Annotated in this window: 40 protein-coding genes and 1 riboswitch (1 of these 41 running past the window's edge); of the genes, 15 read left to right on the top strand and 25 right to left on the bottom strand. The window is 72.9% G+C overall.

The window, feature by feature from the left end; genetic code table 11:
• Nucleotides 1-67, top strand: the 3' portion of a protein-coding gene (locus ACZ5GT_RS21410; protein WP_469027110.1) for an RNA polymerase sigma factor. It extends 1,067 nt beyond the left edge of the window; only the last 67 of its 1,134 coding nucleotides appear in the window; its start codon lies beyond the left edge, outside the window; the stop codon is at nt 65-67.
• Between the two features lie 91 nt (nt 68-158).
• Here ACZ5GT_RS21410 and sucD read toward each other — a convergent pair whose 3' ends face one another.
• From sucD to ACZ5GT_RS21375, 7 genes are all read right to left on the bottom strand, one after another.
• Nucleotides 159-1,043: a succinate--CoA ligase subunit alpha gene (gene sucD, locus ACZ5GT_RS21405; RefSeq protein WP_324789072.1), complete on the bottom strand. Its 885-nt coding sequence runs from the start codon at nt 1,041-1,043 to the stop codon at nt 159-161.
• A gap of 27 nt (nt 1,044-1,070) precedes the next feature.
• Nucleotides 1,071-2,252, bottom strand: coding sequence for an ADP-forming succinate--CoA ligase subunit beta (gene sucC / locus ACZ5GT_RS21400; RefSeq protein WP_469027099.1), 1,182 nt, complete (start codon nt 2,250-2,252; stop codon nt 1,071-1,073).
• 645 nt (nt 2,253-2,897) lie between these two features.
• On the bottom strand, nt 2,898-3,467 hold the full coding sequence (locus ACZ5GT_RS21395; protein WP_469027093.1) for a hypothetical protein: 570 nt from the start codon (nt 3,465-3,467) through the stop codon (nt 2,898-2,900).
• Between the two features lie 273 nt (nt 3,468-3,740).
• Nucleotides 3,741-4,676, bottom strand: coding sequence for a hypothetical protein (locus ACZ5GT_RS21390; protein WP_469027088.1), 936 nt, complete (start codon nt 4,674-4,676; stop codon nt 3,741-3,743).
• 255 nt (nt 4,677-4,931) lie between these two features.
• On the bottom strand, nt 4,932-6,170 hold the full coding sequence (locus ACZ5GT_RS21385; protein ID WP_469027083.1) for a VWA domain-containing protein: 1,239 nt from the start codon (nt 6,168-6,170) through the stop codon (nt 4,932-4,934).
• A gap of 154 nt (nt 6,171-6,324) precedes the next feature.
• The gene (locus tag ACZ5GT_RS21380; protein ID WP_469027076.1) at nt 6,325-8,823 is read right to left on the bottom strand and encodes a DUF5682 family protein; all 2,499 of its coding nucleotides are present in this window, start codon (nt 8,821-8,823) and stop codon (nt 6,325-6,327) included.
• A gap of 129 nt (nt 8,824-8,952) precedes the next feature.
• Nucleotides 8,953-10,146, bottom strand: a complete 1,194-nt coding sequence (locus ACZ5GT_RS21375) for an ATP-binding protein (RefSeq protein ID WP_469027073.1) — start codon at nt 10,144-10,146, stop codon at nt 8,953-8,955.
• A gap of 133 nt (nt 10,147-10,279) precedes the next feature.
• Here ACZ5GT_RS21375 and ACZ5GT_RS21370 point away from each other — a divergent pair, with 133 nt between their 5' ends.
• Together ACZ5GT_RS21370 and ACZ5GT_RS21365 are read left to right on the top strand one after the other, a co-directional pair.
• Complete coding sequence (locus ACZ5GT_RS21370) at nt 10,280-11,635, top strand: SWIM zinc finger family protein (protein ID WP_469027070.1); 1,356 nt, start codon at nt 10,280-10,282, stop codon at nt 11,633-11,635.
• A gap of 217 nt (nt 11,636-11,852) precedes the next feature.
• Nucleotides 11,853-13,484 carry a DUF5691 domain-containing protein gene (locus tag ACZ5GT_RS21365; RefSeq protein ID WP_469027065.1) on the top strand — a complete coding sequence of 544 codons (1,632 nt, stop codon included), beginning with the start codon at nt 11,853-11,855 and terminating at the stop codon, nt 13,482-13,484.
• A gap of 257 nt (nt 13,485-13,741) precedes the next feature.
• Here ACZ5GT_RS21365 and ACZ5GT_RS21360 read toward each other — a convergent pair whose 3' ends face one another.
• Nucleotides 13,742-14,158 carry a cobalamin B12-binding domain-containing protein gene (locus tag ACZ5GT_RS21360; protein WP_133927567.1) on the bottom strand — a complete coding sequence of 139 codons (417 nt, stop codon included), beginning with the start codon at nt 14,156-14,158 and terminating at the stop codon, nt 13,742-13,744.
• A gap of 664 nt (nt 14,159-14,822) precedes the next feature.
• On the opposite strand from ACZ5GT_RS21360, the gene ACZ5GT_RS21355 reads away from it, so the two are divergent.
• Nucleotides 14,823-15,686 (top strand): esterase/lipase family protein, encoded by an 864-nt coding sequence (locus tag ACZ5GT_RS21355; RefSeq protein WP_469027054.1) that lies wholly within the window; start codon nt 14,823-14,825, stop codon nt 15,684-15,686.
• 217 nt (nt 15,687-15,903) lie between these two features.
• Nucleotides 15,904-17,418: a M23 family metallopeptidase gene (locus ACZ5GT_RS21350; RefSeq protein ID WP_469027047.1), complete on the top strand. Its 1,515-nt coding sequence runs from the start codon at nt 15,904-15,906 to the stop codon at nt 17,416-17,418.
• A gap of 116 nt (nt 17,419-17,534) precedes the next feature.
• Here ACZ5GT_RS21350 and pcrA read toward each other — a convergent pair whose 3' ends face one another.
• On the bottom strand, nt 17,535-20,021 hold the full coding sequence (gene pcrA, locus ACZ5GT_RS21345; protein ID WP_469027039.1) for a DNA helicase PcrA: 2,487 nt from the start codon (nt 20,019-20,021) through the stop codon (nt 17,535-17,537).
• Nucleotides 20,022-20,271: 250 nt separating this feature from the next.
• Nucleotides 20,272-20,443, top strand: a riboswitch (cyclic di-AMP (ydaO/yuaA leader).
• 8 nt (nt 20,444-20,451) lie between these two features.
• Here pcrA and ACZ5GT_RS21340 point away from each other — a divergent pair.
• Entirely contained in the window at nt 20,452-21,603 is a 1,152-nt protein-coding gene (locus tag ACZ5GT_RS21340) for a C40 family peptidase (RefSeq protein WP_469027033.1), read from the top strand.
• A 67-nt stretch (nt 21,604-21,670) separates the two neighbouring features.
• On the opposite strand, the gene ACZ5GT_RS21335 is transcribed toward ACZ5GT_RS21340, so the two are convergent.
• A complete protein-coding gene (locus ACZ5GT_RS21335) occupies nt 21,671-22,045 on the bottom strand; it encodes a VOC family protein (protein ID WP_469027026.1) in 375 nt (124 codons plus the stop codon).
• A 195-nt stretch (nt 22,046-22,240) separates the two neighbouring features.
• Nucleotides 22,241-22,594, bottom strand: coding sequence for a hypothetical protein (locus tag ACZ5GT_RS21330; RefSeq protein WP_469027020.1), 354 nt, complete (start codon nt 22,592-22,594; stop codon nt 22,241-22,243).
• Nucleotides 22,595-22,835: 241 nt separating this feature from the next.
• Between ACZ5GT_RS21330 and ACZ5GT_RS21325 the strand changes: the two genes are divergently transcribed.
• A complete protein-coding gene (locus ACZ5GT_RS21325; RefSeq protein WP_469027014.1) occupies nt 22,836-24,380 on the top strand; it encodes a protein kinase domain-containing protein in 1,545 nt (514 codons plus the stop codon).
• 64 nt (nt 24,381-24,444) lie between these two features.
• On the opposite strand, the gene ACZ5GT_RS21320 is transcribed toward ACZ5GT_RS21325, so the two are convergent.
• The gene (locus ACZ5GT_RS21320) at nt 24,445-25,167 is read right to left on the bottom strand and encodes a LuxR C-terminal-related transcriptional regulator (RefSeq protein WP_469027009.1); all 723 of its coding nucleotides are present in this window, start codon (nt 25,165-25,167) and stop codon (nt 24,445-24,447) included.
• Entirely contained in the window at nt 25,164-26,462 is a 1,299-nt protein-coding gene (locus ACZ5GT_RS21315) for a PspC domain-containing protein (RefSeq protein WP_469027006.1), read from the bottom strand. Before ACZ5GT_RS21315 ends, ACZ5GT_RS21320 begins: the two co-directional genes overlap by 4 nt.
• Nucleotides 26,463-26,641: 179 nt before the next feature.
• Here ACZ5GT_RS21315 and ACZ5GT_RS21310 point away from each other — a divergent pair, with 179 nt between their 5' ends.
• Both ACZ5GT_RS21310 and ACZ5GT_RS21305 read left to right on the top strand, forming a co-directional pair.
• The gene (locus tag ACZ5GT_RS21310; RefSeq protein WP_469027000.1) at nt 26,642-28,093 is read left to right on the top strand and encodes a PspC domain-containing protein; all 1,452 of its coding nucleotides are present in this window, start codon (nt 26,642-26,644) and stop codon (nt 28,091-28,093) included.
• The gene (locus ACZ5GT_RS21305) at nt 28,080-28,328 is read left to right on the top strand and encodes a hypothetical protein (RefSeq protein ID WP_469026993.1); all 249 of its coding nucleotides are present in this window, start codon (nt 28,080-28,082) and stop codon (nt 28,326-28,328) included. The genes ACZ5GT_RS21310 and ACZ5GT_RS21305 overlap by 14 nt, the downstream gene beginning before the upstream one ends.
• A gap of 88 nt (nt 28,329-28,416) precedes the next feature.
• Here the strand turns inward: ACZ5GT_RS21305 and ACZ5GT_RS21300 are convergent, their stop codons facing one another.
• Complete coding sequence (locus tag ACZ5GT_RS21300; protein WP_469026986.1) at nt 28,417-29,706, bottom strand: hypothetical protein; 1,290 nt, start codon at nt 29,704-29,706, stop codon at nt 28,417-28,419.
• Between the two features lie 187 nt (nt 29,707-29,893).
• Here ACZ5GT_RS21300 and ACZ5GT_RS21295 point away from each other — a divergent pair, with 187 nt between their 5' ends.
• The gene (locus ACZ5GT_RS21295; RefSeq protein WP_469026977.1) at nt 29,894-30,778 is read left to right on the top strand and encodes a DUF4429 domain-containing protein; all 885 of its coding nucleotides are present in this window, start codon (nt 29,894-29,896) and stop codon (nt 30,776-30,778) included.
• Nucleotides 30,779-30,867: 89 nt separating this feature from the next.
• On the opposite strand, the gene ACZ5GT_RS21290 is transcribed toward ACZ5GT_RS21295, so the two are convergent.
• Nucleotides 30,868-31,671, bottom strand: a complete 804-nt coding sequence (locus ACZ5GT_RS21290) for a class II aldolase/adducin family protein (RefSeq protein WP_469026971.1) — start codon at nt 31,669-31,671, stop codon at nt 30,868-30,870.
• A 185-nt stretch (nt 31,672-31,856) separates the two neighbouring features.
• Here ACZ5GT_RS21290 and ACZ5GT_RS21285 point away from each other — a divergent pair, with 185 nt between their 5' ends.
• The gene (locus ACZ5GT_RS21285) at nt 31,857-32,330 is read left to right on the top strand and encodes a pyridoxamine 5'-phosphate oxidase family protein (RefSeq protein ID WP_469026964.1); all 474 of its coding nucleotides are present in this window, start codon (nt 31,857-31,859) and stop codon (nt 32,328-32,330) included.
• 20 nt (nt 32,331-32,350) lie between these two features.
• Here the strand turns inward: ACZ5GT_RS21285 and guaA are convergent, their stop codons facing one another.
• The gene (gene guaA / locus ACZ5GT_RS21280; RefSeq protein ID WP_469026958.1) at nt 32,351-33,928 is read right to left on the bottom strand and encodes a glutamine-hydrolyzing GMP synthase; all 1,578 of its coding nucleotides are present in this window, start codon (nt 33,926-33,928) and stop codon (nt 32,351-32,353) included.
• 380 nt (nt 33,929-34,308) lie between these two features.
• Between guaA and ACZ5GT_RS21275 the strand changes: the two genes are divergently transcribed.
• Together ACZ5GT_RS21275 and ACZ5GT_RS21270 are read left to right on the top strand one after the other, a co-directional pair.
• A complete protein-coding gene (locus ACZ5GT_RS21275) occupies nt 34,309-34,635 on the top strand; it encodes a chorismate mutase (RefSeq protein ID WP_469027343.1) in 327 nt (108 codons plus the stop codon).
• Nucleotides 34,636-35,375: 740 nt separating this feature from the next.
• Nucleotides 35,376-36,422: an LAETG motif-containing sortase-dependent surface protein gene (locus ACZ5GT_RS21270; RefSeq protein ID WP_469026951.1), complete on the top strand. Its 1,047-nt coding sequence runs from the start codon at nt 35,376-35,378 to the stop codon at nt 36,420-36,422.
• Between the two features lie 118 nt (nt 36,423-36,540).
• On the opposite strand, the gene ACZ5GT_RS21265 is transcribed toward ACZ5GT_RS21270, so the two are convergent.
• From ACZ5GT_RS21265 to ACZ5GT_RS21230, 8 genes are all read right to left on the bottom strand, one after another.
• Nucleotides 36,541-38,349, bottom strand: a complete 1,809-nt coding sequence (locus ACZ5GT_RS21265; RefSeq protein WP_469026945.1) for a GMC family oxidoreductase N-terminal domain-containing protein — start codon at nt 38,347-38,349, stop codon at nt 36,541-36,543.
• 132 nt (nt 38,350-38,481) lie between these two features.
• On the bottom strand, nt 38,482-40,095 hold the full coding sequence (locus ACZ5GT_RS21260; protein WP_469026940.1) for a succinic semialdehyde dehydrogenase: 1,614 nt from the start codon (nt 40,093-40,095) through the stop codon (nt 38,482-38,484).
• Between the two features lie 179 nt (nt 40,096-40,274).
• Complete coding sequence (locus ACZ5GT_RS21255; protein WP_469026937.1) at nt 40,275-41,990, bottom strand: serine/threonine-protein kinase; 1,716 nt, start codon at nt 41,988-41,990, stop codon at nt 40,275-40,277.
• A gap of 155 nt (nt 41,991-42,145) precedes the next feature.
• Nucleotides 42,146-43,867, bottom strand: a complete 1,722-nt coding sequence (locus ACZ5GT_RS21250; RefSeq protein WP_469026930.1) for a serine/threonine-protein kinase — start codon at nt 43,865-43,867, stop codon at nt 42,146-42,148.
• A 121-nt stretch (nt 43,868-43,988) separates the two neighbouring features.
• A complete protein-coding gene (locus ACZ5GT_RS21245) occupies nt 43,989-45,635 on the bottom strand; it encodes a serine/threonine-protein kinase (protein ID WP_469026922.1) in 1,647 nt (548 codons plus the stop codon).
• 151 nt (nt 45,636-45,786) lie between these two features.
• Nucleotides 45,787-47,490 (bottom strand): serine/threonine-protein kinase, encoded by a 1,704-nt coding sequence (locus ACZ5GT_RS21240; protein WP_469027336.1) that lies wholly within the window; start codon nt 47,488-47,490, stop codon nt 45,787-45,789.
• A gap of 162 nt (nt 47,491-47,652) precedes the next feature.
• Nucleotides 47,653-50,247 carry a protein kinase gene (locus ACZ5GT_RS21235; RefSeq protein ID WP_469026919.1) on the bottom strand — a complete coding sequence of 865 codons (2,595 nt, stop codon included), beginning with the start codon at nt 50,245-50,247 and terminating at the stop codon, nt 47,653-47,655.
• Between the two features lie 164 nt (nt 50,248-50,411).
• Complete coding sequence (locus ACZ5GT_RS21230) at nt 50,412-52,421, bottom strand: serine/threonine-protein kinase (RefSeq protein WP_469027329.1); 2,010 nt, start codon at nt 52,419-52,421, stop codon at nt 50,412-50,414.
• A 241-nt stretch (nt 52,422-52,662) separates the two neighbouring features.
• On the opposite strand from ACZ5GT_RS21230, the gene ACZ5GT_RS21225 reads away from it, so the two are divergent.
• Entirely contained in the window at nt 52,663-53,706 is a 1,044-nt protein-coding gene (locus tag ACZ5GT_RS21225; RefSeq protein WP_469026915.1) for a serine hydrolase domain-containing protein, read from the top strand.
• 172 nt (nt 53,707-53,878) lie between these two features.
• Here ACZ5GT_RS21225 and ACZ5GT_RS21220 read toward each other — a convergent pair whose 3' ends face one another.
• Nucleotides 53,879-55,585, bottom strand: a complete 1,707-nt coding sequence (locus ACZ5GT_RS21220; protein WP_469026911.1) for a glycerol-3-phosphate dehydrogenase/oxidase — start codon at nt 55,583-55,585, stop codon at nt 53,879-53,881.
• 302 nt (nt 55,586-55,887) lie between these two features.
• Between ACZ5GT_RS21220 and ACZ5GT_RS21215 the strand changes: the two genes are divergently transcribed.
• A complete protein-coding gene (locus tag ACZ5GT_RS21215) occupies nt 55,888-57,096 on the top strand; it encodes a nucleotide sugar dehydrogenase (protein WP_469026908.1) in 1,209 nt (402 codons plus the stop codon).
• Nucleotides 57,097-57,671 lie beyond the last annotated feature (575 nt).

The raw sequence follows: 57,671 nt of genomic DNA, 5'->3' as shown, positions 1-57,671 counted from the left end.
GCTGCGGGCCAAGCTGCGCTCCCAGGTCGTCCGGGGACCGGAGCGCCTGCTGCCCGTGCCGCGCTGACGCACCCCGACAAGCTCCGGTGACGACGGTGGGCCCGCCCCCTGGAAGGGAGCGGGCCCACGAGCCGTCGCGGACGGCGGGACTACCGGGTTCAGCCGGCCAGGATCTCGCGCGCCAGCTTCGCCGTCTCGGTCGGCGTCTTGCCGACCTTGACGCCGGCGGCCTCGAGGGCCTCCTTCTTCGCCTGCGCGGTGCCGGAGGAACCGGAGACGATGGCGCCGGCGTGGCCCATCGTCTTGCCCTCGGGCGCGGTGAAGCCCGCGACGTAGCCGACGACCGGCTTGGTCACGTTCTCCTTGATGAAGGCCGCGGCCCGCTCCTCGGCGTCGCCGCCGATCTCACCGATCATGACGATCAGGTCGGTGTCGGGGTCGTCCTGGAAGGCGGCCAGGGCGTCGATGTGGGTGGTGCCGATGATCGGGTCACCGCCGATGCCGACGGCCGTGGAGAAGCCGATGTCCCGCAGCTCGTACATCATCTGGTACGTCAGCGTGCCCGACTTCGACACCAGGCCGATGCGGCCCGGCTTGGTGATGTCGCCCGGGATGATGCCGACGTTGGACTGGCCCGGGGTGATGATGCCGGGGCAGTTCGGGCCGATGATGCGGGTCTTGTTGCCCTTCTTGCCGGCGTACGCCCAGAAGGCGGCCGTGTCGTGCACGGCGATGCCCTCGGTGATCACGACGGCCAGCGGGATCTCGGCGTCGATGGCCTCGTCGACCGCGTCCTTGGTGAACTTCTCCGGCACGAAGATGACGGAGACGTTGGCGCCGGTCTTCTCGATGGCCTCCTTGACGGTACCGAACACCGGTACCTCGGTGCCGTCGAAGTCCACGGTCTGACCCGCCTTGCGCGGGTTCACGCCGCCCACGACGTGAGTGCCGTCACCGATCATGAGCTTGGTGTGCTTCATGCCGGTGGCACCGGTCATGCCCTGGACGATGACCTTGCTGTCCTTGTTGAGCCAGATAGCCATGGTGTGTTGTGTCCTCGTCCTGAGTGCTTACTTGGCGGCGTGGGCCAGCTCGGCGGCCTTGTCGGCCGCGCCGTCCATGGTGTCGACGCGCTGGACCAGCGGGTGGTTGGCGTCGGTGAGGATCTGTCGGCCCAGCTCGGCGTTGTTGCCGTCGAGACGGACGACGAGCGGCTTGGTGACCTCCTCGCCGCGGTCCTCCAGGAGCTTCAGCGCCTGGACGATGCCGTTGGCGACCTCGTCACAGGCGGTGATGCCACCGAAGACGTTGACGAACACGGACTTGACGTCCGGGTCGCCGAGGATGATCTCCAGGCCGTTCGCCATGACCTGGGCGGAGGCGCCGCCGCCGATGTCCAGGAAGTTGGCGGGCTTGACGCCGCCGTGGTTCTCACCGGCGTACGCGACGACGTCCAGGGTGCTCATGACGAGACCGGCGCCGTTGCCGATGATGCCGACCTCGCCGTCGAGCTTGACGTAGTTGAGGTTCTTCTCCTTGGCCGCGGCCTCCAGGGGGTTGGCCGCCGCCTTGTCGTGGAGTTCCTCGAAGTCGGGGTGACGGAACTCGGCGTTGTCGTCCAGCGACACCTTGCCGTCGAGGGCGATGACCTCACCGGACGCCACCTTGGCCAGCGGGTTCACCTCGACCAGGAGGGCGTCCTCCTTGATGAAGGTGTCCCACAGCCTGACGAGGACGTTCGCGACCTTGTCCGCGACCTCGGCCGGGAACTTGGCGGCCGCGACGATCTCACGGGCCTTGGCCTCGTCCACACCGTCGATGGCGTCGATCGCGACCTTGGCGACGGCCTCCGGACGGGTGGCCGCCACCTCCTCGATCTCCATGCCGCCCTCGACGGAGGCGATGGAGAGGAAGGTGCGGTTGGCACGGTCGAGGAGGAACGAGACGTAGTACTCCTCGAGGATCTCGGGAGCGGTCTCGGCGATCATCACCTTGTGGACCGTGTGGCCCTTGATGTCCATGCCGAGGATGTCCGTCGCGCGGGCGACGGCCTCGTCCGGGGTGGCGGCGAGCTTCACGCCACCGGCCTTGCCGCGGCCGCCGACCTTCACCTGGGCCTTGACGACGGACTTGCCACCGAGGCGCTCGGTGGCTGCGCGGGCCGCCTCAGGCGTGTCGATGACTTCACCGGCCAGCACCGGTACATCGTGCTTGGCGAAGAGGTCCCTCGCCTGGTACTCGAACAGGTCCACGCGCTTCCGTCCCTATCAGTGATCTCGCGGTTCGTTGGATGCGTGGGCGTGCCGCGAAGGGCAACGTGACGTCCGCCGTCTGTCACAAGGGAGGCGCACACGGTGTCCGAGCGCGCGGCATGTCCGTCTCGCAGGTTATCGCCGCTGGCGGAGGGTCTCTAAATCGCGGGTCACACCTGAGCGGTGATACCTGTCACATGATGCCACGCTCACTGGCACGGCGTGCCGACGGTGAGGAGGGCGGGAGGAGGGCTCGGGGAGACCGGGAGGAGACCGGGGGGGGAACGGGGAAGGGCCTCACCGGGCTGGGGTTGACCCGGTGAGGCCCCTTGAACACCCCGGAGGTGCGCGAAAGCGGCCACCTGCGGGGTTCCGGGCGGACGGTCCCCACCCCAATGGGGAGCGCCCGGCCCGTTCCGCGGAGGTCCGGCCGGACGAATCCGACGGCTTTCGGCCGTCCGGGTCCATCGGCTCCGCGAGTCGAGCGCGCGCCGCGTCACGGCGCGGAGTGCCACGGGGACGCCTTCGCGCCGAGCGCACTCATTGCATGCACCCGGCGGTCGCGGGCGTCCCGGCGGCTGGGCCGGCGTCGGTCGGCGGCTTCGTCGGGCCGTCGTACGACGCCGGGGTCGGGGCGCTGGACGGTCACCTGTGGTGGGTGTCGCTCCGGCGCCCGGTGGGCATCGGGTCGGCGACGCCGTTCAGGTCGGTCCGGGCGGCGGAGAGCGCCTCCTCCACCTCCGGGGCGAAGACGGAGAGCGGGCCGAAGAGGTAGTCGACCTCGCCTTGGGCGGCCTGGGCGGAGCTCACGGCAGGCACGGACACGGGGGCGGAGGCGACCGCACGGACGGCGTCCGCGGGCCGGGCCTGCGCGGAACCGGCGGCCTCTGCGGCGACCACTCCGACAGCGGCTGCGGGCCGGTCCTGGGCGACCCGGGCGGCCCCTGCGGCGACCGCTCCGACAGCGGCCATGGGCCGGGGCTGCGCGACACGGGCAGCCCCGGCAGCACCGGCGGCGGCCGCAGCGCGGGGGAGCACCGCGGCGGCGGACCCCGATGCACGGGCGGACCCTGCGGCGCGGGCGGATCCTGCGGCGCGGGCGGCCCTGGCGGCACGAGCGGCCCTGGCGCCGCGGATGGCCTCGGCGACTTTCCCGCCCTTGGACGTCTTGACGTCGGCGGCTGTGACGAGGGAGTGGCGGATGTTCGTGTTCATGAGCGCGTCAGATCCTTCGGATCTCGGAGCTCCCTGGCACATCGGGACGCCCGGGGTGCACCGGAGTGGTGCACCGGGGTGGGCATGGGCGTCCTGGGCACCCTGGGCCTGGGGAGCTGAGGGACATTTCCGGGGCCGGTTCCGGTCGTGGTCCGGGGAGTCGGGACCAGCGGAGCCGGCGGCTTGCGTCCGGAGACCGATGGGGTCCGGACGGACGGGCAGACCTGTTCCGCCCCCGCGCGGCAGGTCTGTGGCGGGGGAAGGGGCTGCTGCCTAGGCGGGGGAAACCGGAATGTCCCGGTGCCTGTCCCGGGCCTGGTTCGCGGTGGAGCGCGCGGTGGCGCCGGGCACGAGCCGCAGGGGTGCCCGGTCGTTCAGGGCAACGGCGGAGACTTCCCAGTGGCGCGAGGTACCGCTGTCGACGGCGGCACGGTCTCCCAACGCGTCGGCCGGGTCACCGTAGGGCGCCTGACGCACGGGGCCGTACCCGGCGACGGCGCCCCGCTGCTTCCCGCCCCGTGCCACGACACCGGCCGCGTCGGACAGCCGCGGTCCGTATGCCGCGCCGCGCGACACGTTCGTCCGGGCCCACGACTCGGCGGACGGGTCCTCGGCGGACTGCTCCGCCGTGCCCTGCTGCGGTGCCGAGGTGACCGGCACCGGCACCGTCTGCCCCGGAAGCGTGGGCAGTCCGGGCGAGCCGGGGAGACCGGGGACGGACGGCAGACCGGGCTCCGGCGGCAGGCCCGGGATACCGGGCAGGGACGGCGAGTCGGGCGACGGGAGGGAAGGCAGCGACGACAACGGCGGTATCCGCTCCGTCACCTCACCGAGCCCGGCGGTCACGGTTTCCACCACGTCACCGACCGGTCGCACGATCCGCTCGTCCACGGACCGCAGGACCTGGTCGGTCAGTGGCCGCAGGACGTCGTCGGCGGCCGGGGAAGCCGAGGCCTCCCGCGGTGCGGACGCGACGGAGGCACCCGAGTCGGCAGAGTCGGCGACAGTGGCCGACGCAACCGGCCGCAGGGCCTCGGCCACCGGAGCCGCCGCCGAGGGGACACTCTCCGCCGCGTGGGCACGAGTTCCGCACAGGAACCCGAGCGCGAGGAATCCGCCCACCAGGAGCATCACGTGCAGCGCACGCCGTCCGGCCGCCGAGCGCATCACGCGCAGGGCGGCACCGGACAGAGCGGCCGGCGTGGTCAAGGGAACGGTTCCTCCCGTGCGGCGGAACGGATCGAGCGAGTCGGCGAGCGGAGGCAGAGCGAGCCGGCGAACGTCTGCCGGCGAGTCACCAGCCGACGCGGCGCGGTACGAGGCGCGGACCCCGACCCCCCGCTGACGCGGCGTCGGGACCGGGCATCGATCCTCGCACGGCCCTCCCGAGGTTGCGCAAGCCCCCTGTTACCGATGGGTAGTCATGTCCTGTTTTGCTGTTCCACCGAGCTCACGCGCCACCCGTCACACGGTCTCCGGTATCGGAAGCGGCCGCTTCTCGATCGCCGCCGCCATCACCTCCGGGAACAGGTCGGGCGTGCAGGCGAACGCCGGCGCCCCCAGCGCGGCGAGCGCGGCCGCGTGCTCCCTGTCGTAGGCGGGCGCTCCTTCGTCGGACAGCGCGAGCAGCGCCACGAACTGCACCCCCGACGCCTTCATCGCCGCCACCCGCTTGAGCATCTGGTCCCGGATGCCTCCCTCGTAGAGATCGCTGATCAGCACGACCACCGTGTCCGCCGGCCGGGTGATCTGCGACTGGCAGTAGGCCAGCGCGCGGTTGATGTCCGTGCCGCCGCCGAGCTGGGTGCCGAACAACACGTCCACCGGGTCGTCGAGCTGGTCGGTGAGGTCGACGACCGCCGTGTCGAAGACGACGAGCCGGGTGTTGATGGACCGCATGGAGGCGAGCACCGCCCCGAACACGGACGCGTAGACCACCGACGCCGCCATCGACCCCGACTGGTCCATGCACAGCACGACGTCCTTCTTCACGGACTGCGACGCCCGCCCGTATCCGATGAGCCGCTCCGGCACGACCGTCCGGTGTTCCGGCAGGTAGTTCTTGAGGTTGGCGGCGATCGTGCGGTTCCAGTCGATGTCGTGGTGGCGCGGCCGGTTGACGCGGGCGCTGCGGTCGAGGGCGCCGGTGAGGGTGGCCCGGGTGCGGCTGGCAAGCCGCTTCTCCAGGTCCTCCACGACCCGCCGCACGACGGCCCGCGCCGTCTCCTTCGTCGTCTCCGGCATCGCCTTGTTGAGGGAGAGGAGCGTGCCGACGAGGTGCACGTCGGCCTCCACCGCCTCCAGCATCTCCGGTTCCAGCAACAGCGTGGACAGGCCCAGCCGGTCGATGGCGTCGCGCTGCATGACCTGGACGACGGAGGAGGGGAAGTAGGTCCGGATGTCGCCGAGCCACCGCGCCACGGACGGCGCCGACGCCCCAAGCCCCGCCGAACGGTCCCGCCCGGCCCCCGCCTGCCGGTCTCCCTTGCCGTAGAGCGCGGCCAGCGCCGCGTCCATCGCGGCGTCCTGCCCCGACAGGGCGCACCCGGTGCCCTCGGCCGCGTCGCCGCCGAGCACCAGCCGCCAGCGCCTGAGCCGCTCCTGCGCCGGATCCGCCGCCCGGGCCGCCGTCGCCCGAGCCGACGCTGTCTGCGCCGTCGCCTTCGGTGTCGTCGCCGGCTGCGGCGCCGGCTGCGGCGTCATCGGCGTGCCCCCGGGTGAGGCCGCTGCCACAGCGGGATCACCGGGACGGCCGTCCTCGGACCGGCCTGGGCACGGAGCGCACGCGGCGTCCCCCCGTCCGGTCCCGCGCCCGCCGTCTCCGCCCCCGCCCTGGGCCTGCTCGTCGCATCGACGGTCATGCCGTCACCCCCACAAGATCGTTTTCGTCGGCGGCCTCCGCCGCTCCGTCCAGTCCCAGCAACAGCCGCACCACCGGCAGCACCGCGTCGGCCCGCCTCGGGTCGAGTTCGGCCGCGAATCCGGGGATGCCGGGGCCGCCCGCCGCCGCTCCGCCCCGATGTGCGGGTCCGCGCCGGACCAGTTCGCCCAGGGTGCGGCGGACGCCCGGTTCGTACGCGGAGAACGTGCGCCGCAGCAGGGGCAGCACATCCGTGAACGCCTCCGCCGGCACCTCCGTCAGCCAGGCGTCCACCAGGCCGAGCAGCCGCTCGTCGTGCACGAGCAGCATCCCGCCGCCCGAGCCGCCGCCGACGAAGCCCTCGATCCAGGCGGCCGCGTCCCCCGGCGGTGTCCCCGGCGACAGCACGAGCCCCATGAGCCGCGCCGCCTCCTCCTGCGCCAGCTCCCCGTCGTCCAGCAGCAGTCGCACCGCCCGCCCCCGGACGACGCCGGGCACGGTGTCCCGCAGTCCCAGCACCCGCAGCACCGTGTGCCAGCGTCCGCCGAGGTCGGGGTGGCCGGGCACGGAGACGTCGCCCAGCAGCCCCACCGCCCCGTGCACCGCGTCCACATGACCCCGCATCCGCTCCGCCGCCTCCGCGTCCAGGGCGGCGCAGGCGGGCGGCAGGCCGACGAAGACGCGCTCGGCGAGACCCGCGGCGACCTCGGCGAGCGCGCCGGTGTGCGTGCCGCGCACGTCGCCGTACCGCAGCGAACGCACCAGGGCCGGCAGGGCCTGGGCCAGGTGGCCGACGTCCGCGTCGAGCGCCGCCCGGTCGGCGAGCACCCGCATCACCACGGGCAGCGCGTCCGGAAGTCCGGCCAGCAGGCAACGCTCGGCGAGACCGGTGACCTCGGCGAGCGACTGTGCCGCCACGGCGTCGGCCTCCGCCTTGGCGGTCGCGGCGGCGAGCACGGTCGTGCCCCACACGCCCGCCTCGGCCACCCGCACGGACAACTCGGGCTCCCAGCACAGCCGCCACGTCTCCCGGAACGTGCCCGTGCTGCCCCGTGAAGCCCGCGGCTCGCCCCACGCGATGCCCAGCAGCCGCAGCCGGTGCAGCAGCCTGCTGCGCTCCGCGTCGGTCTCCTTGCGCAGGTCCAGCTCCAGCTCCCGTTCGACCGCCTCCGGCTTCAGCCGCAGCCGGCGCTGGATCCGGACGAGGTCCCGCTGCAACGGCACCGCGGGCGCCGCCTGCGGCACCTCCCCCAGCACGTCCCCGACGACCAGCCGGTCGTGCACCAGCGCCAGCGGCACGTCGGAGCCCTCACACATGACCGCCCGCACGGCGTCGGTCATCTCGCCGAGCCCCGGCAGTGGACGGCCCCGCATCGCGGCGAGCGTCTCGGCCAGCCGCACCGCCTCGATGACATGGGCCGAGGAGACGATCCGGTCCTCCTCCCGCAGCAGTCCGGCCACCTTCGTCATCCACCGCTCGACCGGCCGGTCCGGCGCGCCGAACAGGTGCCCGTACCAGCCCGGCGACTCGATGCCCGCGCCGTACCCACTGGCCCGGGACAGCCGCCGGTGGGTCCACGGCACCCACGTCATGTCCGTCTTGACCTTGGGCAGTCCCTTCAGCAGCGCCCGGTCGGCGGAGACCGCCGGTCCGCGGCGCAGGGCGGGCACGTGCCAGGCCCCGCAGACCACGGCCACGCCGTCGCCGAACTCGCGCCGCGCCGCCCGCACCTGGAGCCGCATGTACGCCTCCCGCACCAGGTCCCGGTCATGCCCTCCGGTGCCGTACGCCTCCCGCAGCGCGCCCATGGCCTCCTCCAGCACCGCGAACGGCGCGAAGGCGTCCCCCTCGCCCGCGCCACGGTGCTCGACGACGTCCTCCCACCAGCGCTCGGGGTCGTCGTAACCGGCGGCGTCGGCGAGCACGGCGAGGGGGTCGACCCGGACGTCGACGCCCGGGCCGCCCTCCTCGGCCCGCCCGCCGTCCGGGCCCGCACCGTCCCCCGGCCGACGCTCCTCCGGGTGCCCGCCCGCGAAGCCGTCCCCGCCCGGGGCCGCCGCCTCGCCGACCGCGTCACCGTCGGCCTCGGCCTCGGCCTCGCCCCCGCCGGGGTGCGCGCCCGCCGGTTCCTGACTCCCCCAGGCCAGGGTGTGGGTGGCCGGCAGGTCGATGAAACGGGCCGGCACCTCGTGCTCCAGCGCCCAGCGGATGGCCACCCACTCCGGGGAGAACTCGGCCAGCGGCCAGAACGCCGAGCGGCCCGGTTCGTCCACGGCGTGCGCGAGGAGCGCGACCGGCGGCCGCATGTCCTCGTCGGCGGCGAGCGGGATCAGCGCACTGGCCTCGGGCGGGCCCTCGATGAGCACCGCCTCCGGCCGGGCCGCGTCCAGCGCCGCCCTTACGGCCCGCGCCGAGCCCGGCCCGTGATGCCGGACGCCCAGCAGCCAAGGCCCCGGCCCGGGCGCCGCCGCCCCGCTCTCGTCAACGCCTGTCACAGCCTCCCCCTCGCTCCGCCGTTCCGCCCGGGCCGGCGCCGGACCGGCCGTCCCCGGTGCGGGTGCGACGCCGGGCTCCGGGAACCGTCACCGCGCGGCCTCCTCCGAACCGCTCCCGTCCGGTCCCGTTCACGCGCTGACCTCCCGGCAGGCCCGGTAGAAGTCCGTCCAGCCGTCGCGCTCGCGGACGACCGCCTCCAGGTACTCCTGCCAGACGACCCGGTCGGCCGCCGGGTCACGGACGACGGCGCCGAGGATGCCCGCGGCGACGTCGGCGGCCCGCAGCACGCCGTCGCCGAAGTGCGCGGCCAGGGCGAGGCCGCCCGTGACCACCGAGATCGCCTCCGCCGTGGACAGCGTGCCGCTGGGCGACTTCACCTTTGTGCGCCCGTCGGACGTGATCCCGTCGCGCAGCTCGCGGAAGACGGTGACGACGCGGCGGATCTCGTCGACGCCGTCGGGCACGGCGGGCAGGTCGAGGGAGCGGCCGATCTGGTCGACGCGGCGGGAGACGATGTCGACCTCGGCCTCGACGCTCTCCGGCAGCGGCAGCACCACCGTGTTGAACCGGCGGCGCAGGGCGCTGGAGAGGTCGTTGACGCCGCGGTCGCGGTCGTTGGCCGTGGCGATCAGGTTGAAGCCGCGGACCGCCTGCACCTCCTGCCCCAGCTCCGGTATCGGCAGGGTCTTCTCCGACAGGATCGTGATGAGCGTGTCCTGGACGTCGGCCGGGATGCGGGTCAGCTCCTCGACGCGGGCCGTCATCCCCTCCGCCATGGCCCGCATGACGGGGCTGGGCACGAGCGCGTCCCGGCTCGGGCCGTGCGCGAGCAGTTGCGCGTAGTTCCAGCCGTACCGGATCGCCTCCTCCGGCGTGCCCGCGGTGCCCTGCACCAGCAGCGTCGAGTCGCCGCTGACCGCCGCGGCCAGGTGCTCGGACACCCAGGTCTTCGCGGTGCCGGGCACACCGAGCAGGAGCAGGGCGCGGTCGGTGGCGAGCGTGGTGACCGCGACCTCGACGATGCGGCGCGGACCCACGTACTTCGGCGTGATCACCGTGCCGTCGGGCAGGGTGCCGCCGAGCAGGTAGGTGGCCACCGCCCACGGCGACAGCTTCCAGCGGGCCGGGCGCGGGCGGTCGTCGTGCGCGGCCAGCGCCGCGAGTTCGCCGGCGAAGGCGTCCTCGGCGTGCGGCCGCAGAGCCTCCGCTTCCTGTGCGGGCGGCTGCGTGCCCGCGGCGGTGGGGGCGCCCGTGCCCGGGTTCGCGGGCGCGGACCCGTCCCCGCTCGGTACTGCGGACATCGGTTCTGCGGACACAGTCATGGCTGAGGCCCCCTCCAGCTCGGCCGGTTCGGATCTGCCACCAACCGTGCACCATGCCACTGACAATGCGATCTGACCTGCGGAAACGTGTTCGCGAGGCCGATTGTCAGTGGTGGGTTCTACCTTCGATGGCATGACTCAGCAGGGGGTGCGCTGGAGCGCGGACCAGGTGCTGGCGCTGGCGCCTGACGCCGCGTCACGCAAAGCGGGAAGCAAACTCGCCACGGCCGGACCGTGGTCGGAGGCGGGCAGTTCCGGTGAGGGGGCGCTGTGGGGACTCTGCAAGGGCAGCGGCAGCACGCCGTACCGGACGGTCGTGGACATCGCGGACGCTTCCGGTCCGGCGTACAAGTGCAGCTGCCCGAGCCGTAAGTTCCCGTGCAAGCACGCGCTCGGGCTGCTGCTGCTCTGGGCCGGCGACGACGGGGCGGTGCCGCCGGGACCGGCACCGGAATGGGCGGAGCAGTGGCGGGAGGGCAGACGCAGGCGCGCGGCGGAGAAGCTGACGGCGGACGCCTCCGGGGCGCCGTCCCCGTCCGGTGACCCGGAGGCGGCTCGGCGCCGGGCGGAGCGCCGGGCCGAGCGGATCACCGCGGGCGCGACCGAGCTTGAGCAGCGCCTGGCCGACCTGCTGCGCGGCGGTCTGGCCGGCGCGGAGCAGGCGGGGTACGGGCTGTGGGAGGAGACGGCGGCCCGCATGGTCGACGCCCAGGCGCCCGGGCTGGCGGCCCGGGTGCGGGAGCTGGGGGCGATCCCGTCGACCGGGCCCGGCTGGCCGGTGCGGCTGCTGGAGGAGTGCGCGCTGCTGCACCTCCTCGACCAGGGCTGGCTGCACCGCGAGCGGCTGCCGGCCGGCCTGGCGGCGACGGTCGGCGCACGCGTCGGCCTGCCCGCCTCGGCGGACGGGCCGCCGGTCCGGGACCGCTGGCTCGTGCTCGCCCAGTACGACACGGCGGACGCCCGCCTGACGACCCGGCGAATATGGCTGTACGGCGCGGACTCGGACCGCACAGCGCTGCTGCTGTCCTACGGCGCCGCGGGCCGGGCTCCGGAGCTGGCGCTGCCCGTGGGGCTGGCCCTGGACGCGGAGGTGTCCGCGTATCCGGGCGCGGGGCAGCCGCGGGTGGCCTTGGGCGCGCAGTTCGCGCCGCCCGCCCCGGCGGACATCAGACCGCCGGGGGTGGCGACGGCCGAGGCAGCCGCCCGGTACGGCGAGGCGTTGCGGGACGATCCCTGGCTGGACTCCGTCCCGGTCACCCTCGACCGGGTCGTGCCGACCCCGGACGGCGACTCGTGGCAGCTGGCGGACGCCGACGAGGACACGGCGCTGCCGCTCACCCCGGCCGCCCGCGCCCGCCCCGGCCTGTGGCGCCTCGTCGCCCTCTCGGGCGGCACCCCCGTCAAGGTCTTCGGGGAGCTCGGCCACCGCGGCTTCACTCCGCTGGCGGCCTGGCCGGAGGGCGCGGGCGAGGCGGTACCGCTGTGCTGAGCCGCCCGCTCCCCGCCCCGAGCGGCCCGCTCGCCGCCCTGGTCCGCCCACTCACCGCCCCGGCCGGCCCGCTCGCCGTGCGGAGCGGTGTCGCCGCACGCCACGGCCTCGACGACTCATCCGTTCGCACCCGACGCACGCATATGTCACGTTTCCCTGGACACCCGGAGTGGACGAACTGTCGACCGCTTCCGGGCACCCGGCAGAGAGGAACCGCATGAGCAGCACCCCCGCCCCCGTGGACGCCTCCGCACCCTGCGCCTGGGAGGAACTGGTGACGGCGGCGCTGCTCGGTACGGAACGGCGGACGCCGCCGGGCGGCGAGCCGGGGCGGGACGCCCCCGTGGCCCTGCTGGACGAAGCGGCCGCGGAGACGGTGCGGCGGCGGGCGGGGCTGCGGCCGGCCCGGGCGGCCGCGCGGCCGCAGCCGGCGCCCGAGGACCGGCGCCCGGCGTTGCCCGCGGCGGCGGCGCGCAGGCTCGCCATGCTGCTGGCCGACCGCCCCGGCACGGGCGGCGGCGGGCGCCGGGGCACCACACCGGACCTGATGGAGCTGCTGCCCCAGTGGCTCGCGGCGGCCAACGACCGCGGTTTCGCGGCACCTTCCACCATGCTGCCCGCGCTGCTGGACGCGGCCAGGGGGCGTACGGATCTGCGTCCCGCGGTGCTGGCCTTCGCCGGGCCCCGGGCCACCTGGCTCGCCCGGATGAACCCGGACTGGCGGTTCGCACTGCGCGCCGCCCCCGGCGGCGGGACGGCACTGCCGGACATCGAGGACGCCGACGAGGTGCGGCGCCTGTGGCAGCAGGGGCTGTTCGCCGAACGGGTCGCCCTGCTGGCCACCCTCCGCGCCCGGGAGCCCGCCGCCGCCCGGGAACTGCTGGCGACGACCTGGCCGACGGAGCGGGCCGAGGACCGCCTCATGTTCCTCGACTCGCTGCGGACCGGGCTGGACGCCCAGGACGAACCCTTCCTGGAACAGGCACTGTCCGACCGCAGCCGCAACGTCCGGGCGACGGCCGCCGAACTGCTCTCCGCGCTGCCGGATTCGGCGCTCGCCGCCCGCATGGCGGCACGGGCCGGGGCCTGCGTGGCCCTCGACCGCACCGGGGAAACCCCGACGATCGTCGTCGAGGCGCCGCACGAGTGCGACGCCGCCATGGAGCGCGACGGGGTCGTGGCCAAGGCGCCCGCGGGACGGGGCGAGCGGTCCTGGTGGCTGGGCCAGTTGGTGGAGGCGGCGCCGCTCGGGACGTGGACCGCGCGGCTCGGCGATCGTACGCCGCAGGAGATCGTGGCGTTGCCGGTGGCGGACGACTGGCAGGGAGAACTGCACGCCGCATGGTGCCGGGCGGCCGTACGGCAGCGGAACGCCGCGTGGGCGAGGGCGCTGCTGGGCGCCCCGTCCGCTCCGGAGGCGGGCGGCCCGGGGGCGGTGTCGCTGGCCGAGCGCGCCAAGCTGCTCGGCACGCTGGGCGCCGCGGAGCGGGCGGACTGGGTGGCCGGGTTCATCTCCGCGCACGGGCTTTCCGAGGCGTTCCAGCTGCTCGGGATGTGCGCGGTGCCATGGGCCGCACCGCTCGGACGGGCGGTGGTGGACGCCCTGAACATCGCGCGGGACGCAGGGAGTTACCCATGGAGTTTCAGTGGAGTGATGGGACTGGCCGAGCGCTGCCTCGATCCCTCGGAGGCGAGCCGCCTCGACGCCCTGCTGGCGGTGCCGGACGAGCCGGAGGACGCGTCACCCGGCGCCGGCGGGTACTGGGCGGAGGCGTTCCAGCGGCTGGTCACGACGTTGCGGTTGCGGGCGGCGATGGCCGAGGAACTGGATGCGGGGAAGGCCCGCTGAACCTCCGCCCGCGCGGCGGCCCGCCCCGCCGGGTACGGCGCCGCCGCGCCTCGCTCCGGCCCGCACGACCCCACCCTCGTCCGCCGGGTGGACCGCACACCGCCCGCCCGCCGGACGGATCGCATGCACCCCGCCCGCCGGACGGGCCGTGGACCACCCGTCGGCCGGACGGACCACGGTCCACCGGTCAGCCGGACGGACTGTGGACCGTCGACCGGCACCGGAAACGGCGGGCGCCGGTCACGTCGCCGGAGGCCCTACGCCTCCGCGGGCTGCCGGACGTTCGCCCGCACCCAGTCCACGATCGACTGCGTGGTCGCGCCGGGCGTGAAGATCTCCGCGACGCCCTTCTCCTTCAGCGGCGGAATGTCCGCCTCGGGAATGATCCCGCCCCCGAAGACCAGGATGTCCTCCGCGTCACGCTCCTTGAGCAGGTCGATCACGGCGGCGAAGAGCGTGTTGTGCGCGCCGGAGAGGATGGACAGCCCGATCGCGTCGGCGTCCTCCTGGATCGCGGTGTCGACGATCTGCTCGGGGGTCTGGTGGAGCCCGGTGTAGATGACCTCCATACCGGCGTCGCGCAGTGCCCGCGCGATCACCTTGGCCCCGCGATCGTGGCCGTCGAGCCCCGGCTTGGCCACCACCACGCGGATCGGACCGGCTGCCACACCCATCACTGCCTCCATGAAGCGACTACATCCATCCGTACCGACAAGTACCGCACACTTCGCGCACGCCGCGCACCTCACCCGCCAGACGCGCAGCCGCGTACGCCGCGCACGCCGCGCACGCCGCACACGCCGCACACGCCGCACACGCGACGCATCACACACCGCGCACGTTCCGCCACGCAACGCTCGGGTCGTGCCGTCACGGCACGGACGCCCCGCGCCACACCGCCCGGGGAAGTGAACGAACGTTATCGCCAGCATCCCGCACCCGGCAGTTTCACGGTGCGCAGCGAGGGGGAAATCACACAGTGAGACATATTCACCGCGCACCGCTCCGGCGGGCAGCGCACCAGGAGCCGCAACGAGGTCGCCGCACCACCACGCCGCAGACCGCGCGCCGGGGTGGTGCGGCGCTTCGATCAGGACACGAAGGGCACGCAGGGCAGGTCAGGCACGACAGCGGGGAGCCGCGCCGGCACACCGGCACGGGATCCCGGCACGTCGGTGGCGTCACAGACGCGACAGGCACCACCCGCGTCATGTGCGCCGCACGCCTCCTCCGGCCGGCGGCGTCCGCTCGAGCCCCGTCGAGCGCCTCTGCCACGGCACACCACGAGCGCACACGGGGGACAGAGCCGTTCTCCTGCGTGCCGACAGGAGGTCGGCCATGAAGGTCTCCGGGGTACTGCCCTTCCTCCCGTTCTGCCAGCGGCTGCTGCCCGGCAGGCTGGCGGGTCTCTCCCTGACCCTCCTGAAGGCGACGGCCCTGGAGATCGCGATCCTCGCGGGACACCTCCTGCTGTACCCCTCGGGCATCATTCAGGAGCGCCGCAGCCCGGCGGCCCCACCCCCCTCACCGGACGGCGCCACGCAGCTGCCGACCGAGACCGGCCCCCCGGTCGTCCTCCTGCACGGCTTCATCGACAACCGCTCCATCTTCGTCCTGCTGCGCCGCAGCCTCGCCCAGCACGGCAGGCAGCGAATCGAGTCACTCAACTACTCCCCCCTGACGTGCGATGTCCGCACCGCCGCCGAGCTGCTCGGCCGACACATAGAGGAGATCTGCGAGCGCACCGGCAGCAGGCAGGTCGACGTCGTCGGCCACAGTCTCGGCGGACTGATCGCGCGGTACTACGTGCAGTGCCTCGGCGGCGACGCCCGCGTCAGGACGCTGGTCACACTCGGCACCCCGCACTCCGGCACCCGGGTGGCGCCGCTGGCGAACGCGCACCCGATCGTCCGCCAGATGCGCCCGGGCTCCCCGGTGGTGGAGGAGCTGTCCCGGCCGGCGCCGGGCTGCCGTACACAGTTCGTCAGTTTCTGGAGCGACCTGGACCACCTGATGGTCCCGTTGGAGAGCGCCTGCATCGACCACCCGGACCTGCTGGCGCAGAACGTCCGGGTGAGCGGGATCGGGCACCTCGCCCTGCCGGTGCACCCGGCCGTCGCGACCGGGATACGGCGGGCGCTCGACACCCCGGGAGAAGGAGCGGAAGCCGCCGCCCGCACCGGCGGCCTCACCGTGGCATGACCGCGCCATGACTGGGCCATGACCGCCTGACGGCCGCCCAATATCGAACAGTCTTCGAACATAGGGCCAAAGCCGTGTCCGCGCTCCCCCGAAACACGTCCGAATGCCCTTTTCCTTCGCGCACAAAACCTGTTGAAGATTGTCGCGCCCGCATACCGCCGGGTACAGTCGCCGCACTGCTCTGGCAGCCCCTGTTGTCGAGGCGAAAGAGAAGTTGGTGAACGACCGTCACCCGTCGGGGACCATGACCACCCCGACCCCGGCTTCCGACGCCGCCTCCGCGCACTACGCGCCGTACGGCACCCAGGAAGCCCAGTACGGCGACTTCACCACCTACGGCGGCTACGACGCCGCAGGCTTCGCCGCGACCGGCCAGGCCACCACGGCCTTCGCCGCGGACCCCCTGTTCGGCAGCCTCCCGGGCGAGGACACCGGCCCGTACGACGCCACCGCCTGGACGACGGGCGTCCAGCACACCGCGGTCTACGACGCCTACGCGGCCCAGCACCACGCCGCCGCCTACGACACCGGCGTGTACGACGCGACCGCCTGGGGCGCCGACCAGCAGCGGCTCTCCACCGTCCCGCCGCAGGCCACCGGGGCCGAAACCTCGGGCCAGGCCGACGCGTCGGGCCAGTGGGAGGCGAGCGCCTGGCTGCAGCCCGACCAGTCGGGCGGCCCGTCCGGCCAGACCCAGCAGTGGGAATGGGGCACGCAGGCCTTCGAGACCGGCGCGTACGACGCCACGCAGTGGAACACCGACGGCTCACCGGCCGGCGACACGCCCGCGGCCGACGCCTACGAGCCCGAGCCCTTCGACCAGCAGGCGACCGCGGTCTTCGAACCGGCCGGGCTCGACGCGTACGACGACCCCTCGCCGGACGACGACGAGCCGGAGATGGCCGCCACCGGCGAACTGCCCGCCGTGGAACCGCTCCTCGACGACCAGGAAGAGGTCACCCCGGCTCCCGGCTCACGCGCCGCCGCGCGCAACGGGGCGCGTTCCCGCCGCCGCCCGCCCGCCAAGCGCTCCGCTCTGCTGACGATCGCCGTCCCCTCGGCGTGCGTGATGGGCGTGGCCGGCATCGCCGCCGCCTCCGTCGGCACCCTGGTCGGCGACAAGGACACCTCCACGACGGCTTCGGACGCGCACGCGGTGAAACCGTCCACCGCCAACAACAAGCTGGACGTCCAGCTCAAGAGCCTCTCCGCCGGCGCCGACGACTTCGCCGACCGGGCCAGCCGCACGCAGGAACGTATCGACCTCAAGGCGCAGCAGGAGGCCGAGAAGAAGAAGGCCGCCGCCGAGGCCGCCCTCAAGGAGCGGTTGCGCCCCAAGTACGCGCTGCCGGTCGCGCAGCACGGCCTCAGCGCCTACTTCGGCCAGGCCGGCATCAACTGGATGTCCGTGCACACCGGCATCGACTTCCCCGTCTCGTACGGCACGACGGTGATGGCCGCCACGGACGGCACCGTCCGCACCCAGTGGAACAGCGCCTACGGCAACATGATGATCGTGACGGCGAAGGACGGCACGGAGACGTGGTACTGCCACCTCTCCAGCTACCGCGTCGCCTCCGGTACGACGGTCAAGGCCGGCGACCCGATCGCGTACTCCGGGAACTCGGGCAACTCGACCGGCCCGCACCTGCACTTCGAGGTGCGGCCGGGCGGAGGTTCGGCCATAGACCCGCTCGCCTGGCTGCGCAGCCACGGCCTCGACCCGAACTGACCGGTCGCGCCCCGTCCCCGTGAGCCCCCGCCTTTCCGACGGGGGCTTTCCGGCTCCCGGATCCCGGCTCCCGGCTCCCGGCTCCCGGCTCCCGGCTCCCGGCTCCCGGCTCCCGGCTAGAGCTTCTCCACCGGTGCGTACCGCAGCAGCAGCCGCTTCGGCTTGGTGTCGCCGAAGTCGATCGTCGCCTCCGCGTTCGCGCCCGTGCCCTTGACGCCCACGACCGTGCCGAGTCCGAACTGGTCGTGCGTCACCCGGTCCCCGACAGCCAGCGAGACCACCGGCTTCTCCGACGTCCGACGCGTGGCGAACCCGGACGCGCCCGACGCCGAGGAGCGCGAGCGCGAGGACGACAGGGAGGCCGCCACCCCCGACGCGGGCCCGGAGGACACCGGAGACATGGCGCCCGTGCGCTTCCACTCGACGTGGTGCGGCGGGATCTCCTCCAGGAAGCGGGAGGGCGGGTTGTACGACGGCTGCCCCCAGGCGCTGCGCATCGACGAGCGCGTCAGGTAGAGCCGTTCCCGCGCGCGCGTGATGCCGACGTACGCCAGGCGCCGCTCCTCCTCCAGCTCCTTGGTCTGGCCGAGGGCGCGCATGTGCGGGAAGACGCCGTCCTCCATGCCGGTGAGGAAGACCACCGGGAACTCCAGGCCCTTGGCGGTGTGCAGGGTCATCAGGGTGATGACGCCGTCGCCGTCCTCCTCGTCGGGGATCTGGTCGGAGTCGGCGACCAGGGCGACCTGTTCGAGGAAGTCGGCCAGCGTGCCGGCCTCTCCCTCGCCGCGCTCCTGCTCGAACTCCAGCGCCACAGCCGCGAGTTCCTGAAGGTTCTCGATGCGGGTCTCGTCCTGCGGGTCGGTGGACGCCTGCAACTCGGCCAGGTAGCCGGTGCGTTCGAGCACAGCCTCCAGGACGGTCGCCGGGCCGGCACCGGACTCGACGATCGTGCGGAGGTCCTCCATCAGCGTGTTGAACCGCTTGACGGCGTTGGTGGAGCGCGCCGCCATGCCGTACGCCTCGTCGACGCGCCGCAGCGCCTGCGGGAAGCTGATCTTCTCGCGCTGGGAGAGCGCGTCGATCATGGCCTCGGCGCGGTCGCCGATGCCCCGCTTGGGCACGTTGAGGATGCGGCGCAGCGGCACCGTGTCCTCCGGGTTGGCCAGCACCCGCAGGTAGGCCAGGACGTCCCGGACCTCCTTGCGCTCGTAGAAGCGGACGCCGCCGACGACCTTGTAGGGCAGGCCGACGCGGATGAAGACCTCTTCGAAGACACGGGACTGCGCGTTGGTGCGGTAGAAGACGGCGACGTCGCCGGCCTTGGCCTCGCCCGCGTCCGTGAGGCGGTCTATCTCGTCGGCGACGAACTGCGCCTCGTCGTGCTCGGTGTCCGCGACGTAGCCGGTGATGCGCGCACCCGTGCCCGCGTTGGTCCACAGGTTCTTCGGGCGGCGGGACTCGTTGCGCTCGATGACCGCGTTGGCCGCGCTGAGGATCGTCTGGGTGGAGCGGTAGTTCTGCTCCAGCAGGATCGTGGTCGCGTCCGGGTAGTCCTCCTCGAACTGGAGGATGTTGCGGATGGTCGCGCCGCGGAAGGCGTAGATCGACTGGTCCGCGTCACCGACGACGCACAGCTCGGCGGGCGGGAGGTCGTACTCGTTCGGCGGGACGTCGGTGTCGTCGGCGCGGGCGCCGGTGCCGACGAGCTCGCGCACGAGCGCGTACTGGGCGTGGTTGGTGTCCTGGTACTCGTCGACCAGGACGTGCCGGAAGCGGCGGCGGTAGTGCTCGGCGACGTCGGGGAACGCGCGCAGCAGGTTGACCGTCGTCATGATCAGGTCGTCGAAGTCGAGGGCGTTCGCCTCGCGCAGCCGCGACTGGTACAGGGCGTAGGCCTGGGCGAGGGTCTTCTCGAATCCGTCGGTGGCCTGCGCGGCGAAGTCCTCCTCGTCGATCAGCTCGTTCTTCAGGTTGCTGATCTTGGCGCTGAAGGACTTGGGCGGGTAGCGCTTGGGGTCGAGGTCCAGGTCACGGCAGACCAGGGCCATCAGGCGCTTGGAGTCGGCGGCGTCGTAGATCGAGAACGACGACGTGAACCCGAGCCTCTTGCTCTCCCGGCGCAGGATGCGCACGCACGCGCTGTGGAAGGTCATCACCCACATCGCGTTCGCGCGGGGGCCGACGAGCTGCTCGACGCGCTCCTTCATCTCGCCCGCGGCCTTGTTGGTGAAGGTGATCGCGAGGATCTGGCCCGGGTGGACGCCCCGCTCGGCGAGCAGGTAGGCGATGCGGTGGGTGAGCACGCGGGTCTTGCCGGAGCCGGCGCCTGCCACGATGAGCAGGGGGGTGCCGTGGTGCACGACGGCGGCGCGCTGGTTGTCGTTCAGCCCCTCCAGGAGCGCTGCCGCGTCGACCGGGGGTCGCGGGGCGCCGTCGCGGTAGTAAGCGTCCCGGTCCGGCGGCACGTCGAACTTCCCGCCGAACAGATCGTCCGGAACAGGTTCCGGCACATGATCGTCCTCGGGCGGCGGCGGAGGCTCCTCCTCGTGGCCGCGGGGGGCCTGGAGGTCCGCCAGGAAGCTGTCGTCAAAGAGGCTGCTCATCGCTCTCCGAGTCTAGGGCGCCCCACCGACAGCCCGCCGCCGCCCTGAGAACATCGCCGGATCCGGCGACCCCGTTCCCTGGGGCACGCTCCGTATCGGATGGTCACATTCAGCGATCGACAGGGAGCGCTCGACCGAAGGTCACGAAAATGTATCGGGCATATCGAACATCAACCTTCACAGGAGCCACGCGAGTTGGCTACGGTGCCGGGCAGGCCGAACGACCCCCACCGGCGAACGTCGCCGGGCCGTACGGCCTCCGCCGAGTCCGGCGCGCCGCCGCGCTTCCGGAGCCGGGGACCCAACCGACCTTGGGGTGAATCGGCCCACTCTCCTTCCGGGGAGAAGGCCGTAGGGCAACCCTTCCGAACCATCCCGCCCGAACCCGACAGCTAACTCGGTAGGCGGAAGATGGAAGGAGTCGCCTCCCTTGGCGTCGCACCGCAAGTCGCGCCCCGCTGGTACGCGCGTGGCCGGAATCCGCACCCCCGCCCTCGCCACCGCCGCCCTCACCTCCGTGGCCCTGCTGTCCCAGTCGGCCAACGCCGCCCCCGCCGCCGACGGGAAGCCGAGCCTGGAGGAGGTCGAGAAGAAGGTCGACGACCTGTACCGCCAGGCCGAGTCGGCGACCGAGAAGTACAACGCGGCGAAGGAGAAGACGTCGAAGCAGCGCAAGCGCGTCGACACCCTCCTCGACGACGTCGCCAAGCGCACCCAGAAGCTGAACGAGGCGCGGGAGGAACTCGGGTCCTTCGCCGCGGCCCAGTACCGCACCGGCGCCTCCGCGCCCGACACCGCGACCTTCCTGCTCGCGGACTCGCCGCAGGACTACTTCGACCAGACCCAGCTGATGAGCCGGCTCACCGGCCGCCAGAAGCAGGCCGTCGACGACTACGTCACCGAGCAGTCCGCGACGATGAAGAAGCGCCAGGAGGCCACCAAGAGCCTGGAGACGCTCACCGAATCGCAGAGCGACCTCCAGACGGCCAAGTCCACCGTCCAGAAGAAGCTGTCCGACGCGCGTGAACTCCTGTCGAAGCTGAACGCCGAGGAGAAGGCGCGGCTGGCGGCGATCGAGAAGAAGAAGCAGGAGGAGGCCGCGCGCCAAGCGGCCGAGCTGGCCGCTCAGCAGGCGGCGCAGCAGAAGGCGCAGGAACAGAGCGGCAGCGCGTCGACGGGCTCGACCTCGACCTCGGGGAGCTCGACCACCGACTCGACCTACACCACCAAGGCCGAGAAGGCGATCGCCTTCGCCCGCGCGCAGATCGGCAAGCCGTACGTCTGGGGCGCCACCGGTCCCGACTCCTACGACTGCTCTGGCCTCACCCAGGCCGCCTGGAAGGCGGCCGGCGTGGCCCTCCCCCGCACCACCTACGACCAGGTGAACGCTGGCACCACCGTCTCACTCGCCGACGCGCAGCCCGGCGACCTGATCTTCTTCTACGACGACATCAGCCACGTCGGCCTCTACATCGGCAACGGCATGATGATCCACGCCCCGAAGCCGGGCGCGTACGTCCGCGAGGAGTCGGTCTACTACGGCGGCGCGTCGATCATCCACAGCGTGGTCCGCCCGGCCTGAGAGCAGGCGTACAGCCCTGGCCTGGTCGAGCGCCCTGTCCCGGGAACCCGACCAGGCTCTGCCCCGGCTACAGATACGGGCGGGTGATCAACTCGATCGCGTGGCCGGCGGGGTCCTTGAAGTACACGCCTCGGCCGCCGTGCTCGTTGTTGATCTCACCGGTGCGGCGCATCTGCGGGTCGGCCCAGTGCTCGATGCCCTGGTCACAGAGCCGCCGGTACGCCCGGTCGAACAGCTCGTCGTCGATCAGGAACGCGTAGTGCTGCATCTGGATCTCCACCGGCGGCTCGGCGAACTGCAGCAGCACACCGTCGGGGAGCTGAATGTTGGTGAAGGGGCCCCAGGAAGGCGCTTCCGCCACTTCCAGCAGTTCCCGGAAGAAGCGGGCCGACTCGCGGCGGTCCTTGGCGGCGATGATGGTGTGGTTGAACGTGACTGCCATACGGCTGACCTCAGTATCGTTCGGCACGACAAACGGACTCGCGGTGCACGAGCACTGGGAGGTCCGCGTGCCGAACTGAGGGAGTGCCCTCTCGGCACCCGCCGCGCGATCAGCCCGCCACCGGGTGGCCAATCCGTGTGTGGCGTAATGCCGGTCCGGTGTTCACGTCGGGTGACCCTACTTGGCCCCTTCGGGTCAGGTCCAGAGCACCGCGATGAAGATGTTGGTCATGGTGAGCCCGCCCACCAGTCCGAACAGGCCCTTGTCCACTTTCTCCTCGTCCCGCTTGACGTAGACCAGACCGAGGATGACGACCAGGACGGCGAGCTTCACGCCGATCTTGATGTTGTTGACCTCGTGGCCCTGGGCCTGATGGATGCCGACCAGGGCCACACCGGTGATCAGCATGGTCAGTGCGCCGTGCAGCATCGCGGGCACGAAGCGTGCGGTGCCCTGGCCCATCGCCTTCATCTGGGTGAGGAAGCCGCCGAGGAGCGCGGCTATGCCGATGATGTGCAAGCCGACGAAGAGATGGATGAGTACGTCCATGAGGCCGGAGCTTAGACAGCGCCCCGAACCCCACCCGACACCGGCCCTCCCCCCGACGGCGGCATACGCGACGAACGCGGCCCAGGCCGTCCCGGCGACAGCGAAACGGGGACTCCGGGAGGGGTAGGTGTGGCGCGAACTCCTGAGGAAGACCCCACATGGCTGAGGAGCATGCTGTTGCCCGGCAGGCGTATGGCAGGGTCGTCCCGCAAGGCCGGTGCCGGCGGCTCAGGGAGGAAGCGTGGAGCAGAGGATCTTGGCGCAGCGCTACGAGTTGGTGGAGCAGCTCGGGCGCGGCGGCATGGGGACTGTGTACCGGGCGGTCGATCGTCGGCTGCGCCGGGAGGTCGCCGTGAAGACCCTCTCCGCGGAGCTGGCGCGGCAGCCCCAGTTCCTTGCCCGGTTCCGGCGAGAGGCGCATGCCGCCGCCGCGCTCAACCACCCGGGCATAGCCACCGTTCACGACGCGGGTGAGGGCTCCGGAGACGATTCCGCCGAGCCGTACCTGGTGATGGAGTACGTGAAGGGCCGGACGCTGAGCGACGTCGTGGGTGACGGCCCCATGCCGGTCGCGCAGGCCGTGGACATCACCGGACAGGTGCTGGAGGCTCTTGAACACAGCCACCGGCAGGCCATCGTGCACCGGGACATCAAGCCGGCGAACGTCATCCTCACGCGCGGCGGTACGGTCAAGGTGCTCGACTTCGGCATCGCCAAGGCACTCAGCGAAGCGGCGACCCGCCTCACCGGCACCGGAGTCGCGGTCGGCACGCCCGCTTACCTGTCACCCGAGCAGATCGTCGGGGACGAGACCGACCACCGTACGGACCTGTACGCCGTCGGCTGCCTGCTGTACGAACTCGTGACGGGGCGCCCCCCGTTCACCGGCGAGTCACCGTTCTCCGTGATGCACCAGCACCTGGCCGCGGAGCCCGTGGCGCCGTCCCGCCTGCGGCCGGAACTGCCTGCTGCGATGGACACGGTCATTCTGCGCGCTCTGCGAAAGAGCCGGGAGGACCGCTTCCCGGACGCGGCCGCGATGAGGGTCTCGCTCACCGAGGCCGCACTGGTCGCCCCCACGCCCGTGTCCCCGTCTCCCACCGAGGTCGATCCGGCGGCCAGGACGATGACGCGCCCGGCCGTCGCTCCGCGGGCCTCCGCCGAAAGCGCCCCGCCGGTCCCCTCCCCGAACCGGCGCCGGCTGGGGGTGGTCGTCCAGCCGTCGGCCGAGGGCCTGCTCGCGCTGCTCGGCTGTCTGCTGTCCGTGATGGTCTCCACGACCGATGCCATCGAGATCGACCGCTTCCGCCAAGCGGCCTTGCTCGCCGGAATCCTCGGATCAGTGCTGCTGCTGTGGTCGGCACGGCTCGCCTGCGCCGTGGCCTGGGGCCCGGTGGCCGAGGCGGTGGCCGTGCAGTCGGGTCTCGCCCGCCAGTACATCGGCTGGGACACCCACTACGTCGTCCTGGCGCTCACCCTCGGTGCGGTCGCCGCCGTCTGTCTCGTCGCCGGGTACCGCGACGCGCGTGGGGGCGGGTTCGCTCTCGTCGCCTTCTGGTTCACCGGCCTCACCTGCGTCTGGTTCTTCCTCGACGACCTCCGCAAGATCGGCGTCTTCTACGCCCTGCTCCTGGGCGTCACGATCGCCGTCGGCACGCACGTACTCAAGTCACGCACGCAACCACCACAGGGCACGGACCGCGGCGAGACACGCGACGACGAGCGGGACGCGCAGAATCCGGCAGCCGGCCCCCGCAGAGAACAGTCGGCACCCGCATCTCGATGAGGGGCTACGGGGACGCTGTGGGGTTCGGCAGCGGGGGGTGACCGTCGGCTCGGCTGCCGGACGGTCACACCAGCCGTCGTGCCGTGGCCCAGCGGGTCAGTTCGTGGCGGTTGGAGAGCTGGAGCTTGCGCAGGACCGCGGAGACATGGGATTCGACCGTCTTGACCGAGATGAACAACTGCTTGGCGATCTCCTTGTAGGCGTAGCCGCGGGCGATCAGGCGCAGCACCTCGCGTTCGCGCTGGGTGAGACGGTCGAGGTCCTCGTCGACCGGCGGGGCGTCGGTGGAGGCGAAGGCGTCGAGGACGAAGCCGGCCAGGCGCGGGGAGAAGACCGCGTCGCCCTCCTGGACGCGGAAGATCGAGTCGATGAGGTCGGCGCCGGTGATGGTCTTGGTGACGTAGCCGCGGGCGCCGCCGCGGATCACGCCGATCACGTCCTCCGCCGCGTCCGAGACGGACAGCGCGAGGAAGCGGACGGGCTGCTCGGCGTCGGCCATCAACGGGGCGCAGCGGCGCAGGACCTCGACTCCGCCGCCGCCCGGGAGGTGGACGTCGAGGAGGACGACCTCGGGCCGGGTCGCGGTGATGACGGTGACCGCCTGGTCGACGTCCGCGGCCTCCCCGACGACTTCGACGCCGGTCTGCTCGGTCCGGCCGATCTCGGCCTGCACGCCCGTACGGAACATGCGATGGTCGTCGACGAGGACCACGCGCGCGTGGCGCCTGCCCGCGCCGTCGCCGGCCGGTTCCATCGGCTCCGCGTTCGCCTCGGTCGCGTCGCTCATGACGTCTTCTCCGCCCTCTCCATCTCCAGTTCGACCTCCGTGCCGCCGTCGGGCACCGCGCGCACTCGCGCCGTGCCGCCGTTGCGCTCCATGCGGCCGATGATCGATTCTCTGACGCCCATGCGGTCGGCGGGTATCGAGTCGAGGTCGAAGCCGGGGCCGCGGTCCCGGACGGACACGAAGACCGTTCTGCCCTCGACTTCGGCGTAGACCTGTACGGCGCCGCCCTCGCCACCGTACTTGGCGGCATTGACCATTGCTTCACGCGCGGCCTGCATCTGCGCTCCGGTCTTGTCGTCGAGCGGGCAGTCGCCGACGACGACGACCTCTATCGGGACGCCGTGCTTGTCCTCGACCTCGGCCGCGTTGCGCCGGACCGCGTCGGCCAGGTTGTCGGGCTCTTCGGCCTCGTCCTTGCCGGTGCCCTCGGGTTTGTACAGCCAGGTGCGCAGGTCGCGCTCCTGGGCGCGGGCGAGCCGGCGGACCTCGCCCGCGTTCTCCGCGTTGCGCTGGATCAGGGTCAGGGTGTGCAGCACCGAGTCGTGCACATGGGCGGCGACTTCGGCGCGCTCCTGGGCGCGGATACGCATCAGGCGTTCCTCGGACAGGTCCTGCGTCATGCGCACGAGATACGGCCCCGCGAGCAGCGTTATGCCGACGAGGACGGCGAGAGCGGCCTGAAGGACCGAGCCGAGGTGGGCGGCGGAGCCCTGCAGGACGAAGATGCCGGTGACACCCGCGGTGACGAGGAGGACACCGCCCGCGGAGCGCAGCAGGGTGAGGGTGCGCCGGCGGCGGCCGACCTCCATCCAGCGCGCCCGGCGGGCGTTGTCCGCCTGGCGCCAGACCAGCGCGACGCCCGCGCCGACGAGGACCGCGGGCCAGAGGTACGCCTTGGCCGCGCCGCCCAGGTTGACGTTGCTCACGAAGACCATGGCCAGCACGACCATGAGCAGCAGGGCGACAATCTGCCCCTTGTCCGGTCTGCGCGCCACGAGTCGGCGCCGGCCGTCCGGCGAGGTCTCGGTGGAGACGAGGGACGGCTTCTGGCCGCCCGCCCCGCCGACACCGCCGACGCCGAGGGGGACGAAGAACCAGAACGCCGCGTACAGCAGGGCGCCGAGGCCGTCCCCCATGAACAGGCCGACGAAGACGAGCCGCACCCAGATCACGGGCAGGCCGAGATGCCCGGCGAGCCCCCGCGCCACGCCACCGAGCCAGCGTCCGTCGCTGCTGCGGTAGAGCTTGCGCGGCGGCCGCGGTTCGACGAGTGGCGCTGCTGCGGCTTCCGGCATGTCAACGATGGTCACACGGCGGGCCTGCCCGGACATCAGGGTCGGCCCCGGAGACTCCCCTGATCTTCGCCCGCCCGGTCCGTCGAACGTTTCCCGGGCGCCGGCTCAGGGGCGATTTCAGGGTCCGGCCAGGGTCGTTCCGACTGCCGCGACGGCGGGCCGCCCGTCACCATGGAGTCATGACAGAACACGAGCGCGCCGCGACGGGTCCGGGACCCGGCTCCGGCCCGCGCCCCGCTCCGGGCGCCGGGCCGCAGGATGCCGCGCCCGCCGGGGACGCCGCGTCCACGGCCACCGCGGGGCCCGGACCGTCGGGCCCCGGGGCGGGCGCGGGCACGGGAGGAGAGGGGGACTCGGCGCCCAGGCCGTTCCGGCGGGACCGGCGGTACAAGATGCTCGGCGGGGTGTGCGCCGGGCTCGGGCGGCAGTGCGACATGGATCCGGTGATATTCCGGATCACGCTCGTGGTGCTCTCCGCGACCGGTGGGCTCGGCCTGATCTTCTACGGCTTCACGTGGCTGTTCGTCCCGTACGAGGACGAGGACGAGAACGAGGTCCGCAAGCTGCTGACCGGCCGCGTCGACGGGGCGGCGCTGGCGGCCGTGCTGTTCGCGCTGGTCGGCTGCGGCGTGTTCCTGTCGATGCTGCGGAACGGCGGCGTGCTGGCCTTCGCCGTCGTCCTCTCCCTCCTCCTCGCCGGCGCCGGGTACTGGTCTCGGCAGCGCGACACCCCCGACCCCGACCCGCTGGCCGCCCAGGCCGTCGCCGACGCGCCGCCGGAGGCCAAGGCGCCGCCGGTTCCCGCCGCGTATCCCTCCTGGTGGCGTGACCCGATCGTCAAGGACGGCACCCACGTGGGCGGCACCGGATACCTGTGGGGGCCCCAGGACTCCCGCGACCGGGACATCGCGGCCGCGGTCAACATCGGCCTCGGCAACTATTGGCACAACCGCGCGGACACACGCACCCCGCGCCCCCCGGCACCGCCCCGGGCGCGCGGGCCGCGCTGGACAGGCGGCTGGGTCTTCCTGCTCGCCCTGCTCGCGGGAGGTCTCGGCACGCGCCTGACATGGGACGACCACCCTCTCGGCACCAGCCTGCAGACCGGCCTGTCCTGCGCGCTCGTCGTCTTCGGCGTGGGCATAGCGATCAGCGCCTTCCTGGGGCGCACCGGTGCCGGCTCGGTCCTGCTGGCGGTGATCACGGCGGGGCTGCTCACCGGATCGGCGACCCTGCCCGGCGACATAGGCACCCACTGGACACACACCACCTGGCAGCCGACCGCGGTGGCCGATGTCCGGCCGGCGTACGACCTCGGCAGCGGCGTCGGCACCCTGGACCTGACCCGGCTGCACGTGGCCAAGGGGCAGACGGTGAGCACGAACGCCGAAGTCGGCATGGGCCGGCTCAAGGTGATCGTGCCGCGGGACGTGACCGTGCGGCTGAGCATCGACGTGGGCGTGGGCGACATTCAGTTGCCGGGTGACGATCAGAAGGACGTGGACGTGGAGCCGGGCAAGCACCAGGATGTGACCCTGTCGCCGACGACGGGTGGCAAGAGCGCCGGCACGCTGGACCTGGATCTCCAGGTAGGCCTGGGACAGGCGGAGGTCAGCCGTGCTGCGTCATGAGTTCCAGCCCGGGAAGCTGGTCGCCGGTCTGTTCCTCGCCCTCGCGGGCGTCATCTACGCCGGGGACGCGGGCGGCGCCTGGGAGGCACCCTGGTTCGTGGCGATCCCGGTCGTCACGGGCGGCCTGTTCCTGGCCGGCGCGGTGGGGCTGCTGGCCCGGTCGGTGCGCCGGCGCCGCAGAGCGGGGCGCGAGCGCGAGGGCTCGGCGGGGGCGCGGCCGGACGCCAAGGTCTGACCCGCCCGCCGCGGGATCCGAGCACGCAACTGCCGGTACCTCTCCGCCCACCGCCGTCGCAGGGGGCGTACTGGTGCCGGGCAGCCGGTCAGTCCGTCACCTCGATCGCGTACCGGTTGGTCTCCACCCCTGCCGCGGTGACGACCTGTACCTCCACCCTCCCGGGCTCGACGTCCGCCGGTACCGGCACTGTCAGGACCGCGTCCGTCGGGTTGTTGAAACCGCCCGTCACGGGGACCAGCGGCACGTGGACGTGGACCGCGCCGACGCGTACGACCATTCGCGCCAGCCGGTCGGCGGCCCCGGCGCCCGGCGGGACGAAACCGGCACCGCGGATCTCGATGTCGTCGCCGGTCCGGATCGGCGCGTCGAGGTCGCCGGCCTCCCGGGCGCGCACCACGGAGAGGATGACGGGCCGGCCGCCCTCGGCGTACTTCCCGGCCACGTACGTCGCCGCCGACACCAGCACCACCACTCCGAGACCCCAGGGCAGGTCCGGCAGCTGGTCCGGGCGCCGCGCCAGCCGGACCACGCCGAACAGCAGCGCGACCGCGCTGATCACGACGTACTGGATGTCGGCGAACGTCCCCCGGCCCGCGTCGTCCGTCAGCAGGTCGGCCGCCCTGGGCCGGTCCGCCCGTACCTTCTGCAGCCGTTGCCCGAGCACCCGCAGTCCGACCACCCGCCGCACCAGCACGGCGATGCCGCACACCACCGCGAGGACGGTCACCACACCGGCCCCACGGGCAAGATCGAGACCCGCGATCAGCGCGTCGCGTTCCGCGTGGTCGGAGGCCGCGGCGAGGCGCCCCGCCAGCACCAGCACGGCGTAGGCGACGAAGAGCACCCACGCCGCCGCGACCGTACGGGAGGTGGACAGCCGATTGTCCTCGCCGATGACCGGCGCCAGCGCACCGCCCCGCGCACGGTGGAACCGGGACGCGGCCGTCAGCGCGCCGGCCACCAGCAGCGCGGCCAGCAGGCCCGCCGTCCGGGCCGACGTCCAGCCGGCGCCGATCGCGGTGAGCGACTGGCACAGGAGCAGCACGAACACCAGCGCCCACACCACGCACACCGTCCGCCGCCACAGCCGGGCCAGCCATGCCTCGCCCTCGGCGCGGCCGCGCTCGGCGACGAGTTCCGCGGACTGGGCGAGTTCCTCCGAGACCCACTGGCGGGAGGCCGAGGCCGAGTGGGCGACCGCGGCGGGCAGCCCCTGTCCCGCGGCGAACTCCTCGCGCTGAAGCAGGAACGCGGCGACAGCCCGCCGATGTCCCTCGCGTGCCCCGTGCGGACAGTCCCCGCACGTGCAGCCGCCCCCGTGGGAGCCTCCGCGCGCGTCCGCGCCCGCGCCGCCCCTAGCCTCCTGCACCGCCACGCCCGACGCCCGCCTTCCCCACGTGCCCGACGACCGGCGGCCCCTGTCCGGCAGTGGGCCGCTGTCCTTCGACTCCGGTGTGATGAAAGCGCATTGTGCCCTATGTGACACGTCCCGCATCCGGCAGGTCCGGTGAGCGCGGGGTGACGCACGGCGGTCGTGTTGACCCGGCTGCGAGAATTTTCCTATGGCCGAGATCATCCAGCGGGACGGGACCTGGGCCTTCGACGGCACCACGGTCAGAATCACGCCGGGCCTGCACCGCTCCGTGCCCCTGTTCCGGCAGACGTACGGGGAGATCGCCGTGCCCCTGGAGGCCGTCTCGGGGGTCGTCTTCGAACCGGAGCGCAGGCGCGGGCGGCTGCGGATGCGGCTGCGTGAGGGGGCCGACCCGTTGCTTCAGGCGACCGGCGGCAGGCTGCCCGAGCCGGCCGATCCGTACCGGCTGCTGGTGGACGCCGACCGCGGCGGGGTGGCCGAGTACGTCGCCGAGGAGATCCGTCACGCGTTGCTGCTGGACCAGGTCCCCAAGGAGGCGACGAAGGCGTATCTGCTGCCCGGGCCGCCGGTGCCGGTGTCGGTCCGTTGCTCCGACGGCACCGTCTCCTTCGACGGCGCCCAGGTGCGGATCGACTGGTCGGACACCTCCGACCGGGTCAAGCGGGCGACCGGGCCGCGGATCATCGGCATGGGCGATCTGGTGCAGGTGGAGTGGCTGCCCAACTCCGGATGCGAGGAAGGGTTCCTGCGGTTCGTGACCCGCGAGACGGTCTTCTCCAAGCTGCCGCCGGAGAAGGATCCGTACGCCCTGGATCTGTGGGGCAGTGCCCGTCGCGATCTGCTGACCGCGCTGGTCGCCACCGCGGTGACCGCGCGGCTGCCGCATCCGTCCACCCGCACGGGTGTGGACTGCGCCGACCGGCCGCAGCTCACCGCCGCCGTACCGGCTGCGGCCGACCATCACGACGTACTCCTGCGCAGGCTGCGGGAGCTGGGCGAGTTGCACCGGGACGGGGTGCTGACGGACGAGGAGTTCGCGATGACGAAGGCCGCGGTGCTGCGCGGCTTCTAGAACATGTCCAGGACCGGCCCGTCATACCTTCCCCGGCTCGGCAGATCGGGGCCGGCTCGGCAGATCGGGGCCGGCTCGGCAGATCGGGATCAGGTCAGCAGGTCGGGTTCGCTGCGGGTGATGTCCTGCCACATCGGCTGGTAGTTGATCCACGCCACCAGGTCGCCGCCGAGCTGTTCGCGGGTCGCCGCGGCCAGTTTGTGATCGATGAGGAGCGGCCGGCCGGCCGCCTTCGCCGTCAGCTGCACCTGGCAGGAACGTTCCATGGACACGAACCACCAGGCCGCCGCGTCCACCGAGTCGCCGACGGTCAGCAGGCCGTGGTTGCGCAGCACGAGCGCCTTGCGGGAGCCGAGCGCGGTGGCGATGCGCCGGCCCTCCTCGGCGTCGACGGCGACGCCGGTGTAGGCGTCGTACAGGGCGTGGTCCTCGTAGAACGCGCAGCTCTCCTGGGTGATGGGGTCCAGCAGGTCGCCGAGCGCGGACAGCGCCCTGCCGCCCACCGAGTGGCAGTGCGCCACGGCCACGACGTCGGGGCGGGCGGCGTGGACCTGGGCGTGCACGGTGAAGGCGGCCTGGTTGACGTGGTAGCGGCCCTCGATCACCTGCCCGTCCGAGTTGGCGAGCACCAGGTCGCTCACCGTCACGTGCCTGAACGGCATCCCGAACGGGTTGACCCAGAAGCAGGTGCTGTACTCGGGGTCGCGGGCGGTGATGTGGCCCGAGACCCCGTCCTCGAATCCGAGCCGCCCGAAGATCCGCAGCGCGCCCGCGAGCCGTTCCTTGCGGTGACGGCGTTCGTCCTCGACCGAGTCGTGCATGGGCGGCATCGCGAACCGCAGCCGGTCGGTCGGGAGGGCGGGGGGCGGAGTGGGCCCGGGGGTCCCGTGCATGTGTCCTCCGGCACTGGGGTCTGTCACGGGGCGGAAGTTACCCTCGGTCAGCCCAGGAGAACAGAGATGTTCTGTAAAGATGAGCGCTCAACCGTCCCGGGGCCTGGCGGGTCCGGCCCGCGACCGGCGCCGCACCGGGGGAAAAGCGGACAGAGGGTGTCGGGTATCGGCGTCAGACTCGCCGTATGACAGCGAACTGGGGCGTCTTCCGCGCCGCCGAACCCGTGCTCGCCTCCCTGGTCGAGGAGCGTTTCGGAGCCTTCACCCACCACGTCCTGGCCACCCTGCGCAGGGACGGTTCCCCGCGCACCACCGGCCTGGAGGTGCGCTTCCTGCACGGCGAACTGTGGCTCGGCATGATGCCGGGCTCGCTCAAGGCGCTCGACCTGCGCCGCGACCCGCGCTTCGCGCTCCAGGCGAACCCCGGCGAGGGGACCGGGATGGGCGGCGGTGACGTGCGGATCGGCGGCCGCGCGATCGAGGTGGACGATCCGGCGGCGAAGGCGGCGTACGTGAAAGAGGTGGAACCGCCTGAGCCGTTCCACCTCTTCCGCACCGAGCTGACGGAGGTCGTGCGGACCTGCGTCGAGGACGACACGTACCTGGTCGTCCAGGTCTGGAAGCCCGGAGAGCCGGTGCGCACTCTCAAACGGACCTGAGCCTCACCGGAGGCGGAGGCTCACTCCCACTCGATGGTGCCCGGCGGCTTCGAGGTCACGTCGAGGACGACGCGGTTGACGTCCTTGACCTCGTTGGTGATCCGGGTGGAGATCTTCGCGAGGACGTCGTACGGAAGCCGCGACCAGTCGGCGGTCATGGCGTCCTCGGAGGAGACGGGCCGCAGGACGATCGGGTGGCCGTAGGTGCGGCCGTCGCCCTGGACGCCGACGCTGCGGACGTCCGCGAGGAGCACCACCGGGCACTGCCAGATGTCCCGGTCGAGGCCGGCCGCGGTCAGTTCCTCGCGGGCGATGGCGTCGGCCTCGCGCAGCAGGTCCAGGCGCTCCTTGGTGACCTCGCCGACGATGCGGATGCCGAGGCCGGGGCCCGGGAAGGGCTGGCGCTGGACGATCTCGTCCGGCAGGCCGAGCTCCTGGCCGACCATCCGCACCTCGTCCTTGAACAGCTTGCGCAGCGGCTCGACGAGCTTGAACTCGAGGTCCTCGGGGAGGCCGCCGACGTTGTGGTGGGACTTGATGTTGGCGGTGCCGGTGCCGCCGCCGGACTCCACCACGTCCGGGTAGAGCGTGCCCTGGACCAGGAACTCCACCGCGGGACCCTCGTCCGCGATGATCTCGGCCTGCGCCTGCTCGAAGACGCGGATGAACTCGCGTCCGATGATCTTCCGCTTCTCCTCGGGGTCGGAGACCCCCTTGAGCGCGGTGAGGAAGCGCTCCTCGGCGTCGACGACCTTCAGCTGGACGCCGGTCGCGGCGACGAAGTCCTTCTCGACCTGCTCGGTCTCGCCCTTGCGCATCAGGCCGTGGTCGACGTACACGCAGGTCAGCTGGGAGCCGATGGCCTTCTGGACGAGCGCGGCGGCCACCGCGGAGTCGACGCCGCCGGACAGGCCGCAGATCGCGCGCTTGTCGCCGACGAGCTCGCGGATGGCGGCGACCTGCTCCTCGATGACGTTGCCGGTGGTCCAGTCCGGGCTCAGGCCGGCGCCGCGGTAGAGGAAGTGCTCCAGCACCTGCTGGCCGTGCGTGGAGTGCATGACCTCGGGGTGGTACTGGACGCCGTACAGCTTCTTCTCGTCGTTCTCGAAGGCGGCGACCGGGACGACGTCGGTGGACGCCGTCACGGTGAAGCCCTCGGGCGCGGCGGAGCAGGCGTCGCCGTGCGACATCCACACGTGCTGCTCGGCCGGGGTGCCCTCGAAGAGGGTGGAGGACGGCTTGGAGACGTGCAGGTCGGTCCGGCCGTACTCGCGGGCGCCGGTGTTGTCCACGGTGCCGCCGAGCACCTGCGCCATCAGCTGGAAGCCGTAGCACATGCCGAAGACCGGGACGCCGGAGTCGAAGATCGCGCGGTCCAGGCGGGGGGCGCCCTCCTCGTACACGGACGAGGGGCCGCCGGAGAGGATGATCGCGGCGGGGTTCTTCGCGAGCATCTCCGCCACCGGCATGGTGCTCGGCACGATCTCGCTGTAGACCCGGGCCTCGCGGACTCGACGGGCGATGAGCTGGGCGTACTGCGCGCCGAAGTCGACGACCAGGACGGTGTCGGGGGCGGCGGCTGGGGTCGCTGATGACACGGGTTGCCTTCCGGCGGTGAGCGAGGTGTGTGTGGGTCCGAGTCTACCGGGCGCCGCGCCGCCCCTTCCGGGACGAGTCCGGTCTCAGCATGCGAACCGTCTTGGACACCGCCGCCCCGCCCGGCATACTGGCCCCATGCTCACGCACCCGACCTTCGTCTTTACCTATGGCAACCGGCCCACCGGCTGCCATGGTCGTGCTGCTTGAGCAACTGACAAGCGACTTCCCAGGCGCCCCGGGCCGACAAGGTCCGGGGCGTCTGGCGTTTCCGGGCCTTGCCGCTCCGGGGCACCCCACCCTCACGACGAGGAGCCCCGACATGACCGCCACCGCATCGACCGCCACCGCATCGACCGCCGACGGCGCGACCACCGCCGGCGTGACCACCGACGGCACGGTCGCCTCCCGCACGACCCCCACCGCCCCCACCCCCGCCGACCTGACCGGCGCCCGCACTCCCGAGGCCGCCGACGTCATCACCGGCGCCCGTGAGCGCATCGACGCGCTCGACGACCGGATCATCGGCCTGATCCAGGAACGCATGGCCGTCTCGGCCGTCATCCAGGAAGCCCGGATCACCTCCGGCGGGCGGCGGGTGAACCTCTCCCGGGAGATGGAGGTCCTCGGTCACTACAGGGAGGCGCTGGGCAAGCCGGGCACCTCCCTGGCCATGACGCTCCTCGAACTCTGCCGCGGTCGCATCTGAGTTCGGCCCCGCTCTCACCCGTAGGGTGCGTGACCGCCCGGCGGGCGGCGTCGTTGGTGGTGGTGTCCGTGCCAGCCAGGGGCGGGCCCGAAAGAACCACGCGTGGCTCGCCGGAGCGATGAGACGTGCGGATCATGCCGTGCGTCGTGGGACCTCGCTCCGGATTCGTGACCGGACGGCAGGGGACAGCAGCCCGGTCACTCGTGAGAAAGGTCGGCTCCGGGGACGCCCGGAGCCGACCGGCGGAACCTGCGAAAGTACACAACTCCGGGCCAAACGGTTGCGAGGGGCGCGTCCGGCGAGCAGGATGCAGGGAAGCCCAAGTCCCGCCTCGGCCAACCGCCTTCCACTGCGCCGACGCAGTGCACCGACGCACCGCCAGAGGTCGACACCACTCGTGCGCCCCGGACGCGCCGGGGCGGCGACTCGGGCCACCCGGAGAGCAAGCGGCGCAATCCCCCGGCGCCGCCGCCCGGCACCGGCGCTGCCCTGACGCCGGTGCTGACGAAGAAGGGCCCCGCGGCCAGGTTCCGCGGGGCCCTTCGCGTGTCCGCCCGCCCCGCAGGACCTGCGTCCGGGCCGTGCGACTCCCACTCGACATGTGACCCAGGTCACATAAAAAACTCGTGAACACGAAGACAACCATTCGCAGGTGCCACTGATCCAACGTGCAGAACCAAGGGCCACATCCCCGCGCCCCACACGCGGAGCCCTCCACACCGGACTCCCTTGAGGTCTTCATGAAGCTTCGCCGTGCCATGGCGGTTGCGGCCGCGACCGCCGTCATCGCGCCGGTCGCGCTGCTGTCCGCTCCCGTGGCGTTCGCGGAGGACACGCCCTTGGCTGCCGCCGGCGAGAGCGGATCCGCCTCGCCGTCCGAGAGCCCGAGCGACACGGCGTCCGCGACCCCGTCCGACACCGGTCTGCCGTCCGACTCGGACCCCGCGCCGAGCGATTCCACCTCCTCGTCGGCATCCGCGAGCACCTCCGCGAGCGCCTCCGCCAGCGCGTCCGCGAGCGAGTCGGGCGAGCCCGAGCCGTCCGAGTCGGCCGAGCCGAGCGAGGACCCGACCGACCCGGACGTGCCGTTCTGCGAGGACGTCGACTCCGGCTACAGCGGCGCGAAGGTGTCCGCGGACATCAAGGGCCTGCCGGGCAAGATCGTGGCGGGCGACGGCTTCCACTCCTTCGAGCTGGTCGTCACCAACGAGTCGAAGACGACCGTCGACGGCGTCGCCTTCTACGCCGAGGTGGAGAACTACGAGCTGGACGAGGCCAAGTACCTCAGCCCGTACGTCGACCTGGAGTTCAAGAACCCCGAGACCGGCTCCTGGGACCGGATCGGCGACGAGAACTGGGCCGGCGACTACTTCTTCTACGTCGACCAGCTCAAGGCCGGCGGCAGCCGCACGGTCGACCTGCGCGTCGGCATCGACGCCAAGGCCCCGGCCGGTGACGCCTACTCCTTCGGCTCCGGCGCCTACCTCGACAACGTCGACGGACAGGACTGCATCGCCGAGGGCTGGGCGCAGTACGACTTCACCGTGCTGAAGGCGGGATCGGCCAACCCCGACCCGGGCACCGCCACGCCGAGCGACAACGGCGGCAAGGACTCGGTGAAGAAGCCGCAGGGCGACGTCAGCGACCTGCCGACCGGCAACCTCGCCGACACCGGCGCGAACTCCGCGCTGCCGACGGTCGGCCTCATGAGCGGCGTCGCGGTCCTCCTCGGCGCGGGCGTGGTGGTCGCGGCCCGCCGGCGCAGGAACGGGGCCGACACCGCGTAAGGGGCCGACACCGCGTGACCGGCGCGCGGCGCGAGCCGCAGCGCGACGCAAGACGGGAGAAGGACCTGTGCTCGGAGGGGGGCGCAGGTCCTTCTCCACATATCGTTCAGCCCGTCGGCTACTTCTTCGGCGGCACCGTCGGCACCCCGAGGAACGGCAGCCGCAGCGCGGCGAACGCCTCCGCCGGGACCGCGGGCGCCTTCGGCTCCACCGGCTTCAGCCGCTCGTACGCCGCCCCCTGCGGCGGACGCCGGTCCGCCTCGCCCTTGTTGGGCCACAACGACATGGCGCGCTCGGCCTGGGCGGTGATGGTGAGGGACGGGTTCACGCCCAGGTTGGCCGAGACCGCGGCGCCGTCGACGACGGAGATGCCGGGGTGGCCGTAGAGGCGGTGGTAGGGGTCGATGACGCCCGTCTCGCGCGAGGCGCCGATCGCGCAGCCGCCGAGGAAGTGGGCGGTCAGCGGCGTGCCCATCAGCTCGCCGACGTTGCTGCCGGGGAAGCCGTTGATCTCCGTCGCGATCGCCGCCGCGCTTTCCGAAGCGGCCTTGATCTGCTTGGGGTTGGGGGCGCCGTGGCCCTGGCGTGCGGTCAGCAGGCCCTTGCCGACGCCGCCCGGCTTCAGGTACGTCGTCAGGGAGTTGTCCAGCGACTGCATCACCAGGCCGATGATGGTCCGCTCCGACCAGCGCCGGTTGGACAGCGAGCGCAGCACCAGCAGCGGGTGGCGGGCGGCGTTGCCCAGCCAGGCCAGCACCCTGGAGGAGCCCTCAGCGTACGGCACCTGGAGGATCGACAGGCTGCCCATCGAGTTGGAGCCCTTGCCGTAGCGGACCGGCTCGATGTGGGTGTTCTCGTCCGGGTGGACCGAGGAGGTGATGGCGACTCCGCGGGTGAAGTCGGCCTTCGGCTCGCCGGTCGCCCGGCGGTAGCGCCGGCTGTCGGTCTGCGCGCCGACCAGCGCCTCGGAGTTGGTGCGGGTCAGCTCGCCGAGCTTGTCGGAGATCCGGGGCAGCCGGCCGGTCGCCTTCATGCGGTGCAGCAGGGTCTGGGTGCCGTAGGTGCCGGCGGCGAGGACTACCTGGCGGGCCGTGAAGGTGCGGCCGCGGCCCTTCTTGCGGTCGTCGGTGGGCAGGGTGGCGACGGCGTACCCGCCCCGGGAGTCGTCCGTGACGGACACGACGGTCGTCATCGGGTGCACGACCGCGCCCGCCTTCTCGGCGAGGTACAGGTAGTTCTCGTTGAGAGTGTTCTTCGCGCCGTGCCGGCAGCCGGTCATGCACTCGCCGCACTCGGTGCAGGCGGTGCGCTCCGGGCCCACGCCGCCGAAGTAGGGGTCGGGCGCCCGCTCGCCCGGCTTCGCCTTCGCCTTCCCGTCCGCGTCCTCGCCGTCGCCGAAGAACACACCGACCGGCGCCATGTGGAAGGTGTCGCCGTAGCCCATCCGCTCGGCCGCCGCCTTCAGGTGCACGTCGGACGGGGTCATGGTCGGGTTCAGCCGGACGCCGAGCATGCGCCGCGCCTGGTCGTAGTACGGCTTGAGCTCGTCCTGCCAGTCGGTGATGCCGCGCCACTGCGGGTCCTCGAAGAACGGCTTCGGGGGCACGTAGAGGGTGTTGGCGTAGTTGAGGGAGCCGCCGCCGACGCCCGCGCCGGCCAGCACCATGACGTTGCCCAGCAGGTGGATGCGCTGGATGCCGTACATGCCGAGCTTCGGGGCCCAGAGGTAGTTCTTCAGGTCCCAGGAGTTCTTGGGCAGCGCCTCGCGGGTGAAGCGGCGGCCGGCCTCCAGGACGCCGACGCGGTAGCCCTTCTCGGTCAGGCGCAGGGCGGTGACGCTGCCGCCGAACCCCGATCCGACGACGATGACGTCATATTCGTACGCAGCGTCGTCGTCCTGCGTGCGGACGGAGGTCTCCTGTGACACGTGCTCTCCTCGTCGAGAACTGTCGAGACTGTCGAGAACTTGAGAACGGGTGCTGTCCGGGGGCCTCGGACAGTGGGCTTCGGACAGTGAGCTTCGGACAGTGGGCTTCGGACCGGGCCCCCGGGAGGCTCCCTAGCGGAAGCGGAACGCCTTCATCAGCCTGAGGCTCCTGCTCATGAATGCCGCGTACTTCTCGTCGTCCATGCCCAGCGACGGCGCCATGGGCAGCAGGCGCTGCTGGGCGACCGTCTGGGCCTCCGTGTACTTGAGGATGCCCTCGGAGCCGTGGCGGCGGCCGAGGCCGGAGTCCTTCATGCCGCCCATCGGCGACTGGACGCTGCCGTATGCGGGGGCGTAGCCCTCGTTGACGTTCACCGTGCCGGTGCGCAGCCGGGCGGCGACCTGGCGGCCGCGCCGGCCGTCCTTCGTCCACACCGAGGCGTTCAGGCCGTACGGCGTGGAGTTGGCGAGCTCGATCGCCTCCTCCTCGGTGCGGAAGCGGTAGACCGACACGACCGGGCCGAAGGTCTCCTCCGTGCACACCGACATCGGCTCCGTGACGCCGTCGAGGATGGTCGGCTCGAAGAAGTACGGGCCGATGTCCGGCCGGGCCACCCCGCCCGCGACGACCTTCGCGCCCTTGGCGACGGCCTCCTCGACGTGCCGGGTGACGGTCTCCAGCTGCCGCTCGCCGACCAGGGAGCCCATGTCGGCGCCGTAGGCGAGGGACCTGCCGAGCCGCATGGCCTTCGTGCGGGCGGCGAAGCGCTCCAGGAAGGCGTCCGCGACCGACTCGTGGACGTAGAGCCGCTCGATGGAGATGCACAGCTGCCCGGCGGAGGAGAAGCAGGCGCGGACCGCGCCGGCGGCCGCCTTCTCGATGTCGGCGTCCTCCAGGACCAGCATCGCGTTCTTGCCGCCGAGTTCGAGGGAGACGCCGACCAGGCGGGCGGCGGCGCCCTGGGCGACCTCGCGGCCGGTGCGGGTGGAGCCGGTGAAGGAGACGTAGTCGGCATGCCGGACGATCTCCGGGCCGACGACCGGGCCGTCGCCGATGACGACCTGGAAGACGTCGGCGGGCAGGCCGGCCTCGATGAGCAGGTCCCGGGCCCACAGGGCGGTCAGGCAGGTCTCCGTGTCCGGCTTCATCACGACCGCGTTGCCCGCGGCGAAGGCGGGCAGCGCGTCGCCGACCGACAGCTCCAGGGGGTAGTTCCAGGGGGCGATCTGGCCGACGACGCCGCGCGGGTGACGCAGCTCGGTGACCTTCGTCAGCGTGGGCATGGCGCCCGCGTGCCGCTTGGGCCGCAGGTAGGCGGGGGCCTTGCGGCCGTAGTGCCGGGACGCGACGGCGACCGCCTGCACCTCCTCGTGGGCGTGCAGACGGGCCTTGCCGGTCTCCAGCTGGATCAGGTCGAGGACCTCCGCCTGCCGTTCGAGGACGAGGTCGTGGAAGCGCAGCAGCACGGCTGCACGCTGCCGGACCGGGGTCCGCTCCCAGACGGCCTGGGCGCGGCGGGCCGCCTCGAAAGCCCCCGCCACGTCCTCGGGCGTGGACTCCGGCAGGTCGGCCAGCTTCTCGCCGGTGAAGGGCGTGTGGTTCGCGGTGCGTCCGGAGCCGGCCACGCCCTTGGTGAGCCGGGCGACCAGCTCGGGGGTGACCACCTCGGCGGCGGTGCGGGCGCCCTCGGGGGCGGGGGCGAGGGGATTCGTGCCGGTCTTGGCCGGGGCCTGCGCGTCCGTCATGAGGCGCAGGGTATGCCGCGGCGGAAACTTTTGGTACCCGTCGGTAACGCGGCTTCACCGACTGCACACATGCCGCCAGTGGCTACTGGCAACGAATGCCCTGATCAGGGGTTGTGCGCACCGGACATGGACCGGACCAGCTTTTCGGGCGGACGGTCCGGCTTTTCCGGACGGGCGGCTCAGCCGTTCCGGATGGCGAGACGGTCCCGCGCGCCCTTGAACAGGGCCGTTCCGTCCTTCTCGGCCGCGGTGCCCTTCGGCATGGTCACGCGCAGCCAGTACATCCGGTCGTCGCCGGTGCGGACGATCAGTTCCATGACCCGGGTGGGGGTGTGATCGAGGCCGTAGGCGGTGTCGACGAGTACGGCCTCGTCGCCACGGAAGGTGGTGGACGTGTACTGGGTGCGCGCGTCCCCGTAGCGGGAGTCCCAGACGGCGTGCGCCTCCTCCGCCTGGTCCTTCAGGGAGGCGGGCGCCTTGTCCCACTGGGCGAGGCGGACCTGGATCGCGCCGCCCGCCGCGTACACGACCGTCCGGGGCGAGTCGCTCCCGCCCCCGCCACCGTCCCGTGCGATCACCCGGTACGCGCCCGGCAGGTACAGGACGGCGTCCATGCCCTTCTCCCGGTGCCCGGCCCAGCCGCCACCGGCCGGCGTCGAGGTCTCCCCGGACGTGGACGCCTCCGCGGCCGCGGGAGCGGAACGGTAGGTGGCGGTGTGCCCGGTGACCGCGTCGCTGTGCGAGTCGCCGAGTAAAGAGACGCCGAACCAGGCGGCACCGACGAGAAGAGCGCCGAGCAGAGCCATGGGGGCGGGGTGGCGGAGGAAGGATCGTTTGGGGGGCGGGGCGGTACCTGCGGAGGCGGTGGTCTCGGGGTCGGGTCCGGGGCCCGCCACGGGTGTGGGGGCCGGGGCGGCATGGGCCGGGGCGGCGGGGGTCGTGCCGAAGCCCGCCGGGCCGGACGCCGGACCGAGCCGTACGGTGCCCTGGTCGTCACCGAACTCCACCAGCGCGTCGCCCTCCTGCGCCTCCGTCACCTCGATCACCGGCACCGGCCACCCCTCGGCGACGGCCTCCAGCACCGCGCCGGTCTCCTCCGGGCCGGGCCGTCGCTCGGCGTCCTTCGCCAGCAGCCGGGTGATCAGCGGCCCGAGCGGGCCGGCCTGCTTCGGCTCGGGCGGATCGGAGGCGATGACCGCGCTCAGCGTCGACTCGGGCGTCGTACGCCGGAACGGGGACCGGCCCTCGACGGCCGCGTACAGCAGCACGCCCAGGGACCACAGGTCGGACGCGGGCCCCGCACCCCGGCCCGACATCCGCTCGGGCGCGACGAACTCCAGCGAGCCGACGAACTCCCCGCTGACGGTGAGAGATTCCTCGCCCTGAACGTGGGCGATGCCGAAGTCGGTGAGGACGACGCGGCCACGGGGACCGAGCAGCACGTTGGCGGGCTTGACGTCACGGTGCACGATGCCGACGGCATGCGCGGCGCGCAGCGCGCCGAGGACGGCGAGCCCGATGCGGGCGGCCTCCCGCGCCTCGACCGGCCCGCGCGCGAGCCTCTGGTGCAGCGACTCGCCCCGCACCAACTCCATGACGATCCAGGGCAGCCCGTCCTCCTCCTCGGCGACGACGTCGTGGATCGAGACGGCGGACGGGTGGTCGACGCGGGCGGCGGCGCGGGCCTCACGGTAGAGGCGGTGGGCGGCGCGCCGGTGTTCGTCGCCCTCCGGGTCGCCGGGCAACCGGGGTTCCTTGACGGCGACTTCACGCTGCACGAGCTCGTCGTAGGCCCGCCAGACGGTGCCCATCCCGCCCGAGCCGATGCGCTCGGCCAGCCGGTAGCGGCCACCGATCAGCCGTCCGTCGCCCACCCGTTCGCCGCCTTCGCTCATGCCCCATGACTACCGTGCGGAACACGGGCTTGTCGACGCGACGTCACCACCGCCAAGAACCGACCCCGAGCCCCGCCCCGCCGCACGTACACCGCCCCGGTACCCCCGAAACGCGCGGGGATCACCAACTCGTCCTCGCCCGGAGTCGTTTGACTTCAGGGCTTGTCGATCCGCCAGTTCGCCACGGCCGCCGCCGCGATGTCCTTGCCCTCGTCGGTGAAGTAGCCCTTGCCCGGGTAGTCGATCCAGATCCAGTACATGTCGCCGTTGCCGGCGCGGTAGTAGAGGGCCCGGGCCTGGCGGACGCGGGGGTGCGAGGGGTCCGTGGTCGTGTAGGTGATGAGGTTCTCCGCGGCCTTGCCGCCCCGGTACACGGTTTCCCGCGGCTCCCCCTTCGGCGCGGGGTCGGAGGCGATGTCCCAGCCGTACTCGCCGTCCTTGAGGTTCGTCCAGTCCGCGAAGGCCTTCTCGGACGCGGACGCGGGAATCTCGTTGTCCTTGTCGTCGGCCTTGACGTCGCGGTTGACGTAGATCCGCACCGCTCCGCTGGGGTCGCTGAACTGCGCGTCCGTGCCGTCGGAGCCGGAGAGGTCGTCCGCGGTGAACGAGGCGGGCACGCCGACGGTCATCCCGGCCTTCGAGCCGAGGTCGTGCGTCTTCCAGCCCTCCGGCAGCGTCCCCGCGAACGGATCCGCGATCAGCAGGTACGCCGCCACCGCGGCCGCGACGATCCCCGCCCCGACCCCGAGCCACGTCTTGCGGCCCGGCCGGAAGCCGCCGCGCACCACCCGCACGACCTGGGTGGGCGGCGGCGCGGGCGGGTCCGCGGCCTCCCGCAGCAGCGCCCGCACCCGGTCCGCGCCGGGCCTGTGCGCCGGGTCCTTCTGCAGCAGGCCGTTGATGGCCTCGGCGAGCGGGCCGGACGCCGAGGCGGGCGGTGCGGGCGTGGCGTTCAGGACGGACTGCAGGGTGGCCGGCGTGTTGCTGCGGCGGAACGGCGAGACGCCCTCCGTCGCCGCGTACAGCACCACGCCCAGCGACCACAGGTCGGAGGCCGGGCCGGGGCGCCGGCCCAGCACCCGTTCCGGGGCGATGTACTCCGGCGAGCCGACGAAGCCGCCGGTGTCCGTCAGGTTGGTCTCGCCCTCGATCTGCGCGATGCCGAAGTCGGTGAGTACGACCCGGTCGTGGCGGCCCAGCAGGACGTTGTCGGGCTTGACGTCCCGGTGCAGGATGCCCGCCGCGTGCGCGGCCTCCAGCGCGCCGAGCACCTCCAGGCCGATGCGGGCCGCCTCGCGCGCGTCCAGCGTGCCCTCCTGCAGGGCGCTGCCGAGCGAACGGCCCCGGACCAATTCCATGACGATCCACGGCTGCCCGTCGACCACGGCCACGTCGTGGACGTCGACCACCGCGGGATGGTCGAGACGGGCGGCGGCGCGTGCCTCGCGGCGCATCCGCTCGAAGGCGTTGGCGCGTTCGCGCTCGGGAAGGTGGTCGGGGACGCGGGGCTCCTTGACGGCGACCTCGCGGTCGACCGTCTCGTCCTTGGCGCGCCACACCGTGCCCATGCCGCCGTGCCCGAGTTTGCTCAGCAGCCGGTAGCGGCCGGCGATCAGCCGCCCGGCCCCCGGCTCCTGCGGGGCGTGTACGGACTGCGGGGGCTGAGCGGACTGCGGGGGCTGCGCGGCATGTGCGGGATGTGCCGCATGTGCTGCCTCCGCCTGCGGCGGGACGACCTGGGTGGGCGCGGCCTGAGGTTGCGCGTGTGGGCTCGGCTGCGGGGCCGGGTTTGGGGCCGGGTGCGGCTGCTTCGGCGGTTGCAGTACAAAACTCGTCGTGTCGTCGGACTCACGACCGGGGCCCCCGTTGCTGGTCATGCGTCCATCCATATCGCGCCGCGCGGCCCCGCATCCACACCGACGGCGCACCGGTCACAGACCCGTGACTTTCCGGGCGCGCCCCTGTCCCGGCGCGCCCCGTCCGGGCTTGTGAGCGCAGTCAGTTGCGCGTGAACGTGTCGACGGCGACGTCGAAGTACTCCCTCGCCTCCCGCACCTTGCCGACCGGCGCCGACACCCACACGTCGTACAACCGCCCGTCCTCCTCCCAGCACAGGTCGTAGGTGTGCCGGGCGCCTTCCGCCTGCGTGAAGCCGTTCCAGGTGAACTCCCAGAGCGCTGCCGGGTGTCCGTGACGCCGGGTCTCGCTGACCCGGCCGTCGCGGTAACCGGGGTTGTTCTCCGGGCCGTCGGCGGCGGCGCGGCGCATCACCGCCGTGGGGCCGCCCGGTTCGGGGTCGGCGATCCGCACGCCGATGCGGAAGGTGCCGCCGGGCGACAGGTAGAAGATCCGCTCCCCCTGCGGGCTGCGGGTGAAGCCTTCCGGCACGGCGAGGGCGAAGCCGGCCGGGTCGTCGGCGACGCGGTAACCGGAAGGGGCCGACGGAAGCGTGCGGCCGGCGCGGGAGACGGTGGCCGTCGGGGCGCCCGGCGACGCCGACTCCCTCGGAGAGGTCCCCGGCGACGTGCCGGCCGAGGTCCCCCGTGACGCGCCGGCCGACGTCCCGGGCACCGTGCTGACCGGCGTACGGCCGCCGTCGCCGTCGCCGTCCATCAGCAGCGCCGCCGCGGACACGCCCGCCCCGGCCATCGCGGCGACCAGCAGCGCGGCGACCAGCACACCCCGGGGCGAGGACCGGGTCTGCGCGGCGGGGGACGACGGCGCGGGCGAGTGGGGGACGTCCGGCCGGGTGGGGGTGTGGCCGGACCAGGGCTGCGGGGTGCGGCCGGGCGGGAGTTGCGGGGTGCGGCCGGTGTCGTGGAACTCGCGCAGCATCCGCTCCGCCCGGTCCGCGTCCAGCCGTAGGCCGGGGTCGCGTTCCAGCAGACCGCGTACGACGGGCAGCAGCGGCGCGGCCTGCGGGGGCGGGTGGATCTCGTCGAACACGACCGCGTGCAGGATGCCGCCCAACGAGTCGCGCCGGAACGGCGACCGGCCGCTCAGCGCCGTGCACAGCAGCGCGCCCAGCGACCACAGGTCGGACGCCGGGCCGGTGTCGGCCCCGGACATCCGCTCCGGCGCGGTGTACTCGGGCGAACCGACGAAGGAGCCCGTCTCGGTGAGGGTGGTGGCCCCGGCGACCTGGGCGATGCCGAAGTCGGTGAGGACGACCCGGTCGGTGCCGGACTCCAGCAGGACGTTGGCGGGCTTGACGTCCCGGTGCAGCACGCCGGCCTCGTGCGCGGTGCGCAACGCGCTCAGCAGGTCGGCGCCGATGCGCGCGACCTCGGCGGCGTCGAGCGGCCCGTGCGCGGAGATGCGGTCGGCCAGGGAGCCGCCGTCGATCAACTCCATGACCAGGTAGGGGCGTTCGTCCTCCTCGACGACGTCGTGGACGACGACGATGTGCGGATGGCGCAGCTGGGCCACGGCGCGCGCCTCGCGCAGGGTGCGGTCGCGCTGGCGGCGGACCTCCTCGGCGGAACGCGTCTCGTCGAGGTCGAGGGGTATCTCCTTGACCGCCACCTGCCGGCCGAGCAGCCGGTCGGTCGCCCGCCACACCACGCCCATGCCGCCGCGTCCGACCCTGGCATCGAGCCGGTAACGGCCCGCGATGACGCGGACGCCTTCCCCCTCGGTCCCCATGCGCCCCATCATGCCGCACCGGACGGACGCCTTCCGGGGCGCCGACCGGCCAAGTATGCCTCCGCCCCGAGAGCGCCGGCGGCACGCTCGCAGCGCCAGGCCGGGCCAGACAGCCAGAGGCGGTCCTTTTCGGCTTGACCACGATTCAGGATCAGTTCTCCTGGAATCCCCGCAGGATCCAGTCGAACTGCTTGCTGGTGGTGGCCCAGTCGTCGGCCGGCGAGGCCGCGTAGATGGCGTACTCGGTGCCGTCACTGTTCATGTACGCGACGTCGATCGCACGGTAGGGCCCCGGGAAGTAGTGCGGCGCGTCCTTGGCCAGCGCGTTCCACGTGTACTCCCAGTGGACGCCCGGCAGGTCGCGGAAGAGCTCCTCCTTGAGGCTCAGCCGCCGGTAGTCCTGCAGCCGCCGTGAGATCCGCTGGTCAAGGTTGATCATGTGATCGTACGCGGAGCGGTAGTCCGGTGCGGTGTCCACGGCGACCCGCACGAGGTGCTTGCCCTTGTCGGGCGAGTAGTCGACCTGCCGAAGGCCGTCCTGGTCGATGGAGACGGACCGCTTCCACCCCTTGGGCAGGGAGATGCTGAAGCCCAGCGGGTCGTCGTGCCGCACCCACCCGGCGGTCACCGCCCCCTGGTCGCTGTCGCCGCTCGTGACACTGACCTTCGGAGTCGGCGGCAGGGAGGCGGAGTCGCCTTGGCTCCCCGTGCCGAACTGGCGCAGCGCGACCGCGACCCCTCCGCCGGCGATCGCGGCGAGGGCGACCACCAGGGCGATCGTCCGCAGCCAGCGCCGCCGGGACGGCCGTATCGGCTGTGCCGGCCGTGCCGGCTGCCCCTGGGGGGCGCGCGTGTGGTGCCCGGTGCCCGTGCCGTGCGGCCCGGTCGCCCGCGTCGGGCCGGTCGCCTGAGTCGGCCCGGTCGCCTGCGGATACGGCGTTCGGGTGGTCCGCTCCGCACCGGTGCGTGTGGGGCCCGTCTGCGCCTCTGGCTGGAAGCGCCCGTGCTGCGTGGGCACGTGCGCCTGTGCCGCCTTCGGCCGCCGTCCTTCCGCCGCCTCGGCGAGCAGATGCTCGGCCTCGGTCACGTCCGGACGTACGGCCGGGTCCTTGTTCAGCAGCGCCGCCACGACCGGGCCGAGCGGGCCGGCATGCTGCGGCTCGTCGACCGCCTCCTCGACGACCGCCTGCATGGTGGACAGCGGCGAGGTGCGGCGGAACGGCGACCGCCCCTCCACCACCGTGTACAGCGTGGCGCCGAGCGCCCACAGGTCGGAGGCGGGGCCCGGGTCGTGGCCGCGGATGCGCTCGGGGGCCAGGTAGTCGACCGAGCCGACGACCTCACCGGTGCGCGTGATGGTGCTGTCGCCCTCGATCTGGGCTATGCCGAAGTCGGTGAGCAGGACGCGCCCGTCGTGTCCCAGGAGGACGTTGCCGGGCTTGACGTCGCGGTGCAGGACGCCGGCGGCGTGCGCGGCGCGCAGTGCCCGCAGCACCCAGAGGCCGATGCGGGCGGCCTCGGTGGGCTCGACCCTGCCGTGCTCCTTGACCATGTCGGCCAGCGAGCGCCCCTCGACCAGTTCCATCACGATCCACGGGCGGCCGTCGTGTTCGAGCACGTCGTGCACGGTGACGACGGCGGAGTGGTTGATCCGGGCGGCGGCGCGGGCCTCGGCCCGGGTGCGGGCGAGCAGACGCTCCCGGTCGCTCTCGGAGACGTAGAGCGCAGCCGTCAGCTCCTTGATCGCGACGGCCCGGTGCAGCACCTCGTCGTGGGCACGCCACACGCGGCCCATGCCGCCGGTGCCGATCGAGTCGACGAGCCGGTAGCGGCCCGCGACGAGCTGGCCCTGCATCTGATTCACGTGCCCCCGCAATGGTCTTGACAGGGTCAGACTAAGGATCGGTCCGCGTCGCGGGAAGCGGCGGCACGCCACGGAGACCGCACTGTGACGGTTGTCGCTCCTGGCTTCGGAAGGCAACCGTTCGGGCCCGTCACGGACCGTCGGGGGGCGGGGTCAGCCGGTGACCCGGTACGTGGCCGACGCCTGCTCGAACAGCCGGGTCACCTCGTCCCGTTCCGACTCCGGGCCGCGCACCTGTACGACGTGGTAGCGGCCGTCGATCAGGATGGCGAGGTTGCGCACGAAGAGGTCGTGCCCCGCGTCGTCCGTCCAGGTGAACTGCCCCTCGGCCATGGTCCGTCCACCCACCTCGATGGTCCGCAGGCCGGTGGCGGTGGCCCAGCTGGAGCTGCGGTAGGGCTGCAACTCGTGTTCCTTGTCCCGCTGGTAGGCCATCGGGTCGCTGCCGTAGGTGACCGCCCCGTCCCGGCCGGGCACGACGATGAGCTCGAAGTCGCCGTGCGCGTACACCACCTGGTTCCAGTTGTTCTTGGGCGTGCGGGACCAGCCCTTGGCCACCGCGACCTGGAAGCCCCCCGGGTCCGTGCGCAGGGTGAAGCCGTCGGCGACGCCGGGGCCGGTCTGCGTCTCGGTGGCGGCGGCCGACTTCGAGGCGCTGGGCTCGGACCCGGGCGAGGTCTGGTCCGGCCGCGGCTCGCTGCTCGCGCTGTCCGACTGCTCGGGCGCCGGGCCGGCTCCGCCCGCCGCTCCGGTGCGCTCGCCGCTCGCCGCGCGGTCGTTGCCGGCTTTCGGCATGAACATCACGGCGTAGGCGACCGCCCCGGCCAGCAGGAGCAGGACCAGCACGAGCAGGGTGCGGCCGAGCCGGCGCGGCGAACGTGCCTCCTGCCGGGACCGCTTGTGCCGCCCGTGCGGAGTGGTCGCGGGCAGCCCGGCGCGCCGTCTGCGCACCAGTTCGCCCCGCCGCCGCACGACCGGGAGCCGGCTGACGTCGACAGGCGGCGCCGGCACGACGTGGGCGCCGGCGTCCGGTTCGGGCGCGGACCGCACCAGCGACCGCAGCCAGCCCCCCAGTTCCTCGAAGTCCAGGCGCTCGGTGGGGTCCTGGCGCAGCAACGACTCCACGACCGGCCTGAGCGGCCCGCACTCCTCGGCGAAGGCGGGCGGCTCGGCGCACACCATCTGCACCAGTTCGGCCGTCGACTCCTCCGGGTACGGCGCGTGCCCCTGCACGGCTCTGAACAGGAGCGCCCCGAGCGCCCACAGGTCGGTCGCGGGCCCGATGGGCGGTGCGAGCTGCCAGTTCTCGTGCACGGGTCCGGCCTGCTCCGGCGCCCACCGCTCGGTCACCGGTCCCACGACCGCCATCCGCGCCTGCCGCGCCCGTTCGGCGGCGAGTGCGGTGGCCGGGCCGCGTTGGCGGGCGGGGGTGCCGGCCACCAGGTCGTCCCAGCGGCCCGTCGGCTGGGCGGCGGGGCCCGTAGGACTGTCGGAAGCGCCAGGGGTGCCGGGGGCGGGGCCCGCCGAGGTGCCGGCGGCCGGGGGGAGCGCGCCCGGCGCCGGGGCGGCGCCCGCCGCGGTGCGGGGCGACGCGCCGTGCCAGGGCTTGCCGGCCACGCCGTAGGGGTCGGCTATCCGGCCCGGAGGCGTCGTGGGGCCGGACTGCTGTGCCGGGTCGCCCGCCTGGGTCACCGCACCGGTCTCGGAGGCGGGGCGGGCGCCGGGCAGGGCCGGCCGGCCTGCCTGCTGCGCCTCCTGGACGCGGGCCGCCGCCCGGGCGCCCGCCCGGTAGGCCGCGATGGCCCCGGCGCGGGCGGCCCTGATGTCCCCGCCGGTTTCCAGGGCGCCGCGCGCGAGGGCGCCCGAGGCGCCGTTCGCCGTGCCGCCGCCGGCCGAGGCCGTGGCCGCGGGGAGTCCGCCGGCGGCCCGTGCCTCGATCGCGGCCCGCCGTGCGGCCTCCGGATCCCCGGCGAACGTACCGCCCGGCCCGGTCGGCCCGCCCGGAGCGCCTGAGCCATCGGGACCACCGGCACCACCCACGCCGACAGGACCTCCGGGACCGCTGTGGCCTGCGGGCGCACCCGGGCCGCCGGGGTGCGCCGCGCCCGGTCCGGTGTGCTCGTCGTCGTCCGGCGGCGGCACCGGGTCGTAGCCGCACAGCGCCTCCTCGGCGGCGCCCACCGCGAGCCCGGTCAGCATGACCCGGCCGTCGTCGCAGACCAGCACCGTCCGGGCGGTGATGTTCCGGTGCACCCAGCCGTGGGCGTGCAGCACCCGCAACGCCATGAGCACGTCGGAGGCGACCTCGGCCGCCCGGTACGCCGTCAGCGGCTTCTCGGCGAGCAGGGCGGCGAGCGGCCGGGCGGCCACCAACTCGCTGACGATCCACAGCGAACCGCCCTCGGCGAACACGTCGAAGACCTGGTCCAGCCGTGGGTGGTCGGGGATCCGGGCGGCGGCCTGCGCGGCCTCGACCGCCCGCCGTACGGCCGGATCGGCGGGCCGCCGGTTCCCGCCGCGGGCCGGGGCGCGTCGCGCCCCGCGGTCACGCGCGGTGAAACCGTCGGGCAGTCCCTCCGCGTCGAGCACCTCCGCCTCGACGATCTCCGGCAACGGGACCTGGCGGACGAGGACTTCCTGCCCGCTGTAGGTGTCGAAGGCCCGGGTCTCGGTGAGTTCGTACTCGTCCGAGGGCGGTAGCGGCAGACGGTAACGGTCGGCGAGGACCCGTCCCGCGTAGTCGTCCACGTTGCCTCCCCCGGCCGTCCGGCTGATCAGATCCGTTCGCCTCGCGTCCCGTTCCGCGCCTCTGCCCGGCTGCGTACGGTCCGCAAGCCTTCACGATACGTGCCGGAGGCAACCCACAATGAGGGGATTCTCAGATCTCGCGCCCCGAACACGGGACCTGAGGGTCACGACTTGGGTTCGAACGCCTTCGCGAGAGTCTTCCAGGTGTCCTTACGGAGGCCGGTGTCCCAATTCGCGGCTTTCGCCGTGTACATCAGCGCGTAGCCGAGATGGTCGTTGACCACGAATCCCCGGTCGATGGTCCGGTACTCGGTCCCGCTCTCCTGATAGGTGAACTCCCAGTCGGCCGCGTTCCAGCCGCGGTAGTCCACCTTCTCTATGCGGATCCTGTGGTATTGGGAGCGCGTCATGTAGCGCTCCTGGTTCTTCCAGTCGGCCACCGGGTCGCTCTTGGGCGTGGACGTCCAGGCGATGAGCAGCTTCTGCCCTTCGGGCCCGGTGAACCGGTCCCCCGCGGCCCCCGTCGACTGGTACTTCCAGCCCTTGGGCAGCCCGATCGAGTACCCCTGGCTTCCGTGGTACGTCGACTCGGCCGCGCCGTCGTCACCGGACGAACCGCCGGTGGCCGCACCGCTCGTGCCCGCACCGCTCGAGCCGGACGCGCCCGCACCGGCCCCGGAGCTCTTCCCGGACGTCGGGGACGCCGACGCGGAGGAGGGCGCCGCGGACCCGTCCGTACGGGTGCCGTCGCTCTTGTCCTCCTTGGTGTCGGTGCTGGAAGCGGCGCTCGCGGCGGTCTTGCCCCCGGTGTTCCCGGCGCCCTGCGAGCCGTTGTCGTCGTCCCCGCCGAGGGTGAAGGCCAGCACGGTGCCGAGCACGGCGAGCGCCACGGCCACCGCGAGGATGACCAGCGTCCGCTTCGGCACCACGTCGGTGAGCGGCGCGCGGGGCGCCGGCCGGGGCGGCAGATCCGGCGGGGTCATCACCGGCCAGCCCGAACTCTGCCCGCCGGAACGCGTGGTGTCCGCCTGCGCCGCCGAGTTCGGTCCACCCGTCGAGGCCGCCGCGGCGGCCGGGGCCGCGGGCGCCGAAGAGGCCGGGGAGGGCGTCGCGGCGGCCGGGGCTCCGGCGTCCGCGGTGCCGCCTTCCTGCTTGCCGCGGGCCGCGGCCGCTGCACCGGCCGCCCCGGTGAGCAGGCCGGCCTTCCGCCCCGAACGCAGCGCCCCGCGGCGCCGGTCGGGCTGCTCGGGCAGCGGTACGACCTTCGTCGCGTCGGCCGCCGGCTCGGGCGCGGCCGCCTTGGGGTCGGGCGCGTGGATGACGGCGTTCAGCATCGCCCGCGCACCCGCGTCGTCGAGCCGCTGCGCGGGGTCCTTGGTCAGCAGGCCGTAGATGACGTCCCGCAGCGGCCCGGCGTTCCTCGGTTCCTCCAGCGGCTCGGTCATCACCGCGGTGAGGGTCGCGATCGCGGAGCCCTTGTCGTACGGCGGGACGCCTTCGACCGCCGCGTACAGCAGCCCGCCGAGCGACCACAGGTCGGCCGCGGGGCCCGGCTTGTGCCCGCGGGCGCGTTCCGGGGAGATGTAGGAGGGCGCGCCGACGAGCATGCCGGTCGAGGTGATGGACGGGTCGCCCTCGACCTGGGCGATGCCGAAGTCGGTGAGCACGACCCGGTCGGTCCCGGACTCCAGCAGCACGTTGGACGGCTTGACGTCGCGGTGCAGGATGCCTTCGCGGTGCGCCGACCTGAGCACGTCGAGGACGGCGAGGCCGACCTCGGCGGCCCGCTTCGGCTCCAGCAGGCCGTCCTCCCGGATGACCTCGGCGAGCGACTTGCCCTCGACGAGTTCCATCACGATCCACGGCCGGTCGTCCTCGTCGACGACGTCGAAGACCGTCACGGCGCTGTTGTTGCGGATCCGCGCGATCGCCTTCGCCTCGCGCAGCGTGCGCGTGATGAGGCGGCGCTTCTCCTCCTCGTCGATGCTCGCCGGGAACCGCAGTTCCTTGACGGCGACCGTCCGGCCCAGGGTCTCGTCCTCGGCGCGCCACACCGTGCCCATGCCGCCGCGGCCGAGCACCTTTCCCAGCCGGTACCGCCCGGCGAGAAGACGCTCGCTGTTGTCCTGACGAGTGTCCTGACGGGATGTGCCCGCCCGCTCCGCCTCCGACATGCGTCCCCTCATGCAACCCGCCCTGACAGAGCTTCCATTGTCCCTCACCCAACAAGTGCCCGACGCCCAGGGTGCCCATGGCCTCCTGTCGGCCCCGGCGCGCCCGGCCCGCATGGTTCCGGACACCCGGTGCACCCGGTTCCGAGTGCCCCCGCGCCCCGGCCCGCGCGGGTCCGGGCCCGTTGAAGTGGCCTTTCGGCCAACCTGGATGATGGGCCGTGACAAGGGAAGGACCCCTGCGATGCCACCGATTCGGACACTACTGGCCGTGCCTGTGGCCGTCGCCCTGCTCGCACTCGCCCCGGCCGCCTCCTCCGCACCCTCGGTACCGGCGACGGACACCGTCCTCCCGCTGCTGGTCACCCGGGGTGAAGCCCCCGCCGCGGCCTTGCTCGCCCGCGAGGAGACCGGCGCCCGCTACGACCAGGCGGGCCGGGGAATCGCCCGTGCCGACCACTTCCGCGCCGGCAGCGTCACGAAGACCTTCCTCGCGACGGTCGTCCTGCAACTGGCCGCGCAGCACCGGCTGTCCCTGTCCGACACCGTGGAGCGGTACCTGCCGGGCGTGGTGCGCGGAGCGGGCAACGACGGCCGCGCGCTGACCCTGCGCGCCCTGCTCACCCACACCAGCGGCCTGTACGACTTCACCCGGGACACCGGGGGCGTCGTCCCCGTCTCCCCGCGTCAGGCATTGCACATCGCGCTCACCCATCCTCCGGCCGACCGCGGCCGCTTCGCCTACTCCAACACCAACTACGTCGTGCTCGGCATGGTCGTCCAGCGGGTCACCGGCCGCTCCTACGCCGCCGAGGCCGAACGCCGGATCATCGCTCCGCTGGGCCTGACCAACACCTCCTTTCCCGGTTCCCGTGCCACCCTTCCCTCGCCGCACGGCCGCGCCTACGACGCCGACGGGACCGACGTCACCGACCTCGACCCGCGAGTGGCCGGTGCCGCGGGCGAGTTGGTGACCACGCTCGCCGACTTGGACCGCTTCTACGCGGCGCTGCTCGGCGGCGAGCTGCTGCCGGCGCGCGCCCTGCACGAGATGCTCGACACCCGTGCCGCACATGGCGCGTACGGCATGGGCCTGTTTCCCGCGAGGCTGCCGTGCGGCGTCACGGTGTGGGGGCACAACGGGCGCATCACCGGCAGCTATGTGCGCACCGCGGCCACCGTCGACGGCCGTCGCGTCCTCACCTTCCGCGTGAACACGACGGCGATCGCAGATCCCGGCCTGGAGCCCCGCCTGCTCGCCGCCGAGTTCTGCCCTCGCACTCCATAGAACGACCGGGCTCCGAACGGAGATCCCACCTCGCGCCACTCGTTCGAGTGAAGCCCGGGCGGTCCCGCGATCCGCCGGGACCGCCGGAGCCGTCGGGACCACCGCAGCCGTCGGACCATCGGGACCCCCGGAGCCGTCGGCCACACCGCCCCACCAGTCACCCCGCCCGCCGTCACAGCGGCACGATGTCCGGCGCCCCCAGCCGTGCCGCGTCCGCCGTCAGGTCGTCCGGCTGCCGCTGCGACTCCCGCTCGGCCTCCACCCGCTTCTCGTAGTGCGTGACCTCGCGTTCGACGTGGTCCTTGGTCCAGCCGAGCACCGGCGCCATCAGTTCGGCGGCCTCGCGGGCGCAGCGCGTGCCCCGGTCGAACGTCTCTATCGAGATACGGGTGCGCCGGGTCAGCACGTCGTCCAGGTGCCGGGCGCCCTCGTGCGAGGCGGCGTACACGACCTCGGCGCGCAGATAGTCGTCGGCGCCCTGCAGGGGCCGGCCCAGGGAGGCGTCGGCGGCGACGATGTCGAAGACCTCCTCCGCCATGGTGCCGAAGCGGTTCAGCAGGTGCTCCACGCGCGCCACGTGCAGGCCGGTCCGGGCGGCGATCCGCGCCCGCGCGTTCCACAGCGCGCGGTAGCCCTCCGCCCCCAGCAGCGGGACGTCCTCCGTCACGCTCTCGGCGACCCGCAGGTCGAGGCCGTGCACCGCGGCGTCCACCGCGTCCTTGGCCATCACCCGGTAGGTGGTGTACTTGCCGCCCGCCACGACCACGAGCCCCGGCACCGGGTGTGCGACGGTGTGCTCCCGCGACAGCTTGCTGGTGGCCTCCGACTCGCCCGCGAGCAGCGGGCGCAGACCGGCGTACACGCCTTCCACGTCGTCTCGGGTGAGCGGTACCGCGAGCACCGAGTTGACGTGTTCCAGCAGGTAGTCGATGTCCGCGCTGGAGGCCGCCGGGTGTGCCTTGTCGAGGTCCCAGTCGGTGTCCGTGGTGCCGATGATCCAGTGCCGGCCCCACGGGATGACGAACAGCACCGACTTCTCGGTGCGCAGGATCAGCCCCGTCGAGGAGTGGATGCGGTCCTTGGGCACGACGAGGTGGATGCCCTTGGAGGCACGGACATGGAACTGGCCGCGCTCCCCCACCATGGCCTGCGTGTCGTCGGTCCACACGCCCGTGGCGTTGACTATCTGCTGGGCGCGCACCTCGTACTCGCCACCCCCCTCGACGTCCTGCACGCGCGCGCCGACGACCCGTTCGCCCTCGCGCAGGAAGCCCGTCACGCGCGCGCGGTTGGCGACCTGCGCGCCGTACGACGCGGCGGTGCGCACCAGCGTCGTCACGAAGCGGGCGTCGTCGACCTGGGCGTCGTAGTACTGCAGCGCCCCGACCAGGGCGGACGACTTCAGCGCCGGTGCTATTCGCAGAGCGTGACGGCGACTCAGGTGACGGTGCATCGGCAGGCCGCGGTCGTGGCCGCGGGTCATCGACATGGCGTCGTAGAGCGCGACGCCCGACCCGGCGTACAGGCGCTCCCAGCCCTGGCGCTGCAGGGGGTACAGGAACGGCACCGGCTTCACCAGGTGCGGGGCGAGCCGCTCCAGCAGCAGCCCGCGTTCCTTCAACGCCTCGCGGACGAGCGTGAAGTCGAGCATCTCCAGGTAGCGCAGGCCGCCGTGGATCAGCTTGCTGGACCTGCTGGACGTGCCCGAGGCCCAGTCGCGCGCCTCGACCAGTCCCGTGGACAGGCCGCGTGTCACGGCGTCCAGAGCGGTGCCCGCGCCGACCACGCCGCCGCCCACCACCAGCACGTCCAGTTCTCGCTCGGTCATCGCCGCCAGTGACCCGGCGCGCTGTGCCGGTCCCAGAGTCGCTGTCCTCACCGCTGCCTCCCGCTCTCCCGCTATCGGTCGCGCAGGCCGCACCCGGTGGGCGAAGCCCGGTTCCTTACCCTCATGCCCAAATTCTGACCGGCTCGCCCTGCTTCAGCCACCACTCACCCCAGCCTGTGGACAACCACGCGTCCCCAGCCTGTGGACAACCTTCACGGCCCGCCGGAAAACACAGACGATCAATGCCGCATATCGGTCATATTTACTCCTAGTCTGACATTGCGCTCGCCCGTTCTGTCCTCTGGGCTTGCGCGCCTGTCCCGCGTCGGTTACTGGGAAGGACGGCCCACGCCATGCCCGCAGATCTCGCCGTCATCGGACTCGGCCCCTACGGCCTGCCCCTGGCCCAGGCGGCCGTCGCCGCCGGCATCCCCACGCTCGGTTACCGCACCGGGCCGGAAGTCGGCTCCCTCACCCCCGCCGAGCTGCGCCGGATGCTCGCGGGGGGCTTCCGGCACGCCTCCGGCCCCGCCGAACTGGGTCGCGTCCGCACCGCCGTCATTTGCGCGCCGACCCCGCGCGGCGCGGACGGCGGGCTCGACCTCGGCCAGGTCGAGGCGGCGGCCGGGGTGCTGGCGGCGCGCCTGCGCCCGCACACCACCGTGATCCTGGAGTCGCCGGTCCCCCCCGGTACCACCGAGGACTTCCTGCGTCCGCTCCTCGAAGCGGGCTCCGGGCTGCGCGCCGGCCGCGACTTCCATCTCGCCTATTCGCCCACCCGGGTGGATCCCGGCAACCGCGACCACACCCCGGCCAACACCCCCAAGGTGATCGGCGGCCTCACCCCCGCCTGCACCGAGTCGGCCGCCGCGTTCTACGGCCGCCTCACCGACAAGGTGGTGCGCGCGCGTGGCCCCCGCGAGGCGGAGACCGTGCAGCTGCTGGAGACCAACTTCCGGCACGTCAACATCGCCCTGGTCAACGAGATGGCGGTGCTCTGCCACGACCTGGGCGTCGACCTGTGGGACGTCGTGCGCTGCGCGGAGACCAAGCCGTTCGGCTTCCACAGCTTCCGCCCCGGGCCGGGCGTCGGCGGCCACGCCGTCCCGCAGGACCTGGCCGGGCACGCGGGCCGCACCCTGCGCATGGTCGAACTCGCCCAGCAGGTGAACACCCAGATGCCCCGTTACGTCGTCCAGCGCGCCGCCGCCCTCCTCAACGAGCACGGCAAGTCGGCCCGGGGCGCGCGCGTGCTGCTGCTGGGCGTCACCTACAAGCCCGACCTCGCCGACCAGCAGGCCACCCCCGCCCACGAAGTCGCCGTGCGCCTGATGGAGCTCGGCGCCTGCGTCAGCTACCACGACCCGCACGTCCCGTCCTGGAACGTTCTCGACCGCCCGGTCCCGCGCGCGGACTCCTTCTACGAGGCCGCCGCCGACGCCGACCTGACGATCCTGCTCCAGCAGCACCGCACGTACGACCTGCAGGGCCTGTCGGTGAAGGCGCAGCTGCTGCTGGACACGCGGGGGGCGACGCCCACGGGGGCGGCGCACCGGTTGTGAAGGGGGGCGCGCACGGACGGCCGCGCGTCCGGGGCCGCTGGCATGCCGGTCACCGCGCCGCTAGCCTGTGAACAGGCGGAGCCCACCGCAGCGGGTACTGCGGCAGGCTCCTGGATGGATCACGGAGTGTCCGTCCCTACTGTGTATAGGGACGGCCGCTCACCATCCGAAAAGCCGCAAGATCCACCTCCTCCGGCACTGCACCATCCGAAGACGGTATCGGTCCCAGAGGGTCGGCTTGCGGTGGCGGCCCATGGGCGCCCCCTTCCACGACGCCGCCCAGAGACCCGGTAGGCAGCACGTCGGATGTCGGGCCGGGCCCCGAGGGCCGGGGTCCGGAACCTTGTCCTTGGAAGGGGGCGCCCCACACGACTGGGTCGCCGGACACGGACACTATCGCCTCATACGACCCGTTCAGCGGGTATTCACCCCGAACACAACCATGCGCCCCCTTCTCCGCAAATGCGCCCCACTCCCCCAGGCGGGGGGGGGGGGGGGGGGGGGGGGGGGGGGGGGGGGGGGGGGGGGGGGGGGGGGGGGGGGGGGGGGGGGGGGGGGGGGGGGGGGGGGGGGGG

The sequence above is a fragment of the Streptomyces sp. NPDC031340 genome (genome assembly GCF_055569945.1).
This window is presented reverse-complemented; position numbering and strand designations above follow the sequence as displayed.

Bases quoted from the DNA above. Each gene is read 5' to 3' on its own strand.
- sucD (WP_324789072.1), bottom strand. From the start codon at position 1,043: ATGGCTATCTGGCTCAACAAGGACAGCAAGGTCATCGTCCAGGGCATG.
- ACZ5GT_RS21395 (WP_469027093.1), bottom strand. From the start codon at position 3,467: ATGAACACGAACATCCGCCACTCCCTCGTCACAGCCGCCGACGTCAAG.
- ACZ5GT_RS21385 (WP_469027083.1), bottom strand. From the start codon at position 6,170: ATGACGCCGCAGCCGGCGCCGCAGCCGGCGACGACACCGAAGGCGACG.
- ACZ5GT_RS21375 (WP_469027073.1), bottom strand. From the start codon at position 10,146: ATGACTGTGTCCGCAGAACCGATGTCCGCAGTACCGAGCGGGGACGGG.
- ACZ5GT_RS21370 (WP_469027070.1), top strand. From the start codon at position 10,280: ATGACTCAGCAGGGGGTGCGCTGGAGCGCGGACCAGGTGCTGGCGCTG.
- ACZ5GT_RS21365 (WP_469027065.1), top strand. From the start codon at position 11,853: ATGAGCAGCACCCCCGCCCCCGTGGACGCCTCCGCACCCTGCGCCTGG.
- ACZ5GT_RS21360 (WP_133927567.1), bottom strand. From the start codon at position 14,158: ATGGGTGTGGCAGCCGGTCCGATCCGCGTGGTGGTGGCCAAGCCGGGG.
- ACZ5GT_RS21355 (WP_469027054.1), top strand. From the start codon at position 14,823: ATGAAGGTCTCCGGGGTACTGCCCTTCCTCCCGTTCTGCCAGCGGCTG.
- pcrA (WP_469027039.1), bottom strand. From the start codon at position 20,021: ATGAGCAGCCTCTTTGACGACAGCTTCCTGGCGGACCTCCAGGCCCCC.
- ACZ5GT_RS21335 (WP_469027026.1), bottom strand. From the start codon at position 22,045: ATGGCAGTCACGTTCAACCACACCATCATCGCCGCCAAGGACCGCCGC.
- ACZ5GT_RS21330 (WP_469027020.1), bottom strand. From the start codon at position 22,594: ATGGACGTACTCATCCATCTCTTCGTCGGCTTGCACATCATCGGCATA.
- ACZ5GT_RS21320 (WP_469027009.1), bottom strand. From the start codon at position 25,167: ATGAGCGACGCGACCGAGGCGAACGCGGAGCCGATGGAACCGGCCGGC.
- ACZ5GT_RS21315 (WP_469027006.1), bottom strand. From the start codon at position 26,462: ATGCCGGAAGCCGCAGCAGCGCCACTCGTCGAACCGCGGCCGCCGCGC.
- ACZ5GT_RS21310 (WP_469027000.1), top strand. From the start codon at position 26,642: ATGACAGAACACGAGCGCGCCGCGACGGGTCCGGGACCCGGCTCCGGC.
- ACZ5GT_RS21295 (WP_469026977.1), top strand. From the start codon at position 29,894: ATGGCCGAGATCATCCAGCGGGACGGGACCTGGGCCTTCGACGGCACC.
- ACZ5GT_RS21290 (WP_469026971.1), bottom strand. From the start codon at position 31,671: ATGCACGGGACCCCCGGGCCCACTCCGCCCCCCGCCCTCCCGACCGAC.
- ACZ5GT_RS21285 (WP_469026964.1), top strand. From the start codon at position 31,857: ATGACAGCGAACTGGGGCGTCTTCCGCGCCGCCGAACCCGTGCTCGCC.
- ACZ5GT_RS21270 (WP_469026951.1), top strand. From the start codon at position 35,376: ATGAAGCTTCGCCGTGCCATGGCGGTTGCGGCCGCGACCGCCGTCATC.
- ACZ5GT_RS21260 (WP_469026940.1), bottom strand. From the start codon at position 40,095: ATGACGGACGCGCAGGCCCCGGCCAAGACCGGCACGAATCCCCTCGCC.
- ACZ5GT_RS21255 (WP_469026937.1), bottom strand. From the start codon at position 41,990: ATGAGCGAAGGCGGCGAACGGGTGGGCGACGGACGGCTGATCGGTGGC.
- ACZ5GT_RS21250 (WP_469026930.1), bottom strand. From the start codon at position 43,867: ATGACCAGCAACGGGGGCCCCGGTCGTGAGTCCGACGACACGACGAGT.
- ACZ5GT_RS21245 (WP_469026922.1), bottom strand. From the start codon at position 45,635: ATGGGGACCGAGGGGGAAGGCGTCCGCGTCATCGCGGGCCGTTACCGG.
- ACZ5GT_RS21240 (WP_469027336.1), bottom strand. From the start codon at position 47,490: ATGCAGGGCCAGCTCGTCGCGGGCCGCTACCGGCTCGTCGACTCGATC.
- ACZ5GT_RS21230 (WP_469027329.1), bottom strand. From the start codon at position 52,421: ATGTCGGAGGCGGAGCGGGCGGGCACATCCCGTCAGGACACTCGTCAG.
- ACZ5GT_RS21225 (WP_469026915.1), top strand. From the start codon at position 52,663: ATGCCACCGATTCGGACACTACTGGCCGTGCCTGTGGCCGTCGCCCTG.
- ACZ5GT_RS21215 (WP_469026908.1), top strand. From the start codon at position 55,888: ATGCCCGCAGATCTCGCCGTCATCGGACTCGGCCCCTACGGCCTGCCC.